General features: G+C 51.5%; 51 protein-coding genes and 1 tRNA gene (2 of these 52 only partly in view). 33 read left to right on the top strand and 19 right to left on the bottom strand.

The window, feature by feature from the left end:
• Positions 1 to 721, top strand: partial view of an RNA polymerase sigma factor SigF gene (locus tag AC5JO6_RS29405; protein ID WP_496084653.1) — the 3' portion only. It extends 62 nt beyond the left edge of the window; only the last 721 of its 783 coding nucleotides appear in the window; its start codon lies off the left edge, out of view; its stop codon occupies positions 719 to 721.
• 167 nt (positions 722 to 888) lie between these two features.
• Here AC5JO6_RS29405 and AC5JO6_RS29400 read toward each other — a convergent pair whose 3' ends face one another.
• Positions 889 to 1,788: a 4-hydroxybenzoate solanesyltransferase gene (locus AC5JO6_RS29400; protein ID WP_496084597.1), complete on the bottom strand. Its 900-nt coding sequence runs from the start codon at positions 1,786 to 1,788 to the stop codon at positions 889 to 891.
• Positions 1,789 to 2,044: 256 nt separating this feature from the next.
• Positions 2,045 to 3,154 carry a hypothetical protein gene (locus tag AC5JO6_RS29395; RefSeq protein WP_496084596.1) on the bottom strand — a complete coding sequence of 370 codons (1,110 nt, stop codon included), beginning with the start codon at positions 3,152 to 3,154 and terminating at the stop codon, positions 2,045 to 2,047.
• Positions 3,155 to 3,422: 268 nt separating this feature from the next.
• Here AC5JO6_RS29395 and purC point away from each other — a divergent pair, with 268 nt between their 5' ends.
• The 10 genes from purC (at position 3,423) to AC5JO6_RS29345 (ending at position 12,995) form a co-directional block, all read left to right on the top strand.
• Positions 3,423 to 4,154, top strand: a complete 732-nt coding sequence (purC, locus tag AC5JO6_RS29390; RefSeq protein WP_496084595.1) for a phosphoribosylaminoimidazolesuccinocarboxamide synthase — start codon at positions 3,423 to 3,425, stop codon at positions 4,152 to 4,154.
• Positions 4,155 to 4,391: 237 nt separating this feature from the next.
• Complete coding sequence (locus tag AC5JO6_RS29385; RefSeq protein WP_496084652.1) at positions 4,392 to 6,773, top strand: BamA/TamA family outer membrane protein; 2,382 nt, start codon at positions 4,392 to 4,394, stop codon at positions 6,771 to 6,773.
• 104 nt (positions 6,774 to 6,877) lie between these two features.
• Positions 6,878 to 7,720: a UDP-3-O-acyl-N-acetylglucosamine deacetylase gene (gene lpxC / locus AC5JO6_RS29380; protein ID WP_496084651.1), complete on the top strand. Its 843-nt coding sequence runs from the start codon at positions 6,878 to 6,880 to the stop codon at positions 7,718 to 7,720.
• Between the two features lie 110 nt (positions 7,721 to 7,830).
• Positions 7,831 to 8,376, top strand: a complete 546-nt coding sequence (fabZ, locus tag AC5JO6_RS29375) for a 3-hydroxyacyl-ACP dehydratase FabZ (RefSeq protein ID WP_496084594.1) — start codon at positions 7,831 to 7,833, stop codon at positions 8,374 to 8,376.
• A gap of 164 nt (positions 8,377 to 8,540) precedes the next feature.
• Positions 8,541 to 9,374 carry an acyl-ACP--UDP-N-acetylglucosamine O-acyltransferase gene (gene lpxA, locus AC5JO6_RS29370; protein ID WP_496084593.1) on the top strand — a complete coding sequence of 278 codons (834 nt, stop codon included), beginning with the start codon at positions 8,541 to 8,543 and terminating at the stop codon, positions 9,372 to 9,374.
• Positions 9,375 to 9,594: 220 nt separating this feature from the next.
• Positions 9,595 to 10,836, top strand: coding sequence for a lipid-A-disaccharide synthase (gene lpxB, locus AC5JO6_RS29365; protein WP_496084650.1), 1,242 nt, complete (start codon positions 9,595 to 9,597; stop codon positions 10,834 to 10,836).
• Positions 10,837 to 10,938: 102 nt separating this feature from the next.
• A complete protein-coding gene (locus tag AC5JO6_RS29360) occupies positions 10,939 to 11,430 on the top strand; it encodes a hypothetical protein (RefSeq protein ID WP_496084592.1) in 492 nt (163 codons plus the stop codon).
• Positions 11,431 to 11,481: 51 nt separating this feature from the next.
• The gene (locus tag AC5JO6_RS29355; protein ID WP_496084591.1) at positions 11,482 to 12,363 is read left to right on the top strand and encodes a TIGR02587 family membrane protein; all 882 of its coding nucleotides are present in this window, start codon (positions 11,482 to 11,484) and stop codon (positions 12,361 to 12,363) included.
• Positions 12,360 to 12,800, top strand: a complete 441-nt coding sequence (locus AC5JO6_RS29350; RefSeq protein ID WP_496084590.1) for a TIGR02588 family protein — start codon at positions 12,360 to 12,362, stop codon at positions 12,798 to 12,800. Before AC5JO6_RS29355 ends, AC5JO6_RS29350 begins: the two co-directional genes overlap by 4 nt.
• 123 nt (positions 12,801 to 12,923) lie before the next feature.
• Positions 12,924 to 12,995: transfer RNA gene (locus AC5JO6_RS29345), tRNA-Gln, on the top strand.
• A 141-nt stretch (positions 12,996 to 13,136) separates the two neighbouring features.
• Here AC5JO6_RS29345 and AC5JO6_RS29340 read toward each other — a convergent pair.
• Both AC5JO6_RS29340 and AC5JO6_RS29335 read right to left on the bottom strand, forming a co-directional pair.
• Complete coding sequence (locus AC5JO6_RS29340) at positions 13,137 to 13,910, bottom strand: ABC transporter permease (protein WP_496084589.1); 774 nt, start codon at positions 13,908 to 13,910, stop codon at positions 13,137 to 13,139.
• Between the two features lie 18 nt (positions 13,911 to 13,928).
• Complete coding sequence (locus AC5JO6_RS29335; RefSeq protein ID WP_496084588.1) at positions 13,929 to 14,123, bottom strand: hypothetical protein; 195 nt, start codon at positions 14,121 to 14,123, stop codon at positions 13,929 to 13,931.
• Positions 14,124 to 14,179: 56 nt separating this feature from the next.
• On the opposite strand from AC5JO6_RS29335, the gene AC5JO6_RS29330 reads away from it, so the two are divergent.
• Positions 14,180 to 15,532, top strand: coding sequence for a caspase family protein (locus tag AC5JO6_RS29330; protein ID WP_496084587.1), 1,353 nt, complete (start codon positions 14,180 to 14,182; stop codon positions 15,530 to 15,532).
• 26 nt (positions 15,533 to 15,558) lie between these two features.
• On the opposite strand, the gene menB is transcribed toward AC5JO6_RS29330, so the two are convergent.
• The 6 genes from menB to AC5JO6_RS29300 form a co-directional block, all read right to left on the bottom strand.
• Positions 15,559 to 16,392: a 1,4-dihydroxy-2-naphthoyl-CoA synthase gene (gene menB, locus AC5JO6_RS29325; RefSeq protein ID WP_496084586.1), complete on the bottom strand. Its 834-nt coding sequence runs from the start codon at positions 16,390 to 16,392 to the stop codon at positions 15,559 to 15,561.
• A gap of 113 nt (positions 16,393 to 16,505) precedes the next feature.
• Positions 16,506 to 18,329, bottom strand: a complete 1,824-nt coding sequence (menD, locus tag AC5JO6_RS29320) for a 2-succinyl-5-enolpyruvyl-6-hydroxy-3-cyclohexene-1-carboxylic-acid synthase (protein ID WP_496084585.1) — start codon at positions 18,327 to 18,329, stop codon at positions 16,506 to 16,508.
• Between the two features lie 34 nt (positions 18,330 to 18,363).
• The gene (locus AC5JO6_RS29315) at positions 18,364 to 19,158 is read right to left on the bottom strand and encodes a Uma2 family endonuclease (RefSeq protein WP_496084584.1); all 795 of its coding nucleotides are present in this window, start codon (positions 19,156 to 19,158) and stop codon (positions 18,364 to 18,366) included.
• A 66-nt stretch (positions 19,159 to 19,224) separates the two neighbouring features.
• On the bottom strand, positions 19,225 to 20,664 hold the full coding sequence (locus tag AC5JO6_RS29310; RefSeq protein WP_496084583.1) for an isochorismate synthase: 1,440 nt from the start codon (positions 20,662 to 20,664) through the stop codon (positions 19,225 to 19,227).
• Entirely contained in the window at positions 20,621 to 20,821 is a 201-nt protein-coding gene (locus AC5JO6_RS29305) for a hypothetical protein (protein ID WP_496084582.1), read from the bottom strand. The genes AC5JO6_RS29310 and AC5JO6_RS29305 overlap by 44 nt, the downstream gene beginning before the upstream one ends.
• A 130-nt stretch (positions 20,822 to 20,951) precedes the next feature.
• Positions 20,952 to 21,107, bottom strand: coding sequence for a hypothetical protein (locus AC5JO6_RS29300; RefSeq protein WP_496084581.1), 156 nt, complete (start codon positions 21,105 to 21,107; stop codon positions 20,952 to 20,954).
• Here AC5JO6_RS29300 and menA point away from each other — a divergent pair.
• The 3 genes from menA to AC5JO6_RS29285 are packed head-to-tail and all read left to right on the top strand — an operon-like array spanning position 21,097 to position 24,866.
• Positions 21,097 to 21,948, top strand: a complete 852-nt coding sequence (gene menA, locus AC5JO6_RS29295; RefSeq protein WP_496084580.1) for a 2-carboxy-1,4-naphthoquinone phytyltransferase — start codon at positions 21,097 to 21,099, stop codon at positions 21,946 to 21,948. The two genes, AC5JO6_RS29300 and menA, sit on opposite strands and share 11 nt — an antisense overlap.
• On the top strand, positions 21,949 to 23,262 hold the full coding sequence (locus tag AC5JO6_RS29290; protein WP_496084579.1) for an o-succinylbenzoate synthase: 1,314 nt from the start codon (positions 21,949 to 21,951) through the stop codon (positions 23,260 to 23,262).
• Complete coding sequence (locus AC5JO6_RS29285) at positions 23,247 to 24,866, top strand: 2-succinylbenzoate--CoA ligase (protein ID WP_496084578.1); 1,620 nt, start codon at positions 23,247 to 23,249, stop codon at positions 24,864 to 24,866. Before AC5JO6_RS29290 ends, AC5JO6_RS29285 begins: the two co-directional genes overlap by 16 nt.
• On the opposite strand, the gene AC5JO6_RS29280 is transcribed toward AC5JO6_RS29285, so the two are convergent.
• Positions 24,829 to 25,248, bottom strand: a complete 420-nt coding sequence (locus AC5JO6_RS29280) for an acyl-CoA thioesterase (RefSeq protein WP_496084577.1) — start codon at positions 25,246 to 25,248, stop codon at positions 24,829 to 24,831. The two genes, AC5JO6_RS29285 and AC5JO6_RS29280, sit on opposite strands and share 38 nt — an antisense overlap.
• Positions 25,249 to 25,385: 137 nt before the next feature.
• Here AC5JO6_RS29280 and AC5JO6_RS29275 point away from each other — a divergent pair, with 137 nt between their 5' ends.
• The 3 genes from AC5JO6_RS29275 to AC5JO6_RS29265 all read left to right on the top strand — a co-directional run bounded on the left by AC5JO6_RS29275 (position 25,386) and on the right by AC5JO6_RS29265 (position 28,790).
• Positions 25,386 to 26,036, top strand: a complete 651-nt coding sequence (locus AC5JO6_RS29275) for a DUF3386 domain-containing protein (RefSeq protein WP_496084576.1) — start codon at positions 25,386 to 25,388, stop codon at positions 26,034 to 26,036.
• A gap of 176 nt (positions 26,037 to 26,212) precedes the next feature.
• Entirely contained in the window at positions 26,213 to 26,455 is a 243-nt protein-coding gene (locus AC5JO6_RS29270) for a NifU family protein (RefSeq protein ID WP_496084575.1), read from the top strand.
• Positions 26,456 to 26,540: 85 nt separating this feature from the next.
• Complete coding sequence (locus tag AC5JO6_RS29265; RefSeq protein WP_496084574.1) at positions 26,541 to 28,790, top strand: glycoside hydrolase family 57 protein; 2,250 nt, start codon at positions 26,541 to 26,543, stop codon at positions 28,788 to 28,790.
• Positions 28,791 to 28,833: 43 nt separating this feature from the next.
• Here the strand turns inward: AC5JO6_RS29265 and AC5JO6_RS29260 are convergent, their stop codons facing one another.
• Positions 28,834 to 29,985 carry a glycosyltransferase family 61 protein gene (locus AC5JO6_RS29260; protein ID WP_496084573.1) on the bottom strand — a complete coding sequence of 384 codons (1,152 nt, stop codon included), beginning with the start codon at positions 29,983 to 29,985 and terminating at the stop codon, positions 28,834 to 28,836.
• Positions 29,986 to 30,399: 414 nt separating this feature from the next.
• Between AC5JO6_RS29260 and AC5JO6_RS29255 the strand changes: the two genes are divergently transcribed.
• Genes AC5JO6_RS29255 through AC5JO6_RS29245 form a run of 3 tightly spaced genes read left to right on the top strand, consistent with a single transcriptional unit; the run spans position 30,400 to position 34,474 of the window.
• Positions 30,400 to 31,695 (top strand): glycosyltransferase, encoded by a 1,296-nt coding sequence (locus tag AC5JO6_RS29255; protein WP_496084572.1) that lies wholly within the window; start codon positions 30,400 to 30,402, stop codon positions 31,693 to 31,695.
• Positions 31,696 to 31,729: 34 nt separating this feature from the next.
• Positions 31,730 to 33,097 (top strand): oligosaccharide flippase family protein, encoded by a 1,368-nt coding sequence (locus AC5JO6_RS29250; RefSeq protein WP_496084571.1) that lies wholly within the window; start codon positions 31,730 to 31,732, stop codon positions 33,095 to 33,097.
• Between the two features lie 57 nt (positions 33,098 to 33,154).
• Positions 33,155 to 34,474 carry a glycosyltransferase family 4 protein gene (locus tag AC5JO6_RS29245; protein ID WP_496084570.1) on the top strand — a complete coding sequence of 440 codons (1,320 nt, stop codon included), beginning with the start codon at positions 33,155 to 33,157 and terminating at the stop codon, positions 34,472 to 34,474.
• A gap of 66 nt (positions 34,475 to 34,540) precedes the next feature.
• On the opposite strand, the gene acnB is transcribed toward AC5JO6_RS29245, so the two are convergent.
• The 3 genes from acnB to guaD form a co-directional block, all read right to left on the bottom strand.
• Positions 34,541 to 37,150, bottom strand: a complete 2,610-nt coding sequence (gene acnB / locus AC5JO6_RS29240; protein WP_496084569.1) for a bifunctional aconitate hydratase 2/2-methylisocitrate dehydratase — start codon at positions 37,148 to 37,150, stop codon at positions 34,541 to 34,543.
• Between the two features lie 173 nt (positions 37,151 to 37,323).
• Entirely contained in the window at positions 37,324 to 38,301 is a 978-nt protein-coding gene (locus AC5JO6_RS29235) for an aromatic ring-hydroxylating dioxygenase subunit alpha (protein ID WP_496084568.1), read from the bottom strand.
• A 29-nt stretch (positions 38,302 to 38,330) separates the two neighbouring features.
• Positions 38,331 to 39,677, bottom strand: coding sequence for a guanine deaminase (gene guaD, locus AC5JO6_RS29230; protein ID WP_496084567.1), 1,347 nt, complete (start codon positions 39,675 to 39,677; stop codon positions 38,331 to 38,333).
• Between the two features lie 208 nt (positions 39,678 to 39,885).
• On the opposite strand from guaD, the gene uraH reads away from it, so the two are divergent.
• From uraH to AC5JO6_RS29210, 4 genes are all read left to right on the top strand, one after another.
• The gene (uraH, locus tag AC5JO6_RS29225) at positions 39,886 to 40,245 is read left to right on the top strand and encodes a hydroxyisourate hydrolase (RefSeq protein WP_496084566.1); all 360 of its coding nucleotides are present in this window, start codon (positions 39,886 to 39,888) and stop codon (positions 40,243 to 40,245) included.
• Positions 40,246 to 40,581: 336 nt separating this feature from the next.
• Positions 40,582 to 40,905 carry an RNA-binding regulator gene (rbp, locus tag AC5JO6_RS29220; RefSeq protein WP_190508910.1) on the top strand — a complete coding sequence of 108 codons (324 nt, stop codon included), beginning with the start codon at positions 40,582 to 40,584 and terminating at the stop codon, positions 40,903 to 40,905.
• A gap of 238 nt (positions 40,906 to 41,143) precedes the next feature.
• Positions 41,144 to 41,332 carry a 30S ribosomal protein S21 gene (gene rpsU / locus AC5JO6_RS29215; protein WP_106257393.1) on the top strand — a complete coding sequence of 63 codons (189 nt, stop codon included), beginning with the start codon at positions 41,144 to 41,146 and terminating at the stop codon, positions 41,330 to 41,332.
• Between the two features lie 664 nt (positions 41,333 to 41,996).
• The gene (locus AC5JO6_RS29210; RefSeq protein WP_496084565.1) at positions 41,997 to 42,515 is read left to right on the top strand and encodes a hypothetical protein; all 519 of its coding nucleotides are present in this window, start codon (positions 41,997 to 41,999) and stop codon (positions 42,513 to 42,515) included.
• Here AC5JO6_RS29210 and AC5JO6_RS29205 read toward each other — a convergent pair.
• Together AC5JO6_RS29205 and AC5JO6_RS29200 are read right to left on the bottom strand one after the other, a co-directional pair.
• Positions 42,512 to 43,381, bottom strand: coding sequence for a fructosamine kinase family protein (locus tag AC5JO6_RS29205; RefSeq protein WP_496084564.1), 870 nt, complete (start codon positions 43,379 to 43,381; stop codon positions 42,512 to 42,514). The genes AC5JO6_RS29210 and AC5JO6_RS29205 overlap by 4 nt on opposite strands.
• A 128-nt stretch (positions 43,382 to 43,509) precedes the next feature.
• Positions 43,510 to 44,775 carry a M16 family metallopeptidase gene (locus AC5JO6_RS29200; RefSeq protein ID WP_496084563.1) on the bottom strand — a complete coding sequence of 422 codons (1,266 nt, stop codon included), beginning with the start codon at positions 44,773 to 44,775 and terminating at the stop codon, positions 43,510 to 43,512.
• A gap of 167 nt (positions 44,776 to 44,942) precedes the next feature.
• On the opposite strand from AC5JO6_RS29200, the gene crtD reads away from it, so the two are divergent.
• The 7 genes from crtD (at position 44,943) to AC5JO6_RS29165 (ending at position 53,670) form a co-directional block, all read left to right on the top strand.
• Positions 44,943 to 46,550 carry a C-3',4' desaturase CrtD gene (gene crtD, locus AC5JO6_RS29195; RefSeq protein WP_496084562.1) on the top strand — a complete coding sequence of 536 codons (1,608 nt, stop codon included), beginning with the start codon at positions 44,943 to 44,945 and terminating at the stop codon, positions 46,548 to 46,550.
• 690 nt (positions 46,551 to 47,240) lie between these two features.
• Positions 47,241 to 48,041 (top strand): glucose 1-dehydrogenase, encoded by an 801-nt coding sequence (locus tag AC5JO6_RS29190; RefSeq protein ID WP_496084561.1) that lies wholly within the window; start codon positions 47,241 to 47,243, stop codon positions 48,039 to 48,041.
• Positions 48,010 to 48,921, top strand: a complete 912-nt coding sequence (locus AC5JO6_RS29185; protein ID WP_496084560.1) for an SMP-30/gluconolactonase/LRE family protein — start codon at positions 48,010 to 48,012, stop codon at positions 48,919 to 48,921. The genes AC5JO6_RS29190 and AC5JO6_RS29185 overlap by 32 nt, the downstream gene beginning before the upstream one ends.
• A 289-nt stretch (positions 48,922 to 49,210) precedes the next feature.
• Positions 49,211 to 50,221, top strand: a complete 1,011-nt coding sequence (locus AC5JO6_RS29180; RefSeq protein WP_496084559.1) for an ABC transporter permease — start codon at positions 49,211 to 49,213, stop codon at positions 50,219 to 50,221.
• 112 nt (positions 50,222 to 50,333) lie between these two features.
• Complete coding sequence (locus AC5JO6_RS29175; RefSeq protein WP_496084558.1) at positions 50,334 to 51,188, top strand: ABC transporter permease; 855 nt, start codon at positions 50,334 to 50,336, stop codon at positions 51,186 to 51,188.
• Positions 51,189 to 51,358: 170 nt separating this feature from the next.
• The gene (locus tag AC5JO6_RS29170) at positions 51,359 to 52,498 is read left to right on the top strand and encodes an AI-2E family transporter (protein WP_496084557.1); all 1,140 of its coding nucleotides are present in this window, start codon (positions 51,359 to 51,361) and stop codon (positions 52,496 to 52,498) included.
• A 158-nt stretch (positions 52,499 to 52,656) separates the two neighbouring features.
• A complete protein-coding gene (locus tag AC5JO6_RS29165) occupies positions 52,657 to 53,670 on the top strand; it encodes a sulfate/molybdate ABC transporter ATP-binding protein (RefSeq protein ID WP_496084556.1) in 1,014 nt (337 codons plus the stop codon).
• A 121-nt stretch (positions 53,671 to 53,791) separates the two neighbouring features.
• Here the strand turns inward: AC5JO6_RS29165 and AC5JO6_RS29160 are convergent, their stop codons facing one another.
• Positions 53,792 to 55,564: an alpha/beta hydrolase gene (locus tag AC5JO6_RS29160; protein WP_496084555.1), complete on the bottom strand. Its 1,773-nt coding sequence runs from the start codon at positions 55,562 to 55,564 to the stop codon at positions 53,792 to 53,794.
• A gap of 2 nt (positions 55,565 to 55,566) precedes the next feature.
• Positions 55,567 to 56,106, bottom strand: a complete 540-nt coding sequence (locus AC5JO6_RS29155) for a DUF4168 domain-containing protein (RefSeq protein ID WP_496084554.1) — start codon at positions 56,104 to 56,106, stop codon at positions 55,567 to 55,569.
• A gap of 682 nt (positions 56,107 to 56,788) precedes the next feature.
• On the opposite strand from AC5JO6_RS29155, the gene recJ reads away from it, so the two are divergent.
• Positions 56,789 to 57,671: the start of a single-stranded-DNA-specific exonuclease RecJ gene (gene recJ, locus AC5JO6_RS29150; protein ID WP_496084553.1), read on the top strand. Its footprint extends 1,169 nt past the window's final position; the window shows 883 of its 2,052 coding nt (coding positions 1-883); it begins with the start codon at positions 56,789 to 56,791; the stop codon falls past the right edge of the window.

The following is a 57,671-nucleotide window of genomic DNA, read 5'->3' as shown; positions in this document are numbered from 1 at the left end:
TCCTTCGGTTAAAGTTCGCAACCAACTGGTGCAGTTAAACGCAGGCTTGGTGAGAAAGATTGCCCATCGCGTTAGCCACCAGTGCGCTGAACCCTATGAAGATCTCGAACAAATTGGTTACCTGGGCTTAATTCGCGCGATCGAACGCTTTAATCCACATCAAGGTTGTGCGTTTAGTTCCTTTGCGGTGCCTTACATTCGCGGTGAGATGCTGCATTTTCTGCGCGATCGCAGCGGTACAGTTAAAATTCCCCGTCGCTGGCAACAACTCAACAAAGAAGGTCAACGCGTACGTGAAGCATTGGTAGAAGAGACGGGTCGTCAGCCTACAGATGACGAAATTGCTACAGCATTAGGCGTAACGGTCATTGAATGGCGTGAAAGCAAGCTAGCCACGAAGAACCGCCTACCGCTTAGCCTGGATGCTACCATCTGTCAGCAAATTGACTCGCCCATGACGCTCGGTGACACGCTGCCTGATGCCCACTATCAAACGCTACAAATCCTGGAAGAAGATCGGCAGCAGCTTCAGCGGGCATTGAATCAGTTAGAGGACAAGACACGGCAGGCGATCGAATTTGTGTTCATCAAAGATCTCTCCCGCAAAGAAGTGGCTGAACAGATCGGTGTCAGCCCGATGACCGTCACGCGCCGTATCCACCGTGGCATTCAGCAGATGGTCACGCTCCTTCAACCCCAAGTGTTACAGACCGATCCCTAAGCCTTAAACGCTTCATTGTTCGGTTACGCTTTCACTAAGTAACTAGTATCCTGTGCTGGATTGGCTGCCGCTGATCCAGCTTTTTAGTGGCTGTCTGAAGTCAGAAGAGTTTTTGGTTGTTAGTTGTTAGTTGTTAGAAGAACTTAGGAGTCAGGAACGTTCAAAACTCATCCCCTCGCGCCCAGGATCATGCCAACTAGTAGCACAAAGCCGATCGCCACATTTTGCTTAAAGAGTTGGGCATAAAGGCGATGGGGAATCGTTTTCTGGCAGAGACGGTAGTATTGCCAAGCCCAGAGCATAGCGGCGATCGTGAGCGTGAGCCAGAATGCTACCCCCAGCAGCATCACAATGCCTAAGCTTGCTAGACAGGCAACAGTACCAGCAAAAAAGCTGCCTACCGCGTGAGACACGTACGTACCGAAGAAGAGGGCACCCGATTTGATGCCAATGCGGCGATCGTCGTCGCGATCGGACATGGCATACACGATATCAAATCCAAGCGTCCAGAGCACGGTTGCACCCCATAAAAGCCAGGTGGCGTTGCCTAGACAGGGTGTGGGGGCAGCGATTGCGTTGCAGCTAACAGCACTCCAGCTAATCAGAACTGCAAAACCCCAGGCGATCGCTAGCACCAACTGCGGCATGGGAAAAATGCGTTTTGCAAGTGGGTAAAGAACAATGACAGGCACGGCTGCTACGCAGAGCCAAAAGGTGAGCGGATTGAGATAGAGCGACAACCCCCAAGCACAGCCAAAGGCAACGAGTGCAACGACTAGACCAACCTTGACAGAAAGGTCGCGCGCAGCTAAAGGTCGACTGCGGGTACGCTGCACCTTGGGATCAATGTCTCGATCCCAAAGATCATTAACGACGCAACCTGCTGCACTGGTAGCAAGAGCACCTAAAACAACGACTCCTACCAGCAGTAACGGTGGCTTGCCTCGTGCTGCAAGAACCACTGCCCACAGAGCTGGAAGCATTAAAATCAAGCGACCTTCTGGTTTATCCCAGCGGAGAAGCCGAACTATTGCCAACCAAGTTGGGGTGTGGCGTTCAATCGTCATGATGGGGAATGGGGAATGGAGAGTGGTTGGTCAACGGTTTGATATAGAAGTCAGAATTAGCATGAGACTCAGAACTCAAATTGACACATCGCTTTTCACTTCTTCCAATGAGCGAGGTAAGGTGAAGCGATCGCACGACGATCGTTGCAGATTTTGGCGGTCTTTAGCCCATCACCCTTTCGCTCTCGCTTGCCGACTACTTAACTTTATCGTCTCACTCCTTACCGCACGTCACAGCGGAAGCAAGCGATATGCCTCACCGTGCGTTGAGGCTGAGCAGCTTTTGTTGTGCCTGTTGAAGTTGCTGACTATTTTTTTGCCAGATTGCCCACGCACTGTAGCGCAGTGAGACCTTTGTGCCGCCTGAGTAGGTTTTTAAGCCATACTTCTGCTCCAGCATAGCAGCGTCTGTGAGGGAAACGGGCACTAGCTGGTCAAACACGTCATCGTAGAGCCACTGTGTATTAGCAGCCTTAAACTCTCGATACGCTTTCCAGAGTTTGATGACCACTTGATGATCCTCGATCGCAGCCAGAAGCACTGGATAAGTGGGATGATTTCTGGCATCTGGCTGGGTCGCCAATTGCCTGAAAGACTGCTGCAAACCCTGTACAAGGCGAGTGTAGTCTTCGTAGGCAACGCCAATTTGTTGTGGTGGCAGATTGGCTTGATAGAGATTGTCTGGTACGCTCCTCAGTCTGGCAGCAGTTTCGGAAAACTGTTTTAACGTCAGGAGTGCCTGATTTTCAGTTTGCAGGCGCTGGTTAATCGCGCTGTAATTGCTGCGGTAGTTTATCAGTTTTGCCTGACTTTGCGACGCGATCGCGGTTGTCGGTGGAATTGCCTCTAGCGAGGCGATCGCAGCCTGCCATTTGCTGCTGGCGCGCTGCCAAATTTTGAGCGAGTGGGGTGGTTTTTGCACCGTGACGGCAGCTTGCCATGCTAACGTTTGAGCCGCTTTAAACTGTTCAACAGCAGTGGTTTCAGTTGTCAGGCGATCGTTAATAGCTGCGTAGTTAAGCTGGTAAACCGCCATTTTTTCCTTTGCCTGGGCAGATACTGATGTCCCTTGAGGAATCGCGTCTAACCGACTCATTGCTTGTCTCCACTTGACCCGTGCGGTTTGCCAGGTTTCGACTGGGTGGGGTGGACGTTGTACCATTACGGCTGCCTCCCAGGCAAGTCTGCGGGCAGCGACAAAGTTACCGAGCGCTGAAGCGTCCTGTGATGATGCTGTCGCTAGCTGAGTCGAATCGTTTGTTAACGCCTGACTTGAATTATCAGCAAAGCCGCGATCGCCAGCGTTGCAACTGGTCAGTAGCAAAATGCCTGTTGAGAAGGCGATGGTTAAACGCAAATAGTGCATTGTTCTTCGATCGTGGGTAACGGGAGACTCGGTCGATCGCCAGACTGACACTGTCGCCGCACTCTCTCAGTCCTATCTTGCCTCAACCAAACTAAGAATGAGAGGATGGCAGCGTAGAGGGCTACAATGATCAGATCAATACAGTAAGCAACCATAGCCGTGAGCAATGGATCGAGTCGAGCAAGGAATCGAACATAGCGACGGCTCTTACCATACAACAGCCTGCTTTGATGTCGAGAAACATCTTAGTCCACAAACCCATCTCTTCATGACTGTTCGTCCTAAGCTCTACGAAGGCAAAGCTAAAATTCTCTATGCCACTGCTGATCCAGAGGTACTGCTGACCTACTTCAAAGACGATGCCACTGCGTTCAATGCTCAGAAGCGCGGCAGTGTTGAGGGGAAAGGTGCGTACAATTGCGCGATTGCCAGCCACTTGTTCAAGCAACTTGAGTCTAGCGGCATTGCAACTCACTTTATCGACCAGACGAGTGCTAATGAGATGCTGGTACGAGCTGTACAAATTTTGCCGATCGAAGTGGTCGTCAGGAACATTGCAGCCGGTAGTCTCTGTCAACAGACCGGAATCAGTTTAGGAACAGTGCTGCAGCAACCATTAGTGGAGTTCTATTACAAAAACGATGCACTTGGTGATCCATTGCTAACGGTCGATCGCCTTTTGTTAATGGCACTAGCAACGCCAGAACAAGTTAACCAGCTACGAGTCATGGCACTTAAAGTCAATGATGTTTTGAACGTCTTTTTTGGTCAATGCGGCATTACTCTAGTAGATTTCAAGCTAGAGTTTGGGCTGGATCAGCAGCAGCAGATCATGTTGGCAGATGAAATTAGCCCTGATACCTGTCGCCTTTGGAATCAAACCGATGATGACCCAAAGCGGCGCGTGATGGACAAAGATCGCTTCCGACACGATTTGGGTGATGTAGCGTTAGCGTACCAGCAAGTAATGGAGCGAGTCTTGAAGCACACATTATTTTGAAGCCCACATTACAACGATGTGATACTTGCAGCAGCACCTTTTCTCTGGGCTTCTCGCTTCAATGATGGAGAACTGATTACGGCAAGCTCAATCTTGGTACCAATCAATGCGGTAAAATTTCACAGTTTGTCAATTCTTTTAATCTCGCCCAAGTTTAATCTCCTAAGTTATTGCTGTTTCGTGGGTCCTGCTTTAGACAGGGCGTGGTGTGTGGACGTGTCAACTAATCTGAACAATATGCGGTTTTCTCCAGTTTTGGTGGCGCTTCTTGCCGCTACGGCAACGCTGGGTTTGTCTGATACAGCCAAGGGGCAGACCGCTAACCCAGCTCTCGTGCAGGCATCTCGTCAAGCTTCCACAGCAGGTAGTGCTGCGAAGGGCATCGGTGTTTTAGCGGCAACAAAGCCGATCGCCGCGAAGCAGTCAGACCTGCTACGTGGGCTTGCGGCACCACCGACAAAAATACAGGCGACAGGGAGCAGGCGATCGCGGGTATCGCCTGCGATCGCCCAAGCAGGACCTGGACAAGAAACTCCTAATCAAATTCAGCTCACTCCAGGAGCACCGCTGCCGTCAGCACCAGCAACAACCCCGCCGACGCCGGAAGTAGCGCCAACTCCAGAAGTAACGCCGACTCCAGAAGCAACGCCAACTCCAGAAGCAACGCCAGCCCCAACACCTTCTACACCAGAGACGACACCAACACCCCCTACCAGCACCCCAGAAACGACACAGCCCTCCGCGCAAGAACCGCCCGTTCTGGTGAGTGAAGTCGTTGTGCAAGGCGTGGAGGGAGACATTCAGCAACAGGTTTACCAAGTGATTCGCACCCAGCCGGGTCGCACCACAACGCGCACACAGTTGCAGGAAGATATCAACGCAATTTTTGCAACAGGTTACTTTTCTAATGTGCGAGCAGTACCCACTGATACACCTTTAGGCGTACGGGTCACGTTTGAGGTGCAGCTTAACCCCGTTTTACAGAAGGTGCAGCTAGATGGCACAACCCTGTTGCCCGAAGCCGTCCTTACGGATGCGTTTAGCGATCAATACGGCAAAGTGTTAAACCTGGTGCAGCTACAAGAGGGCATCAAAAAAGTCAATAAGTGGTATCAAGACAACGGTTATGTATTGGCTCAAGTGGTCGATGCACCGCAGGTTTCGCCCGACGGGATCGTGACCCTTCAAGTTGCCGAAGGCGTTGTTGAGAAGATCCAGGTTCGCTACGTTGACAAGGATGGCAACGAATGCGCACGAAACGACCAGGGTCAGTTCTTTCTCCGCGATCCTCAAGGGAATCCGGTTTTGAATAAAGAGGGCAAGCCTTCTGGATGTCGAGTTCGCACTCGTGACTTTATCGTCACACGTGAGTTTGAGCTTAAGCCAGGGCAGGTGTTTAACCGTACCAAAGTTGAACGTGACTTGCAGCGGACTTTTGGTTTAGGGATTTTTGACGATGTGAAGCTCTCGCTCTCGCCTGGTCAAGACCCGCGCAAGGTGGTTGTGGTCGCTAATGTGGTCGAGAAGAACGCAGGCTCGATCGCAGCGGGTGCCGGGATTAGCTCTGCCAGCGGTCTTTTTGGTACGGTGAGCTACCAGCAGCAAAACCTGGGGGGCAATAATCAAAAGTTGGGCGCAGAAGTACAACTTGGTTTGCGAGAAACACTGTTTGACCTGAACTTTACCGACCCGTGGATTGGAGGCGACCCGTTCCGTACCTCTTACACCGTGAATCTGTTTCGACGGCAAACAATCTCACTCATCTTTGATGGTGGTGATAGGGATGTTGACCTGCCCAATGGCGATACGCCTAGAGTGGTAAGAACAGGTGCTGGCATTAGTTTTGCCCGTCCTCTAAACGGCAACCCTTACGTTCGACCGGAATGGTCTGGTTCGCTGGGCTTGCAGTATCAACGCGTTCGGATTAATGATGGTGACGGCGAACTTAGCCCTAGAGACGAACTGGGTAACAATCTCAGCTTCAGCGGTACAGGCAAAGATGACCTGTTTACAGTGCAGTTTGGAGTCGTGCGCGATCGCCGTAACGATCTACTGCGTCCAACAGCAGGGTCGCTTCTGCGACTGGGTAGCGAACAGTCGATACCGATCGGCACTGGAAGCATTTTCTTCAACCGTCTGCGTGGCAGCTATAGTTTCTATGTGCCAACACGCCTCCTACGATTGACTCAAGCGTGCCGAGATCCTAAAGCCAAGCCATCAGACTGCCCCCAAGCCTTTGCCTTTAACATTCAAGGTGGCACAGTGCTAGGCGATCTACCGCCTTACGAAGCCTTTGCGCTAGGCGGTAGTAATTCCATCCGGGGTTATGATGAAGGCGACTTGGGTAGCGCCAAGAGCTTCATTCAGGCAACAGTGGAATACCGCTTTCCGGTTTTCTCAGTGATTTCTGGTGCGCTCTTTGTTGACGCTGCCACCGACTTTGGTACAGGCGAAGATGTTCCAGGTAACCCAGGGGGTGTAAGGGGAAAACCTGGTCAGGGCTTTGGTTACGGTTTGGGTCTACGGATTCAGTCGCCGCTTGGTCCCATTCGGATTGACTTTGGTCTGAATGACAGCGGTGACACTCAGTTCCACTTCGGTATCGGAGAGCGCTTCTGATGGAGCTAGAAGTCGACGGTCAGAAGCTAGAAGGCAACACGCTTGGTGCTACGGGCGTTGCAAGGACGCGTCAAGCTGAAACAACCCAGTTAGCAGGGAAAAGGTTGCCGCAACATACTCTAAACACTGAGTTTGTGCGATCGGGTGTGGGGCTGCACACAGGGCTGGCTGTGCAGGTACGGGTTTTGCCTGCCGCCGCTGGGCGAGGGCGCTACTTCACACGTGTAGATCAACCAGGCTCACCAGAGGTGGCAGCACAGGTGGCAGCCGTGCGCCAGACGACGCTCTCGACCGAGTTGGTACAAGGGGAGGCTGGGGTACGGACGGTAGAGCACCTGCTTGCGGCTCTAGCAGGGATGGGCGTGACGAATGCCCGAATCGAAATCGATGGTCCAGAGGTGCCATTACTCGACGGTTCTGCAAAAGACTGGGTTGATGCGATCGCGCAGGCTGGTATCGTTGCCCAAGCCGAGCCTTATACCACCTCTACCCTCAAAGAGCCGCTCTGGGTACGAGACGGTGATGCTTTTGTGGCAGCACTGCCGTCGAGTGAACGCCGCTTTACCTACGGCATTGATTTTGCCTTGCCCGCGATCGGCAAGCAGTGGCACAGTTGGTCGCCAGATGAGGCAGGCGATGGCACAACCACGTTTGCCACTGCGATCGCACCTGCCCGTACCTTTGGGCTAGAGCACCAGATTGAAGCCCTCCGCGATCGTGGGCTGATTAAAGGCGGCAACCTGACCAACGCTCTTGTCTGCGGTTCAGATGGCTGGCTCAATCCACCGTTGCGCTTTCTAAATGAACCAGTGCGTCATAAACTCTTAGACTTAATAGGAGATTTGAGCCTGCTAGGAAATTTTCCCATCGCTCATTTTCTGGCGTACAAGGCTAGTCATCATCTGCACGTTCAACTGGCGCGAACGATCGCGGCTCTCTCCTGCTAGCTATTGGTTGTACAGCCCTCCGGGTATACCAGAAACGTTGTTAGCCCGCCCTCTCGCAACACTAGCAACCTCTGCAAACCCTACCGCACCTCTATCGAAGCTCAAAACTCATGTCGATCTTTACTGATGTCAATACTTCCAGCGCGTCTTCCAGCCATGTAGCACCTCAGTCTCAAGCTGAAGCCGATCGTACTGCCCCCGATCACTCTCATCCAGAAGCAGAGGTGAGAATCTCGATCGAAGAAATTCAGAAGCTCCTACCACATCGTTATCCCTTTTCGCTCGTCGATCGCATTATTAGGTATGTGCCAGGAAAACTGGCTGTTGGCATCAAAAACGTCACCTTCAACGAGCCGCACTTTCAAGGACACTTTCCGGGCAGACCGATTATGCCTGGTGTTCTGATTGTAGAAGCAATGGCACAGGTGGGCGGCGTGGTGCTAACGCAGATGGCAGACGTTCAGGAAGGACTCTTTATGTTTGCTGGTATTGATAAAGTGCGGTTTCGCCGTCCTGTCGTACCCGGAGACCAGCTCATCATGACAGTGGAACTTTTGTCTGTGAAGCGCCGTCGGTTCGGAACAATGCAGGGACGCGCTGAAGTGGACGGGCGGCTGGTTGCTGAGGGTGAACTGACGTTTGCGCTTGTTGATTAAGCGTCTTGTGAGTTTTGCGGCAGGATGCCTCTACAATCTGTCTAGTTCTACAACTGGTCTAAAATTTCTCTAGTGCGCTTAAATGGCTGAGAGTTTGCTGAGTTATCAGTTTCACCTCATAACGTACAAACGCTCCTACCTCATCATCGATCGCTGATAACTTTATGGCAACCTTAATTCATCCAACGGCTGTGATTTATCCAGGTGCTAACTTGCACCCAACAGTGCAGGTGGGTGCCTATGCTGTCATTGGAGCACGGGTCAAGGTTGGTCCAGAGACCACGATCGGTCCCCATGTTGTCCTGGATGGCTGGACAGAAATTGGTGCCAGAACGCGCATTTTCCCAAGCGCTACCATTGGCTCAGAGCCACAAGACCTAAAGTACGATGGCTCGGAAGGCTTGGTCAAAATTGGGGATGATAACTACATCCGCGAGTACGTCACCATCAACCGACCCACCTTTGCTAATGAGGCAACCTTAATCGGTAATGGCAATTTATTGATGGCATACGTCCATGTCGGACACAACTGTGTGATTGCCGATCAGGTGGTGATCTCAAATGCGGTGGCGCTCTCAGGCTACGTGCACATTGAGTCAAAGGCACGCTTGAGCGGTGTGTTTGGTGTGCATCAATTTGTTCACATCGGGCGACATGCTATGGTCGGTGGGATGAGTCGCATCAGTCGTGATGTACCGCCCTACACGCTCGTGGAAGGCAATCCAGCCAAAGTACGATCGCTTAATCTGGTTGGTCTCAAGCGGGCAGGCTTTCTGGATGCAACAGGCGGGCAAACATTTTTAGCGCTAAAGCAAGCGTTCCGCATTCTCTACCGCTCTGGGCTAACCCTCAACGAAGCCCTGGAAAAGCTAGAAATGCTGCCTTATGACGAACACGTACATCACCTCCACCGGTTTCTACAGCTCTCTCAGCAAGCAGGGCGACGTGGACCCATTCCTGGTAGACGCGTGGGAGCGTTGGGTGATGATGATGACTGAGCAGACAAGTGGAGTAGAGGAGCAGGGGAGAGGGGGAGATGAGGGGATGGGGAGTTGGGGAGTAAGGGAGCAGGGGAGCAAGGGAGCAGGGGAGGCAGAGGGACAGGGGCTAACACGATCGAAATCGGACGACGAAACAACTCAAAATGTCGATCGCCATCAACCCTCACCCCATCCCCCCATCTCCTCATCTTCCCTTCCCCCCATCCCTGCCCAAAGCATTCGCCTCTTCATCAGCACCGGTGAAGTCTCTGGTGATCTTCAAGGTTCGCTGCTCATTCAGGCATTGAACCGTCAAGCCGTGCATAGAGGTCTCACGCTAGAAGTATTGGCAATGGGCGGCGATCGCATGGCAGCAGTGGGAGCAACGCTGTTGGCTCATACCAGCGCGATCGGGTCGATGGGCATTCTGGAATCACTGCCGTTTGTCTTGCCGACGCTAAAGGTGCAGCGCCAGGCAAAGCAATACTTGCAACAACACCCGCCAGATTTGATTGTCTTGATCGACTATATGGGACCTAATCTGGCATTCTGCGAATACTTGCCAGGGCGCTTTCCAGACGTACCGATCGTGTACTACATTGCGCCCCAAGAATGGGTTTGGGGCGATCGATGGGAGTGGGGTGTCAAGCTTTTCCGGTCTGATCTGGTCATCAAAGCCACGAAACGCATTCTGGCAATTTTCCCCGGAGAAGCCAGCTATTTCCGTCGCAAGGGGGGACAGGTTACCTGGGTGGGGCATCCGCTGCTCGATCGCATGCAAGGTGCTCTTGACCGAAACAGCGCTCGTTTGGCGCTGGGCATACCGACTGACCAGGTGGCGATCGTGCTGTTACCAGCCTCTCGACAGCAGGAGTTGAAGTACCTCATGCCAGTGATGTTTGAAGCCGCACAGCAAATTCAAGCAAAGCTTCCTGATGTGCATTTTTGGATTCCGCTGGCGTTGACCAAGTATCGTGCGCTCATCGAACAGGCTATTCAGCGCTATGGCTTGCAGGCAACGATTCTGGCAGAACCGCAGGCAGTAGCCAGTGACTCTGCGGCAACATCACTCACACTCCAGGCGATCGCGGCTGCCGATTTAGCCATTACCAAGTCAGGCACCGTCAATCTAGAAATTGCTCTGCTGCATGTACCGCAAGTGGTGATGTACAAGGTTAACCCAGTCACCGCCTGGATTATGGATCGTCTGCTCAAATTTTCGGTACCGTTTGTCTCGCCAGCTAATCTGGTAGCCATGCAGCCGATCGTGCCCGAATTTTTACAAGACCAGGCAACCCCTGAAAACCTGGTCGGAGCTGCCCTTGCCCTATTGCTTGATCCTGATCGCCGTCAAACGATGCTGGCAGGCTACCAGGACATGCGCCGTATGCTTGGTGAGGTTGGTGTGTGCGATCGAGCGGCTCAAGAAATTCTTAACCTAGTTGTGGCGAGTGATGCCACGATCAAGGACAAGACATAGCACTTGGGGCATCAGGAGTAGTGGAGCGATTAGCAATGAGTGCAAGATTGATGGTAGAGCGCTTAACCAGTCAGTGCGCCTGGAATGCACCGAAGGTAGAGTTTGCCTCATCTGAGATATCCCGCAGAGGCTGGGAATAATGAAGGAAAGCTTGGCAACGTTAGACGCATGTGGCGACGGCTCAGGAACATTTTTGATAGCTTGAGGGCTTACGCTGATCTCAGTCCTGATTTGCGGACTCGCCACCGTGTAAACCAGTTTTTGCGCGATCGCCCCGCTCTGAGTAACGACGAGTGGTTTGAGCAACTCTGGCAACCACAGGGGATTACACAGCCGATCGCCACCTTTGTTTACACCCATATGCAAACGTATTCTGGACTAGAGTTTGCCAGAGTACGCCCGGATGATCGTCTGGATGACGATCTCTACCTGCCGCTGGTTTGTTGGTTTGACTGGCACACGTCTTTTAATGAAGACTTTTTAGCCGCTTTCGGTATTGATTTGAGCGATCGCTTTGACCCTCAAGATTTCACTACAGTCAAAGAATTAGTCATGTTTCTCAACCATCAACTGCTGTCGGTCAATCACTCTTAAGCTAGTAATGGACGGCTCAAGCAGCCATCAGGTTGAGGCGAGGGGCTAATCATGGTTCTACTGAAAAAACGCCATCAGTCAGCGTGGGCAACTGAGCTGAACGATCTGGTACGGGGAGCGTGCGGCGGCTTTTTATTTGGCATTCCGCTGCTTTACACGATGGAGGTTTGGTGGATTGGCTCAATGGCTCAACCGCCTAGAATCATGATGGCGATCGCAGGCACGTTCATTGCCGTTTTTTGGCTCAACCGCACTGAGGGCTTTCGCAAAACAAGACGGTCGCGCCCTTACGAAGCGTTTACCGACACCATAGAGGCAATGGCGATCGGTGTAGCCTGCTCTGCCCTGGTACTGACTCTTTTGCGAGAGCTGACGTTTGATGTGCCTCTGCGCGAGTCGCTGGGCAAGGTAATCTTTGAGTCCGTACCGTTTGCCCTGGGAGTCGCCTTGGCAAGTCAGTTTTTGGGCGATACCCGCGATGTCGCGTCACAGCCATCAGACGAGTCGCAACCCCAAACGGATGCATCCGATGCACTCAACGCGACCCTGGCTGATATCGGTGCCACGCTTATCGGCGCGATCGTCATTGGGTTTAACATTTCACCCACCGACGAGATCTCTATGTTAGCTGCGGCTGTTTCAGCACCGTGGCTATTAGGAATCATCGCTGCTTCCCTGCTTATTTCCTATGGCATTGTGTTTGAAGCGGGCTTTTCTGATCAACGCAAACGTCGGCAGCAGCAAGGCATTTTTCAACGTCCTTTAAGTGAAACCGTGATGTCTTATCTAGTGTCGCTGGCAGCAGCAATGATGATGCTATGGTTCTTCCAGCGTCTTACGTTGAGCGACCCCTGGACAATGTGGCTAGAGCAAACCCTGCTGTTAGGTTTGCCAGCTACCATTGGCGGTGCTGCTGGCAGGTTGGCAGTATGAACCAGCCCACCGAAGCCTCTGATACGGATAAACCACAAGTAAATCAGTCGGAACAGCCGCCACGATCGCGCGCCGAATGGCTAACGTTTGGTATGGCATCGTTTGTCCTCGCGATCGTCGTGGGGCTAGTTGGCTATACCTGGCTAGACAAGCAGCAACAACAGCCACCGCTTCTCTCTGTACTCAATACCGAAACGACCCGTGCTGCCGAAGGACAGTTCTATGTGCCTTTTACAGTCATCAATCGCGGCGGCGAAACGGCAGAATCGGTGCAGATACTGGCAGAGCTACGAGTCGGCGACGCGATCGTGGAGACAGGCGATCTAGAGATCGACTTTTTGTCTGGCGGGAAAAAAGAGGAAGGGGCGTTTATCTTCAGCCGCGACCCCAGACAAGGAAAACTAACGCTACGAGTCGCCAGCTATAAACTGCCCTAAAGCAGAACGGACAAGCAGGAAGCATTGCGTTAAAAGCTCCACCAGTTCATCACTTCGCCTTTTGCTTCCCGATTCTTGACATGCCTGGGACTTAAACTGCTAATATAGATTCTGGTAATGCGTTGGGGCGTCGCCAAGTGGTAAGGCAGCGGGTTTTGGTCTCGCCATCCCTAGGTTCGAATCCTAGCGCCCCAGTTTTTCACCTCAATAGTTTCAAATCGATACCTTTAAGTGCAGGGGGGCGCATCATCAGGTTCAGCAGATGCTTGATTCAGTCGGGCAAGTGACCGCTGCCTGCTAACTGCTCCACCTACACGCTTACTTTCTCACGGGATCTCAGTAATCACTGAGATTGCCGTGACGCTTAGTTTGGCGTTCTGCCCAGCGAAAGAGAAATAGCCCGATCGCAAAATACACCGCACCATTCACGAGCGCAACCCCCAACTGCGGCAGATCTAACGGCTGCTGTCGTGCCATAAGATTACGCAATAGTCCTGCACCAGGACTCATCGGCAGGATGTTGCCAAGCACTCGCAGACTACCAGTCCATTCTTCGGTTGGCACACTCATCAGAAACAGTAGCGCGAACTGGAAAATGCCCAACACCTGCTGTAACCGCTTGACGATCAGCGCTAAAGAGCCGATCGCAAACGCCAGCCCGTACGCTCCCAGCAGTACCGCCAGCAAGGGCAGCAAGAGGCTGAGTGGAAACGCTAACCATCGTCCCGTCAACGCCATAATAATGACCAAGATTGCTGCGATCAAGCCTGATTGCAGCAGCAAGTCAGCCACGGCTCGCGTCAGAAAGACTTGGGACGCGCTGAACGGCGAAATAAAGAGTTGCTCCAGGGTGCCTGTCTGAGCCTCTCGCTGTAGTGTGCCAGAAATATTCGCCATAATGAACAGCACCAGCGTCCAGAGTACATAGCCCACAATAATGGCATCCAGACGATTACCAAATTGCAGCCCTGGACCCGCAATGTAGCTGGCACTCAGGAAAAGACCGTAGAACACCGACGTAGAAATAACGATGCCACCGATCGACTCAAACAGGTAGCGCCGTAGCTGAATGCCTGCCCGTGTTAGTTCCGCCAAGAAGAGTTCAAGCATCGTTACCGTCGATCGTCGTCATGAGTCGTTGCCACAGCAAAGGGGTGAATTGAGGTCAAGTATAATGCAGCGCCCTGCGTGCCAGTCTATGCCCAGTCGCAAAAACGGCAGATGAGCGGTGAGCAAATCGCTTCTAAAGTATCCGGATTGTGGTAGCAAATCTGGAAAATTGATGGCAGATAGATGGGCAATCACCCCTACATCGATTGCCATTGAGGGTGCCTGGTTTGATCTAGCACGTGTGCAGCAATCTACGGATTTGGACTGAGATGGCAAGAAAATGGGCGATCGTGGTTGGTATCAATCAGTACCAGCGCTTGCAACCCCTTCGCTATGCAGAACGAGATGCTCAGGCATTCCGGGATTTTGTGATCGGCGATGCTGGCTTTGATCAGGTGTATTATTTCTCCGATCGTTCTCCCAAAATTGTTTTGGAAGGTGTCTCCATTTCCACTCAGCCGACGGTTGCTAATCTGCGGCGATTCCTTGAACTGCGGTTTGCGGCTCCGTTCTTAAAGCAGGGTGACACGCTGTGGTTTTTCTTCAGCGGTTACGGGTTGCAGTACGCTGATGATGATTATTTACTGCTCAGCGATGCCGATCCGGACGCAGCAGAAACAACGGCAATGACTTTAGAGGCGCTGGCAGGCTACTTGAGTCGTAGCGGTACCGACCAGATCGTCTTGTTTCTAGACGCTTGCCGCACAGAAGAGCAAAAGTTTGGACAGGGGTTTGGTACTGATCCCAACGGTGTTATCAGTCTCTTCTCCACCTCTCTTGGTGAAACAGCGCAGGAGCTTGAAGCCGTCCAACTGGGCGCGTTTGCCTATGTGTTGCTAGAAGGCTTACGGCTAAAGAGTCGTAGCCCGAACGCTACCATAGCGCAACTGTTTGAGTACTTGCACGATCGCCTGCCTCAAGTCAACCTTAGCTACAGTAAGCCAACCCAATTGCCTCGCCTTAGCAACCACGCTGCCATCGCACCAGAAGCGGTGCTGCTACCTCACATCGCCTCCCATGGTGACAAACGATCGGCACGGGTGAAGCCACCCATCACTAGACAGACGCTGGCGATCGCAAGACAGCCCTTTAAAAAAGTCTTGCAGGCAAGTGTCGCTAGCATGAGCGTCTTGGTGCTTGGTTTGATCGGCATCACAGCCTATCGAGAATTAGTACAGCGTTACGCCAATGCACCAGAAATAGAAGCCGCAACAGTCGCCTCGGCTGTACCATCGCCTGCTACATTTAGCCTTAAAAACAACTTTTACCAACGGCTGCCTCGCCCAGGAAAGTATATTGCCACAATCTCGCCCTTCAGCCAGTCTTACCGCGAAATTAGCAGTGGCAATGGACACTTTTGCATCAAGTTGGTGAATGCTCCTGCCAAAGCACCCAATAACCAACAGATTATTGTGAGCACTCTCTCCTTTCGTAGTGATGGTGTTTACATTGATGCCACGCGGGAACGTCTACAAATTGACGGCACGTTTACGGAAGTGACTGATAGCAAAAGCACGTGGCAGTGGTTAAAAAACGAGGTCGATCGCTCAGGTCTGGTCGGCGAGTGTCTAGCATCAACCACTAACTACGTGCGCGAAGTCAAAGGGGTTGCTCAAAAATAGGCAGTCAATCTTGCCAAGGTCACTTTTCATGGTAGCCACGGGTATTGGCTAAAATCCGGTGGACGCTTTTCCAAGAATGCCTGTTTGCCTTCCGCGCCTTCTTCGCTCATGTAATAGAGCAGCGTGGCGTTTCCCGCCAGTTCCTGTAAACCTGCCTGACCATCACAATCTGCGTTGAAGGCAGCTTTGAGGCAACGAATCGCGATCGGGCTTTTCGCTAGAATTTCCTGCGCCCACTGGATGCCCTCCGCCTCTAGCTGCTCCACTGGCACCACACAATTCACTAAGCCCATGTCTAGCGCCTGCGTTGCTGAATATTGACGACAGAGATACCAGATTTCCCGCGCCTTTTTCTGTCCGACAATACGCGATAGATAGCTGGCACCAAAGCCGCCATCAAAACTGCCCACTTTGGGACCCGTTTGCCCAAAAATAGCGTTATCAGCGGCAATAGTAAGGTCACAGAGAATGTGGAGAACGTGCCCACCCCCGATCGCATAGCCCGCCACGAGCGCGATGATCACTTTGGGCATCGATCGCATCAACCGCTGCAAATCCAGCACATTGAGACGGGCAACGCCATCCTCGCCAACATAACCAGCATGACCGCGCACACTCTGATCACCACCCGCGCAAAACGCATATTTCCCATCAGTATGTGGTCCTGCACCCGTGAACAGCACGACTCCAATCCGCGTGTCTTCACGAGCATTCGCAAACGCATCGTAAAGCTCAAAGACCGTTTTGGGACGGAACGCATTGCGCTTGTGGGGACGGTTAATCGTGATTTTGGCGATCCCATCGGCTTTGTGATAAAGAATGTCTTCGTAAGTTTTGACAATTTGCCAGTCGGTTTGCATGAGAGGTGAGGAGTGAGGGGAGGGGGAAGCAGGGGAGGCAGGGGAAGCAGGGGAGAGTTTTGAGTTTGCCGCTGATAGCTGACGGCTGATAGCTGATCGCTAATAGATACTGGCTAAATGCTGATATTAGCGGCAAATGTACCCAAATACTGCTGTCGCCATTGGGCATCGGCTTTGCGATCAGTCTGCAACTCCAGCACTCGAATGCCGCTGATTGGCAAGGGATTTAACCGCTGTTCCAGGTGGTTCCAGCTTGTTATACGCTCATATTCGACATCATAGGTCGCACAAAGTTTGGCAAAGTCGATCGCTTGCGGTGTGGCAAAAAACGTCTCAAAGGACGGATTGTTTTGCGCGATCGGTAGCATTTCAAAAATCCCGCCACCGTTGTTATTGATGAGGACGATCGTCAAATGTCCGACGAAATGCTGTCGTAGCAAAAAACCATTCGTATCATGCAGCAGCGCCAGATCGCCTGTGAGCATGACGCTACTCTGCTGCCGATGCGCGATGCCCAATGCGGTCGAAAGCGTACCGTCAATGCCATTGGCACCCCGATTGAAAAATAGCTGCACGTGAGAATTTCCGGGTGCCCAAAAAGACTCGACATCCCGCACAGGCATACTGCTGTTGATAAATAGAGGTGTTCCCGTTGGCAGCACTTGAGACAGCAACCAGGCAGCTTTGCCCTCAAACAGAGTATCTGTCTCGCGCATCGTTTGGTCAACGGTTTGTCTGACCTGAGCGTCTACTGCACACCATAGATCAAGATAAGGACTTACCATAGAGGCTTGCTGGGGAATTGTTTGGACAAAGGCTGCGATCGACATCCGTATGTGCGTCGTGTTGCCGTGCAGTGGATCGAGGTTCCGCCCTTCTGGATCAATGATCCACTGACGCGGCTGCGTTTGCTCCAGCCAGGTGCGGAGTGACTTGCTGGTAGGCATAGCACCAACGCGAATGACCGTATCAGGTGCCAGTTTTGTTGCCAGCGTCGGATTTCGCAGTATCAGATCATAGGTCGTGTTCAGGTTGGGGTTGAGATCAGCATAGTTTCGCAACGGTGAAAGTCCTTCTGCAAGAACGGGATAGCCAAGGGTTTGAGAGAGATGGGCGATCGCGCGGCAGTAGTCTTCGGGCGCAACGGGCTGAGCCGTACCTGCGATGATGATGCCGTTGGGTGAGTAGGGAGTGAGGAGTGAGGAGTGAGAAGTAGATAAGACAGGGGATACAGGGAGGACAACTGACGACTGACCGCTGCCCGCTGACCGCTGACCGCTGCCCGCTGACCACTGACCACTGCCCGCTGACTCCTGAAGTGGAGTAACAGAGGCGAAAAAGGTTTCGGTGTTGAAGGTGGAAGCGATCGACTGAGTGTAAGGTTGAAGAATGGGAGCAAGGGGTTCGCGGAAGGGAAAATTGAGGTGAACCACTCCGGGAACGGGGTAAAGGGCTTTTTCCCAGGCATGGATGAGGGTCTGCCGGAGATAAGCAAACATGGGTAGCTCCAGTGATGGGATTGCCAGTTCGGTTTGCCAGTTGGGAAAGGTGCCGTAGAGCTTGTGCTGGTCGATCGCCTGTCCCGCGTTGCAATCCCGCAGTTCAGGTGGGCGATCGGCAGTCAGAACAATTAGAGGCACACCGCTTTCTGTCGCTTCAATGACAGCCGGATAGAAGTTTGCACCTGCCGTTCCAGAGGTGCAGACGAGTACAACGGGACGATGACTCTGACGGGCAAGTCCTAACGCGAAAAAGGAAGCCGATCGCTCGTCAAGCACTGGAATGGCTTCAATGTGAGGATGATTGGCAAACGCGATCGCCAGTGGAGCCGATCGTGAACCTGGACACACGATCGCGGTGGCAAGTCCCAGTCGATACAACGTTTCCGCCAAAATCGAAGTCCAGACCAGATTCGTATTCGTAAAATCAAGGGACATAGGAACGCTGAGAATAGGCAAATAGCCTAACGCATCATACGTCCGGTTCGATCCCTTGCGCTCTCAGCAATGCGGCTAACCGTTCAGAACGCTGACGTTCCTGCTCTAGTTGGCTTTCTGCCTGCTCTAGTTGACGCTCTGCCTGTTCGGTGCGGACATCTGCCAGCGCTGCTTTCTCTTGCCCATTCAGCAGTAGATTGCCCCGATCGTCCCACCAGCGCAGCCAAGGCAACTCCAGGTTGATGTAGTGTCCGTGCCAGATGCCCAGTTCTACCCCCATTTGTGGAATGGGAAAATGACCACGATCGTTGGTAGGCAACAAGCGATATTGCCCTTCGACGAGGTGATAAACTTCGACGCTAGCTTTTGTGACCTCGTAAATGCCGTAAAACGCGGGACGAATCACCTGTTCATAGATCCAGAATTTACCTGTCCAGGGTGTTCTGTCTCGCTCTTCCGCACCTGTCCCAGAAACGAACTCCAGCACAATGAGCGGTGCAATAAACTCTTGCCATAGCACATACGATCGCCGAAACGTCCCATCTAACATCGACGGCACATTGGGCACGTAGAACCAATCAGGCGATTCGGCTCCGCGCACCAGCGGCTCTGGCGGCTCTGCGATACGCCAGTAAATCCCCGTGTCCTGCCCAATGAAGTACTGTGCGTTGGGATGCAGCGCGTCAAGGGTTGGCGTAATCGAGTCGGTGAGCAAAAGGCTCTGCGGATGCTCCAGTGAATTTTTCACAAACGTACCGTCCGACTCTGGTAGCTGGGTGTGGTCGGGTAATTTGGTTGCAGAATTGGGCAGTTCAGCGAAAGAAGTCATAAGGACTTGGACGATTGCGTCTCTTTAACTCTAATTCTTAGTGAGCCATGTGCCCACGTCTCAGGTTCAAATCAACGCTTGCAACAGCGCTTGAAGTTTTAACTGTACTTCTGCCAGTTCACGATCGGGGTCTGACCCTTTCACAATGCCTGCACCTGCAAACAATCGGGCATGACACCCGTTGAGGAGCGCCGATCGAATGCCAACCGCAAACTCACCATTGCCCTGGTGGTCAAGCCAGCCGATCGGGGCAGCATAGAGCGATCGCTCAAAGGGTTCATAGTGGCGAATGTGGCGACAGGAGACTTCACGAGGCATCCCAGCAACGGCAGGCGTAGGATGGAGCGTCGCTACAATATCCAGGAGATGAATCTCTGTTGGAACGGCGGCACAAATAGGCGTTTGCAGATGTTGGATATTTGACAACTGCAACAAACGCAAAGGCGAACAGCGTGGCTTCAAGCCTAATTTCATCAGTTGCTGGCGAATAAACTGACTGACTACCCGATGTTCGCGCAGTTCCTTAACGCTAGTCAGAAGCCGCCCTGCCAGATGAGCATCCTCACCTGTTGTTTGACCGCGCGGGGCTGAACCTGCCAAAGCATCCGTTTCAAGATGACCGTTGCGCAAACTCACCAGCCGTTCTGGGCTGGCGCTGATAAACTGTTGTCCTTTCCCGTTGCTGGTTGAAACCACATAACAGCCTGGATAGAGTTGGCGCAGCTTATGCAGGGACGCAACCCGATCGAAGGGCAGAGGCGACACAACATCCACGGCATGAGCCAGCACAATTTTATTGAATGTTTCTTGTTGAATCGACGCTAATGCTGCCTGCACCGATCGCTTAAAGTGCCAAGTTGGGGCAACATCACAAAGTTTTAGCAGTGCCCGCTGATCGATCGCAGGCATCAACAAATTGTGATGAATTGATTGGATTCTCTCCCAGGTCTGGCACAAATCATCAACCGTTGCTTCAAGTTCTGTAGCGCCATGAAGCATCACATTGGCAATGACCAGACAGCGCTGCTCGTTGTGAGAAATTTGCCACTGCGGTAAAAAGATCGTGGCAGATGGAAAGGGCGAATTGTGATCAGACTCTTCAAAAAAAGTGAAGCTACAGAAGAAATGGGGTCCCGCTAACGGTAGATGAGCGTTGCCATAAACAGCGGTGTTAAGAAGAGTTGATTGCACAAACTGCTTGGCAGCCTCAAACCGTGCTGCACCATTAACCGTTAACGTTGCAGCCGCACCGATCGCCGCGATCGCAATCCCATTACTGGCACAATCTTCTTGTCCAGACTCTCGCTTTTCAATGTAAAAACTAAGCTGATTTGCTTTTGCAAATGTCTGCAAAAAAACGAGTGGATCAACAGCATTAATTTCTACAGAAATGCTAACAATCTGTGCCTGTTTTTTCTCCTGTGCCATCTGTTTGTACGAGCGTAGAAGTTGATGCAATTCTCTACGGCTTTGAAACAGATGTGTGCGGCGAGGTGTAACGGTCATGGGGAGGGAGTGGGGAGTGGGGAATAGGGAGTAGGGAGTAGGGAGTAGGGAGTGGGGAGTAGGGAATAGGGAGTAGGGAGTAGGGAGTAGGGAGTAGGGAGCCTTTTGAGTTTTCTAACCGCTGACCGCTGACCGCTGACCACTGACCGCTGACCACTGACTGCTAGCTCCTTGATTCTGACACCTCACCCCTCACTCCTCACTCCTCACCTAAATGTTGCAAAGTTTGAAGTCTGGACGGCTAAAATCGGCTGTCGATCCACTGGATCGTAGAATGAGTAAGCTTCTTAGAACCGAATGTAATTTTTGACGCTTGAAAAAATGACAACAAAAGCGGTTGCTCCTTCAGCGAATGTTTTGGCAAAAACGCCGGGGACGCGAAAAAAGTTGTGGTTGGCAGCGATTAAGCCACCGATGTACAGTGTTGCAATTATGCCAATCATGGTAGGTACTGCGATCGCCGTTGCTGAAACCAAGACCTTACAGACAGGCATCTTTGCAATCTTTACCTTCGCCGCCATCCTCATCCTTGCTTGGGAAAACCTGGCGAACGATGTGTTTGACTCGGAGACAGGCGTTGATGTCCATAAAGCACATTCTCTGGTGAACCTGACCAAGAATAAACCATTGATTTTCTGGCTGGGAAATTTGTGCCTTGCCACTGGTCTGTTTGGCATTGGGGCGATCGCAGCCATCCAACAAGATTTGACAGTGGTTGGCATGATCCTGATCTGCTGCGTGCTGGGCTATATCTACCAGGGACCGCCGTTTCGTCTCAGCTATCAGGGTTGGGGCGAGATTCTTTGCTTCTTTGCGTTTGGTCCCCTTGCGTTTGCGGCAGCCTACTACAGTCAAACCAAAGCCGTTTCAAGTGCAAACTTTGCGGCTTCCGCGATCGTGGGCGTTTCCACCAGCCTGATTTTGTTTTGCTCACATTTTCACCAGGAGGACGATGATGCTGCTGTGGGCAAGCGATCGCCGATCGTCCGTTTGGGAACAAAACGAGCCGCACAATTACTACCCTGGCTCTGTGGCACCATTTTTGCGCTGACAACACTGTGCGTGTGGCTGGGCATTTTCCCCATGACGACGCTGCTGGTGTTTGCCAGTCTGCCGATCGCCATCAAACTCTGCAAGCACGTCAGCACCAACCACAACAAGCCCGAAAAGGTCAGTAACTGTAAGTTCATTGCCGTCGCGCTACACTTCTGGAGCGGCATCTTTCTGGGTCTGGGCTTCGTGCTGCCACAGCTTTTGGGACTTGGAGCAGTCTTGCCAACTTAAATGCTTTACCAATGGCAATTTTATCCCTATCAACGGCGCTTTAAACAAGCACTGCAAACCAGCCACGGTGCTTGGGTCATGCGCGATGGCATCATTTTGCGATTAGTGGATGATGCTGGTAACATCGGCTGGGGCGAAATTGCGCCTATACCCTGGTTTGGCTCCGAAACCATTGAGCAAGCGTTGGCATTTTGTCGTCAACTGCCGTCAGCGCTTTCCAGCGATCTGATTTTCTCGATCCCTGACACGCTGCCATCCTGTCAATTTGCCTTTGAATCGGCATGGGAGGGGGTGAGAGAGCAGGCGATCGACAATGCTGAACCGCAGAGACGCAGAGACGCAGAGAGACAGGTGCCGTTAGTACTTGAGAACTCGACGCTTCGACCTCAGAACTCGAACATTGCGGCTCAGAACTCGGCACTCCGACCTCAGAACTCGATCGTTGCAGTTCAGAACTCGATCGTTGCAGTTCAGAACTCGGCACTCCGACCTCAGGACTCGATCGTTGCAGCTCAGAACTCGACACTTCGACCTCAGAACTCGACACTTCGACCTCAGAACTCGAACATTGCAGCTCAGAACTCAAAACCTGACCTACTCCCTCCCCCCCCTCACTCCTCCCCCCTCACTCCTCCCCCCTCACTCCTCACTCCTCCCCCCTCACCCTCCCACAGCGCCCTCCTACCAGCGGGAGAAGCCGCCCTACACGCCTGGAAACCACTCTGGGAGCAAGGCTTCCGTACCTTTAAGTGGAAAATTGGGGTTCACGCGATCGCCATCGAACTTGAGATCCTTCACCGACTCACTCAAGAGTTGCCTGAAGCAGCAAAATTGCGCCTGGATGCAAACGGTGGTCTCCGCTTTGATGACGCAACGCAATGGCTAGAACGGTGTGACACGATCGCCGCCAAGCCAAACCTGTTAGTCACGATCGAATACGTTGAGCAACCATTACAGGCATCCCAGTTTGAAGCAATGCAAGACTTGAGCCAGCGCTATCGAACGCCGATCGCCCTGGATGAATCCGTTGCCACGCTCCAACAGCTACAAGCCTGTTATGAAAAGGGTTGGACGGGAGTGTTTGTGATTAAGCCTGCGATCATTGGTTCGCCTTCTCGCCTGCGCCAGTTTTGTCAGACCCATACAATCGATGCTGTCTTTTCATCTGCGTTTGAAACGGCGATCGGACGGCAAGCAGGGCTAAAACTGTCAGCAGAGTTAGCGAACCCCGATCGAGCAGTGGGCTATGGGACAACACACTGGTTTGATGATGCCGCAACCGACGACTTTGAGCAGCTATGGCAGACCCTTTAACCTACTTCAAGCAACGGTATGACGATGATTGGCTAGTTGGTTACGACAGCCAAGACTTTTTTGCTTTGGCGGAGCGAGTGCTGGGTGAGTTGCGATCGTGCCCTCACCGCGAGTTACCCCTCACCATCCTCCTGGCAGAACGTGATCCCCTGAAGTTTCTGGCTCATTTCATTGCTGCCTGCGCTACTAACTGCCACATTTTTCTCGCTAACCCCGACTGGGTTGATGCTGAATGGCAACAGGTGTTTGAGTTGGTTGAGCCAGATTTAGTGTGGGGCGATCGGGCAATTCACCAATGGAGAACCGCAGAGACGCGGAGACGCAGAGACGCAGCAGAAGGCAACAGCCACTCTCTACTCCCCACTCCCCACTCCCCACTCCCCACTCCCCACATCATGATCCCCACGGGTGGCACCTCCGGTAAAATTCGCTTTGCCATTCATACCTGGGAAACACTCATGGCATCCGTTCAGGGTTTTCGTGAGTACTTTGAGATTGATCAGGTCAATTCGTTCTGTGTCTTGCCGCTCTATCATGTCAGCGGTTTGATGCAGTTTCTGCGATCGTTCACCTCTGGTGGTCGGTTCGTTGTGCTGCCGTTTAAAGCGGTGGAAGCGGGCGATCGCAGTTCTGTTAACCCGGAAGAGTTTTTTCTATCTCTGGTACCAACTCAGCTTCAGCGGTTGCTTGATGGGGAAAAGGCGGAGGGGAAAACCGCAGAGACGCAGAGACGCAGAGAGGCTTTCTTCATACCAAACTCAAAACTCTTTGGCGAAGCACCACTCCCCACTCCCCACTCCCCACTCCCCACTCCCTACTCCCCACTCCCCACTCCCCACTCCTCGATCGCCTGGTTATCTCGCTTCCACACCGTTCTCCTCGGCGGCGCACCCGCCTGGTCAGGGTTGCTAGAACAGGCGAGAAGCCATCGCATCCGCCTTGCGCCCACCTACGGCATGACTGAAACTGCATCCCAGATTGCCACCCTCAAACCAGATGACTTTCTCAACGGACACACTAATGCTGGACAGGTCTTGCCCCACGCTCACATCACCATCCGCAAACCATCCGGCGCAGTTCTGAACGCTCACGAAATTGGTAACGTCACAATCCAGGCAAAATCATTAGCGATCGGCTCCTATCCCTTCACCTCCCCATCCCCCCATCTCCTCCTCCCTCCCTCCCACACCCCACACCCCACACCCCACACCCCACCCGACGACCTCGGCTACTTCGACACTGACGGCTACCTGCACATCATCGGACGGCACAGCGACAAGATCATCACGGGTGGCGAGAATGTGTTTCCGGCAGAAGTAGAAGCAGCAATTCGATCGACCGCTCTGGTACAAGATATCTGCGTGCTTGGGGTGAACGATCGCCACTGGGGACAAGCGATCGCAGCCGTCTATATTCCAATTGCTGCTGAAACTCCAGCCGTCCTGATCCAGGCTGCTTTAACCGACAAATTGAGCAAATTTAAGCGCCCCAAACACTGGATTGCGGTTGCACAGTTGCCCCGCAATGTTCAAGGTAAGGTGAATCGACTACACGTAGAGGCGATCGCTAAGGCTTGGCTGTCCACCGTAGCAACCATTGATTAACCTCTACTGGCAGCGATCGCCGCTTGCGAGTCAATGGATCGATACAAACATGGCGTGTATGTGCCTGACTCACAGATCGATCGGGCTGATGTTCCAAAAACACGTCGTAAGCGATCTCAAACTCACTGTCCTTCAATACGCTGGGGATCAAGCGAATGTTCAGGCGATCGCCGCACACCATCGGGCGAAAAAAAGCCGCACTGGCATGAGCGATCGGCAGTGCCACATCAACACCGCTAAAAAAAACCTTTAAATCAATGCCTGTTGCTGCAAGAGATGCCTCATACGCCTCATGACACATGCTCAAGACATTCGTAAAATACACCACCCCGGCTGCATCTGTATCACTAAACCGCACTGTCCGCTCATAAACAAAGGGCATAGCTCATTCCTGACATCCAGCAACCAATACCCTACACCCGATGTCCACAGTCAATTCAATTAACTCCACATAGTTACCACAACATCTTCCCCAAAACTCCTACACTAGAGAGTGGATGACGAAGTAAGGAGAATTGCATGACAGAGACACTGTCCGCTCGTGACTTATTCCGGGCTGCCTACGAAAACCGTTACACCTGGGATTCCAGCTTTCCCGGCTACAGCACCGACATTACAGTCAAGCAAGGCGATCGGCTTTACACTGGCAAAGCTCGCATCAACCACGATCTCACCTATGAGATCAGTGATGTCTCCGATGAAAAAGCCAATGAACTCATCAAGGGTCAGGTATGGGAGATCGCTGTTCACCGTGTTCGCAAGCCGTTTGAAGAAACCCACGGCAAGAATGTTTTTGAACTGGGCGAAACGGACGAAACGGGAGCCGTTGCCATCTCCGTCAGCGGTAAAGCAATGGGCGATGGCTATAAAGTTCGCAACAACGAAGTTTCCCTCGTGCATCGCCACATTCACAATGTCGTCGTCACCATTAATACCTTCAGCACGATCGATACAGGCGAAGGCTACCTCGCAGAACGCTACGATTCCGTGTATCACGACGCTACAACAAATGAACTTAAAGGCTCAAGCCAATCCGAAGATACCTATGAGAAGATTGGTAACTACTACATCCTGACTCGCCGGGTGATTACGGAAGATCAAAAAGGGGAAGCCGTTGTTACCGAGTATGGCTTCTCTCATATCAAGCTGTTAACACCCGTCGCGGTGTAATGGAGCGATAAAGGGTAGAGGAGGCAAGGGGAGCAGCGGAAGCGTCTCATGTTCTTTCTTCTAAAGTTTCGAGTTAGCCTCCATGTTCAACCCCCCTTTGCTGCCCGCTCTCCCCTTAACCTCTTTCTCCGCTACGATCGAGATGCAAGATGCAGTTAACACGTTATAGGTGAATCATGTCTGAAACTCTAGAACTGACTACAGTAAATGTCGAAACAGTCTTGGATGAAATGCGCCCCTACTTGATGGCAGATGGTGGCAACGTAGAGCTAGTCGAAATTGATGGTCCGATCGTCAAGCTGCGTCTGCAAGGTGCTTGTGGCTCCTGCCCTAGTTCTGCTATGACCCTAAGAATGGGTATTGAACGTCGCCTGCGTGAATTCATTCCTGAAATTGCTGAAATTGAGCAAGTTTTTTAGAAAGGCTAAGGGCTAAGGGCTGAAGGCTGCATCAATACTGCACACACCTCAGCCCTTATCTTTAATTTCTCATCTGTCCTCATTTATGCCTCATCCCCTTTACGTTGCATTTATCTGGCATCAGCACCAGCCTCTTTACAAAAGTCGGGTCGAGCGCGAGACCTTACTGGCTGGGCAATACCGCTTACCCTGGGTAAGACTGCACGGTACGAAGGACTATCTTGATCTGGTGCTACTGCTGGAACAGTATCCCAAACTGCATCAGACGGTAAATTTGGTGCCGTCACTCATACTACAAATTGAGGACTATGTTGCTGGCACTGCATTCGACCCGTATTTGACAGCAGCACTCTTGCCAACAGAGCAACTAAAGCCAGAGCAGAAAGCGTTTGTGGTGGATCATTTCTTTGACGGCAACCACCACACGCTCATTGATCCGCATCCTCGCTATGCCGAGCTTTACTACCAGCAACAGAATAAGGGGCGCGATTGGTGTCTAGAGCACTGGGATTTACAAGACTTCAGCGATCTGTTGGCGTGGCACAATCTTGCATGGATCGATCCGCTATTTTGGGATGATCCAGAAATCGCTCGTTTGCTAGAGCAAGGTAGAGGTTTTACGCTGGGCGATCGCCAGCGCATCTATTCCAAGCAGCGCGAGATCCTCAGCCGCATCATCCCACAGCACCGTGGAATGCAGGATGCAGGGCAGCTTGAGGTCATTACATCGCCCTATACCCATCCGATTCTACCGCTGTTAGCCGATACTGACGCTGGACGCGTAGCAGTGCCCAACATGACGCTGCCACACCAGCGTTTTCAGTGGACAAACGACATTCCACGCCATTTGCAAAAAGCCCGGACAATGTATGAGGAGCGGTTTGATCGATCGCCTCGTGGTTTGTGGCCCTCAGAACAGTCAGTGAGTCCAGCGGTTCTAAACCCAATCGCCAAAGAAGGCTTCCAGTGGATTTGTTCCGATGAAGCAGTCTTGGGCTGGAGTATCCAGCACTTCTTCCATCGGGATGGGTCGGGCAATGTGTCTGAACCCAATTTGCTGTATCGCCCCTATCGGTTAGAGACTGAGTTTGGCGACCTTGCGATCGTCTTCCGCGACCATCGCCTTTCTGATCTCATTGGCTTCACCTACAGCACTATGGAGCCAAAGCAGGCTGCCAGTGACTTAGTGGGGCACTTAGAAGCGATCGCGCGTTCCCTAAAAACCCAACAAGCAAGCGGCAGTACAGCTCTGGAAGCGCCCTGGCTCGTGACGATCGCGCTTGATGGCGAAAACTGCTGGGAATATTATCCGCAAGATGGCATACCGTTTTTGCGATCGCTCTACGAAACCTTCAGCAACACATCAGACATCAAGCTTGTGACGGTCTCCGAATTTCTAGATGAGTTCCCGCCCACAGAAACCATTTCCGCAACCCAGCTACACAGCGGCTCATGGGTTGATGGCAACTTCACAACATGGATCGGTGATCCGGCTAAAAATCGTGCCTGGGATTTGCTCACCGAAGCACGACAGGTACTGGCAAACCACCCTGAAGCGACGGAGGAAGCTAATCCAGCGGTCTGGGAAGCACTCTACGCGGCTGAAGGCTCAGACTGGTTCTGGTGGTTTGGTGAAGGGCATTCGTCTAACCAGGACGCAATTTTTGACCAACTTTTTCGAGAACATCTTGCTGCCATCTATCAAGCATTAAATGAACCGATTCCTGCGAATGTGCGCCGTCCTATAGAAGCGCACACGGGCGGCGGCGACCATGCTCCCCACAGCTTTATCCACCCGTTAATTGACGGACGTGGCGATGAACAGGATTGGGACAAGGCAGGTCGCATTGAGATTGGTGGTGCACGGGGTACCATGCATCGTAGTAGTGCGATCCAACGCCTTTGGTATGGCGTAGACCATCTGAATTTTTATTTGCGGCTGGACTTTAAAGCAGGAGCCAAACCGGGAAGCGACTTTCCACCAGAGCTAAACCTGCTTTGGTTTTATCCAAACCAAACAATGCACAACAGCCCAGCGCCGCTAGTGGGACTGCCTGACGAAGCACCGCTTAACTACCTGTTTCACCACCATTTGGGCATTAATTTACTGACCCAAACGCTCTGGTTGCAAGAAGCGGAGGCAGGCTATCGCTGGCAGTCACGCAGAACCCGTGCTCAGATTGGCTTGGATACTTGTGTAGAATTAGCCGTTCCCTGGGCAGACTTGCAAATCCAGCCAGATTGGTCGCTGCAATTGGCTCTGATATTGTCTGACGGTGGACATTATCGCAGCTACCTACCGGAGAATGCCTTGGTGCCGATCGGGGTTCCGTAAATCCAAACGGTTCAAAGGACGTTTTTCGTGGAGGGTGGAGCCTTTAAACACCGCTATGTACGCTATACACCAACTTTTCTTTAGGCGGTTCCACTACGTCAACTTCTAGATAATCAAGCGCCATCTGCAAGGTTGACAGGTCAACTTTGAAGGGATCTCGAATCGGTGATTTGAGTGTGTCGCGAGGCGTAGAGTCAAAGTCTAGATAACGCAGCACTTCAGGAGTGATTTGACCACGCACACCGCACCATCGTCCGTTTAAGATAGCGCTAAATTGTCGATAGGTATGAATGGTGAAACTCGGAGAAAATAGTTCAATGATGCGTAAGCCACTTTCTTTTTCCGCTTGAGGTGCCAACCCTGAACGATTAAAGATGAAGTTACCTGTTCCAGCACCATGCACGGCAACAGCTACTTTCGCATTACGCGCAATTGACCACTTCTCACTTGCAGTAAGATCTTCAAAATAATAGGTTGTAAAACCCTTTTGCGCTAGAAATTTAATCACTTCGTCATTGTTAATCAACTGACGACTGCCTCGCCGAGCAATAAAAACGCGATCGGGAGTGTCTCGCTCGTAGTTCTTGAACTCTAAATTGAATAGTTCTGCCTCTACCCCATAAAGTCGATAGTGCGGGTTATGAATGACATCAACTATGTCCCCATAGACTTCAAAGTTGGTGCAGAGAGTTGGAATACCTAACGTATCAAAAAGATCTCGTGCCAGCTCAGAAACATTTTCTTTCAGGACAACGTTAATTTCAACAGGTCGATTCAAATACTCAGAAAGATGTTGCTTTGCTAATAAAACATTAGTACAAACATTTTCAAGAATATGAGCAATATTCTTATCAGTTTCGTAGCGAGCATCAAAGATAAAGTGCCCTTCATAATCAAGAGCCTGATTGTGCTGTCTAACCCGCATGACACGTTCAAACAGTTTCCACTTCCAGCTTTTCGTTCCTATGTTCCAGGTATATTTTGTCTTAACTTCAATCTCAACTGGAACGGCTGGAACCACCTCTTCTGCTGGCAAATAGAGCCGCTCCACTTTCGGTGTAAAAACATCAGAGGCACAGGTAGGATGAGCAAAGATCATAGTAGGCTCTACAACAATTGCTGGAACCATCGTTCGCAAAGAGATTTGCACCTTTATACCTCCAGTTAAAATAAAAAATCCGGTTGCCTGCTCCAATGACCCTTGCTAAATTCTGGAAGGCCGGACAACATGCTGACATTCTGCTTGAGAACTTAAATCGCTGCTACTGTATTCACTGAAGATTTACTGCAATTAAAATTTTGTAAAAGTTTAGTGAACCTTAACAACCTTTCCGTAATTACCGAGGGAACAGTAGTGAGCGAAGTAATTCATAATAGTTACGCGTAAGTGACTGCTCTACTCAAGGCTATTGTCTGGCTTTGCCTCAAGCACTACTGCATGTGCTCCCACAAATAGCTTTAGCAAAATTCATCTAATCTTCACTCCTCTCCAGATAATCAGGATCAACAAATAAGAATCAGTAAAGGCACTGCTGGCTTTACCCAACTGGCTAGACTCTTCATTCATATTAGATTTACCCTATTGCCTTGAATGGTGCTCTAGTACTAAATGTCGCCAACGATCGCCTACTTAATTAATCAATATCCCAAAGTCAGCCATAGCTTCATTCGGCGAGAGATTGCTGCTGTCGAAGCGCACGGTCTGCACATTGAGCGGTTTGCCATGCGAGCCTGTAGCGCTGAATTAGTTGATCCAGCCGATCAGCAAGAACTGAGCCGGACTCGACTGGTACTTAGTGTGGGGGCGATCGGCTTACTGCTCAGCCTGCTCCGCGTTGCCAGTAACCGTCCTGTTCGCTTTTTACAAGCGTTAGGAGTGTCTCTCTCACTCAGCCGGGGGGCAGAACAGGGGCTTTTACATCACCTGGCTTATTTGGCTGAAGCCTGTGTGCTGCTAGGCTGGTTTTCACAGGCTAAAATTGAGCACGTTCATGCTCATTTTGGTACCAATTCAACGACTGTAGCGTTGCTCTGCAATGCTTTGGGCGGACCGCCTTACAGCTTTACCGTACACGGACCAGAAGAGTTTGATAAAGTCAAAGCAATTTCGTTAGCACGAAAAGTGGCACGAGCCGCCTTTGTCGTCGCAGTCAGCAACTTTGGCAGAAGCCAGCTCTATCGCTGGTGCCCATTGTCAGATTGGTCAAAAATTCATGTCGTTCACTGTGGTGTCGATGCAGATTTTCTTGTGTCTGCACCGACTCCCATACCATTTTCCTCAGAGCCATCTTTAGTTTGCGTCGGTCGTCTTTGCGCCGAGAAAGGGCAACTACTGTTGCTTAAAGCTGCCAGTCAGCTTATGCAACAGGGAGAGTCATTCAAGCTTATTTTTGTAGGGGACGGTCCTTTACGGAGCGAACTTGAAGCCCTGATCAGGCAACTGGGTTTGCACGATCGCGTCAAAATTACGGGTTGGGCTGATAGCCATCAAGTGCGCCAGACGATCTTATCGGCTCAAGCGTTAGTGCTTCCTAGCTTTGCAGAAGGCTTGCCAGTCGTAATCATGGAAGCGCTCGCACTGGGTCGCCCTGTCATTAGCACTTATGTAGCGGGCATTCCAGAATTAGTCGAGTCTGAAGTTTGTGGCTGGCTAGTGCCTCCTGGTTCTGTTGAGGAACTGATAATCGCCATGAGAAAAGCGCTTCAAGCACCTGTTGAGAAACTAGAACAAATGGGGAATATTGGTGCTAAACGGGTTGCAAGCCGTCATAGTGTGGCGATCGAATCGAGCAAGCTAGTCACTCTGTTTCAGTCCAGTATTGAACGATCATCGCCAAACCGGACGGCTGATCGCTCTGCCAGACCTGTCAACCTTGAGCAAGCGACTCCAGTAAGCAATCCATAATCTGATGTCCGTTGAACCAGAACTATAGGTATTCATGTCATCCACCAGTACACCATCTGTTAAGAAGCTAGCGATTCGCGGTGCCGTTTGGACGATCGCTGGCTACGGTAGCAGTCAAATTCTGCGTTTCGGTAGCAATCTTGTACTAACACATCTGCTCTTTCCCGAACTGTTTGGCTTGATGGCGCTCGTCGGTATCTTTATTACTGGTTTACACCTATTTTCTGATTTAGGTCTAAACGCCAGCATTATTCAGAGTAAGCGTGGGGACGAGCCAGTTTTTCTCAACACAGCCTGGACTTTGTCAATCTTGCGAGGCGTAGTCCTATGGGTGTGTTGTCTTGGCATCGCTTATCCGGCTGCCCAGTTCTACCGTGAGCCAAGGCTGTTGTGGCTGATTCCCTTAGTCGGTCTCAGCACCTTAATTGGAGGGTTTAGTTCAACGTCTCTATCCACGCTCAATCGACATTTAGCGCTGAAACATATCGCTTTATTTGAGTTGAGTGGGCAGCTTGTAGCACTGGTGGTCACACTTGTTTGGGCATGGCTAAACCCGTCTGTTCTAGCGCTCGTTATGGGCGGCTTGGTTTCATCCGTTTTTCAACTGATTCTGAGCCATCGACTAAACGAGAAAGCACGCAATCGGTTCGCCTGGGATCCCAGCGCGGTCAAGGAACTTCTTTCCTTTGGTAAGTGGATTTTTCTCTCCACTGCCATTTATTTTCTTTCTTCCTCAACCGATCGCTTGATTCTCGGTAAGCTATTTACGCTTCAGTTATTGGGCGTGTATGGTATCGCGCTTACACTATCCGATGTTCCTCGCTCGATCGTCTTTGCTGTTGCGACTAAGGTAATCTACCCCGCGTACTCAAAATTTGTCGATCTCCCCCGATCAGAATTTCGAGCCAAGATTGTTCACCACCGTCGACCGATGCTGATAGTGTCAGCTATCGCTAACGCTCTAATTGTGGGATTAGGAGACTTGATCATCAGTTTTTTGTATGATGATCGCTATATAGCAGCGTCCTGGATGTTCCCGATGTTAGCTCTAGGTATGTGGCCTCTAGTGCTGATTCAAACAATCGATCAAGGCTTATGGGCACTGGGCAAGCCAAATTATTGGACGGTTGGTTGCTTCCTGAGCTTTCTCTGCTATGCCATCGGTATTCCGCTCGGTTTCTATTCTCCCCTGCATGAAGTGGGTGCAGTGTTAGCAGTCGCTGTTAGCAACATTCCCATCTGGTGCGTAGTGATGTACGGGCTTTGGCGCGAGAAACTCCTGGCAATGCGGCAAGACCTCCTGATGACGGCGTTGTTTTTAGCTCTCTTAGGTTTAGTGATTGCGGTTCGCATGGCTCTGGGTTCTGGCTCACCGTTTGACGGTCTTGCTGTCGCTCACTAAACAGATGGTTAAGCCACACCGTTTCAAAAAGTTTCGCATCGAACCTTTAAGCAATTCATGCAAAAGCACACACTGGACGACAAACTAGACACTCTCCCAATTTCAGGCACATCTAGCAGAGACAAACTATCAGTCGCTTACTTTACACCGGGCTGGCCACCTGCAACGTTCCCGAATGGAATTGTTACTTACGTTGCGGCAATGCTACAAGGAATGGGTGATCTCGGTCATCAAGCTCATGTTCTAACTCACTATTTGGAGCGCTCGAACGATTTAGACCTTAGCAGCCAGAGTGTTTTTCAACTACTCTCTCGTCGCTCAGGCGAAATCGTTGGTCGTTTGAGCGATGCCATTCTGGCACGAATGCGCCCAGAATTAGCGTTTAGAGATAGTTTTGCCCGTGGGCTATGTAGAGGTATTGATCGCTTAACCGCTGGTAGTCGCCTGGATTTGCTCGAAATGGAAGAGAGCTTCGGGATGGCAGGTTTCTTGCGCGATCGCGTTGCTGTGCCGATCGTGGTGCGCCTTCATGGTCCCTGGTTTCTAAATGGAACCGTTATGGGAGCTTCGCAAGATGAAAATTTTTTGCGTCGCGTTCAAGTCGAGGGGGAGACCATTGCTAACGCGTTTGCCATTACGGCACCTTCAAAAGACGTTCTAGAGCAGACCCGTCATTACTACAGCTTGCCTTTGGAGAGGGCGGTAGTCATCCCATGCCCCATTGCTTGTACACCTAAAGAGCAGCGCTGGCAGGCGCAACGTTGTGAACCGAACGTTATCGCCTTCATCGGTCGCTTCGATCGTCATAAAGGTGGCGATCTCATTATTGATGCTTTCGCACAGGTCTTACAAAACTTTCCTGAAACCCGGCTTATCTTTGCCGGACCGGATAGAGGTTACGTGGATGATGCCAATCGCACCTGGCATTTGGAAGAATATGTGCGCGATCGCCTGCCTGGAGCACGAGAAGGACAGCTTCAGTGGTTGGGGCAGCAACCGCCTCCAGCGTTAACTGACTTGCGTCGGCGCGCTCAAATGACTGTTGTGGCATCACGTTACGATAATTTCCCCTACACGGCACTGGAAGCTTTAAGTCTGGGGTGCCCGATCGTGGCAGCGCGGGCTGGAGGAATTCCCGAAATCATCACTGATGGCGAATCGGGACTGCTGTTCCAACCTGGTGATGCAGCCGATCTTGCTGTTCAGATTAGTCGCCTCCTGAAAAATCCACATTTGGCAGCTCAACTTGGTCATCAGGCTGGCGAAACATGCGCTGAGCGATTTACGCCAGCAGTAGTTGCCCAACAATCAATTGACTTCTACCGGGAGACCTTAGCACGGTGGTCTTTAAGTAAAGCTGGGTGGCAGAAGCGTTAAGACGTACCTAGTAGCGTGGGCACACAGGTTGCAGTTTGCCTGGACGCTCCCCGCTTAACGCTGCCGCTATCGTGCTGCTGTTGGCATTCCTAGAATGTCTTCAATCCGAGGCATCTCATCGAGCGGGATGACGCGCCCTTCGTCTGCAAAGTCGGCGATCTGGTCGAAGTTGAGGTAGCGGTAGAGGTCAGCAGCAAAGGGATCGATTTTTTTGGTGACGATCGCCATGTACTCCTCAACCGTAGGAATCTTGCCCAACAGCGCACACACTGCCGCCAGTTCTGCTGAGCCGAGGTAGACCTGAGCGCCTTTGCCCATGCGGTTGTTAAAGTTGCGCGTGGAGGTAGAGAAGACTGTGGTGCCATCTGCTACTCGTGCCTGATTGCCCATGCAGAGCGAGCATCCTGGCATTTCGGTTCTGGCTCCAGCCGCAGCAAAGATGCCGTACATTCCCTCTTCGCGCAGTTGCTTTTCGTCCATGCGGGTTGGGGGACAGATCCAGAGGCGCACTTTGACGGGACCCGCGCCTTCGAGAATTTTGGCAGCGGCGCGGTAGTGCCCGATGTTGGTCATACAGGAGCCGATGAAGACTTCGTGCACGGGATCGCCTGCACAGTCAGACATCAGCTTCACGTTATCGGGATCGTTCGGTGCCGCCACGATCGGCTCCGTCACTTGATTTAGATCCACCTCAATGATTTCGGCATACTCTGCATCGGCATCGGCAGCCATCAGGCTTGGGGTTGCTAACCACTGTTCCATCTTGGCAACGCGACGCAGAATAGTACGCGCATCGCCGTAACCGCGTGCTGCCATGTTTTTCAGGAGAGCGACGTTCGATCGCAAATATTCTGCGACAGTATCCGTACTCAGTTTGATGGTTGAGCCAGCGCACGATCGTTCTGCGGTTGCATCCGTCAGTTCAAACGCTTGCTCCAGTTTCAGATCGGGCAATCCTTCCATCTCCATAATGCGACCAGAGAAAACATTCTGCTTGTTCTCTTTGGAGACGTTCAGCAGTCCTCGTTGCATCGCAGCGTAAGGAATGGCGTTGACAATATCCCGCAGAGTTACACCCAGTTGCAGCGTCCCTTTAAAGCGCACCAGCACCGATTCGGGCATATCTAGCGGCATGGCACCGAGGGCAGCGGCAAAGGCAACCAGACCAGAGCCTGCTGGGAACGAAATGCCCAACGGAAAACGGGTATGAGAATCGCCACCTGTCCCCACAGTGTCAGGCAGCAGCATCCGGTTGAGCCAGGAATGAATAATGCCGTCACCGGGACGCAGTGCCACCCCCCCACGTTCATGCATAAAGTCGGGCAGCTCTTTGTGGGTCTTAATATCCACAGGTTTGGGATAGGCGGCTGTGTGGCAAAAGCTTTGCATGACCAGATCGGCGCTGAAGCCCAGGCAGGCAAGTTCTTTGAGTTCATCACGGGTCATCGGTCCGGTCGTATCTTGCGATCCAACCGTGGTCATGAGAGGTTCACAAGACGTACCGGGACGTACACCAGGAAGTCCGCAAGCCTTCCCAACCATTTTCTGTGCCAGCGTGAAGCCTTTACCCGTGTCTGCTGGCAGAGTGGGACGGCGGAAGAGGGGGCTGTGTTCTAAACCCATGTCGGCGCGAATTTTATCGGTTAGGGTACGACCAATGAGCAGGGGAATGCGACCGCCTGCCTGAACTTCATCCAGGATGGTGTCGGGCTTGAGGGTGAATGTGGAAACAACAGTCCCTGCTTCATTGGTGATTTCGCCTTTGTAGGGGTAGATCGTGATGACATCGCCCGTTTCCAGTTGGGTGACATCGCACTCGATCGGCAGCGCTCCCGAATCTTCAGCCGTATTGAAGAAGATCGGCGCGATCTTGCCACCCAGAATGTAACCACCTGTGCGTTTGTTGGGTACGAAGGGGATATCATCACCAATGTGCCACAGCACCGAGTTGATGGCAGATTTGCGGGACGAACCTGTACCCACCACATCGCCGACGTAGGCAACCGGATGACCCTTCTGTTTGAGGGCGGCGATCGTCTCCAGACTTCCTGGTTGCCGTGTTTCTAGCATCACCTGAGCGTGAAGGGGAATATCGGGACGGGTGGTGGCGTGGGGTGCAGGCGAGAGATCATCGGTGTTGGTTTCTCCCGGCACTTTAAACACTGTGACGGTGATCGCGGCGGCTAGCTCCAGGCGACTCGTGAACCAATCGGCATTTGCCCAGGAGTCTAAAACTTGCTTGGCGTAAGTGTTGCCATTTGCCGCTAGTTCTTGCACATCATGGAAGGCATCGTAGACCAGCAAAATTTTGCTCAATGCTTTGGTGGCAGTTGCGGCAATCTCGGCATCGGGGACTTGCAGCAGATCGATCAACGAATGAACGTTGTAGCCGCCCATCATTGTACCCAGAAGTTCAACCGCTTCTTTAGGCGATACAAGAGGGCTGGTCGTTTCACCTTTCGCGATCGCCGTCAAAAAGCCTGCCTTCACATACGCTGCTTGATCCACACCGGGCGGGACGCGATCGCGCAACAGCGTCAGCAAAAATTCTGCTTCTCCGACAGGTGGCTGCTTCAGTAATTCGCCCAATTCAGACATTTGGGTTGCGCTCAAGGGCAGGGGAGGCACCCCTTGAGCCGCGCGATCGGCAATGTGTTGGCGGTAGGATTCAAGCATAGTTTTAGAGTCTCTATAAGGCGATAAGGATGATATTTAAAGGCGTGAGCCAGCGTCGATCGCCAAGACTACTCTCGTCATGCCACTTTTGCAGTTGGGATTGATACGGACTGCATCAAAAAGTTTACAGGACAGCCATCTCTAGTCTATCGTTTGCCCTTAACGTTCATCGTTTAACCGCCGACGGTGCCAAAGCGCAAGCCCATCTCCTGTAGCCATTTGCGGTAGACGATTAGAGTGCGATCGCTATTCAAAAGCAAATCCGTTTGCGTATAGAGCGGCAGCAGCGCGGGTCGTTGCGCCTGAATGATGGGAATGTCCTGGTTCAGGATTTTTTCTTGCCACGCAATCAACTCAGCCGCAGGCGTTTTGTGATCATAGTTCAACGCGACCCACATCCAGAGTGTGCTTTTGAGCGCCGTGTGGGGCGTGACGCAGAAAAGAATTGAAAAGCGGGCACCCTCTGATTCTTTCGCCAGATAGGCTGTGAAGGGTCGGAGGGCGCGGTAGGTGTACGCAACGACATCACCGTGCCCCGTGCCGTAGGGATCGGGTTGGTAGACGCTTACACCTTTAGACAGTACGCCATCTGACTCGATCGTCGTGCCGTAGTCTTCAATGGTTGGGTAGGCAATGTCGCCCAAAATGCCTTCGTGGACGAAGGGGAAGTGAGCGACATCGAGAAAGTTTTCGATCGCCCGCAGCCCACAGAGATCAAACGCGCCATAGGGTCCACACAGCAGTTTGCGATAGGTGGGATCATCCCATTCTGGGAAGACGGGTATGTCTTGGGCTGGTTCACCGATCGCCACCCAAATCAGGTTGTAGCGCTCTTGAACATGGTAAGTCTTCACCTGAGCGCGTTTAGGGATGGTTTGCTCAGGATGCGCTGGAACGTGTACGCATTGACCGTCGCTGTTGTATGCCCAGCCATGATACGGGCAAACCAACGTATCGTCATGCACCTGCCCGCCAGAGAGCTTCGTTCCTCGGTGAGCGCACAAATCGCGGCAGGCATGAAGTTCATCGCTCGATCGCCATAACACGATGTCTTCTTCTAGCAAATGAACGGGCAACAGTGCGCCTTCTTGTACATCCTCCGATCGTGCCACTGGATGCCAATCGTTGAGCACAACTGGATCATCAACCATTTTGTCTTCCTCTGCTAAACGGCACCTACTTACTTGTACGCCGCATTTTCTTTGTATGCCTCATTCTCATAGGCTAATTCGCCCATGATGTAAGTCGCATGGATGACGCGATCGTCTCCCAGGATCATGGTGGCAAAGGTTTGATCAGCCAGTTCAGGTAAAGAGGGTGCGATCGCCGTTGGATTGCGCCGTGCCATCAATGGAGTGGCTCTAGGGTTGAGCACAATGAAATCAGCTTCTTTACCTGGCTCAAAGTTGCCCAATGTGTCTTCTAGAGACAGTGCCCTCGCACCCCCTAATGTTGCTAGAAAAAGCGCCTGAAACGATGAGAGCGTTTCACCTCGCAGTTGAGTGACTTTGTAAGCCTCGCTGGTTGTCTGAAGCATCGAAAAGCTTGTGCCACCGCCAACGTCAGTACCCAAGCCCACTTTCACAGGACAGTCCACCGACTTCGCTTTTTTCAGGTTGAACAAGCCGCTGCCCAGAAACAGGTTCGATGTGGGGCAAAAGGCGATCGCCGATCGTGCCTCCGACAACCGTTGAAACTCCGCATTGGTAAGCTGTACGCCGTGAGCGAAGACGGATTTGGTGCCGACTAAACCAGCGCGATCGTACACATCTAAATAGCCATCGCTGTCAGGAAAAAGCTCTGCTACCAGCGCCACTTCATTCACATTCTCTGAGATGTGAGTGTGCATATAGACATCGGGGAACTCAGCTAGCAGCTTACCCGCTAGCCGCAGTTGCTCATCGCTGGATGTCACCGCAAAGCGGGGTGTGATGGCATAGAGAAGGCGATCGTGCTTATGCCATTTCTCAATTAGTCGCTTGCTGTCTGCATAGGCACTTTCGGGCGTATCCGTCAAAAAGGCAGGCGCATTTCGATCCATCAACACCTTGCCTGCAATCATGCGAAGGTGCCGACGACTCGCTTCCTCAAAAAACGCATCCACTGACTGGGGATAAACCGCTGCAAACACCAACGCTGTCGTTGTGCCATGCTTCAGCAATTCATCCAAGAAAAAAGAGGCAATCTCTTGAGCATAGGCTTTGTCTTCAAATTTACCTTCGATGGGAAAGGTGTACTTACTCAACCACTCCAGCAGTTGCTCGCCATACGCTGCAATCATCTCCGTTTGTGGAAAGTGAATGTGCGTATCAATAAACCCTGGCAGAATGAGCCGATCGGGATACGTCATGACAGGAACATCTGCATAGGTTTGGTGCAGACTGTCATAAGTCCCCAATGCCTTGACTTTGCCATTCTCTAGAATCAGCAGTCCATCCGAAAAGTACCGAACACTGTCCGCTTCTGAGACATAAAATGGATCATCAATAAAATCGAGAAAAGCACCACGAAACGCTTTAAGAGACACGCTGATAACCTGGGAGAATGAATAGATTACGGTGAATTCACGATTTACTCATAGAATCACACCGTTTCAGTCGCTGCGTATCGAAAGCAACAAAAACAGTCAAATAGCAAGAAAAGCCATAGCGTTGGCGCAGCCGTCAGCCGTCAGCCGTCACTTTTTAGCCTTTAGCTTTTAGCTTTTATTCTTTAGCCTTCACCCCTCACCTCCCATGTCTGGCAAACTTACAACTCATGTTCTCGATACGGCTCGTGGCTGTCCGGCGGTTGGTGTAGCGATCGCCCTGTGGTCGATCGCGCCATCCGGTGAGAAAACCCTGCTAAAAACCGTATATACCAACGCAGATGGGCGCACAGACAGCCCCCTGTTGGCTAATGGCGCACTACAAGTGGGTGTCTATGAGCTGGCTTTTAGCGTGGGAGAGTACTTTGCTCAACACCTTCAAGACTTGCCTACACCACCGTTCTTAAACGAGATTCCCATCCAATTTGGCATTGCTGATCCGACCGTTCATTATCATGTGCCGCTCTTAGCTTCGCCCTGGTCATATAGCACATATCGAGGGAGTTAACGGTCAAGCGGTCAGCGGATTCATTCAGAGAAGCAAGCTGTAGCAGTCAACGGATGCTCACTTCCCAAAAGCAGCTCTCTATCTTTCGATTGACAATTAACCACCACGAGTAAGCGGCTTCCTGTTCATTAAGCTTGCACGAAGAATACGCTTCTGAAGTCGCTCACTAGTTCTACCGTTTCTACGCTAGACTACAAAGGCTGCCGCCACAGCACTCAAATCACTGTGCTATAGTTTGCCTACAGGATTATCTTCGGTCGTGTAATTCGTTTTTGTTCATTGACAAGCGTTTCTCCGGATGTAACTCTCACACACTCTGAAATTTGGAGACAATTCATGTCAATTTATGTTGGTAACCTTTCGTACCAGGTTACTCAGGACGACCTTAAGCAAGCTTTTGAAGAGTACGGTACCGTTAATCGAGTTCAGCTTCCCACCGATCGCGAAACAGGTCGTCTGCGTGGATTTGCCTTCGTAGAAATGGGCACCGAAGAAGAAGAAGCGGCTGCTATCGAAGCACTGGATGGTGCTGAGTGGATGGGACGCGATTTGAAAGTCAACAAAGCAAAACCCCGTGAAGAGCGTGGTTCCTCTGGTGGCTGGGGTGGTAACAATCGTGGCGGTGGCGGTGGTGGCGGTGGTGGTGGTCGCCGCTATTAAGGTACGCGTTGCCTTAACCTTAACTTTCTAGAGTCTCTGGCAGATGAAAGCGACTGTTCTACTCTGTCAGAGACTTCTCACATTGCATCTGTTTTTAGCTTTTACACGCATCACTAAGCTGTGAACTGAACGATACTACTGCTACAGGTCGAAAGCTGCCAGCCTGTGAAACCTTGTACCTTCAGTCCTTATCTAAGTTCCAGTAGGTTGCAACAACCTGTTCAATTGGAGGACAAGCATGACCCAAATAGTCGTTGGTGAGAACGAAGGCATTGAATCCGCTTTGCGCCGCTTCAAGCGCCAGGTTTCAAAGGCAGGCATTTTTCAAGACATGCGGAAAAAGCGCCACTTTGAAACTCCTTTAGAGAAAGAGAAGCGGAAGGCGATCGCCAAGCACAAGCAACGTAGACAGCGCTCTCGTTACTGATGAAGCTTGCAGAACCGCAGTCTATTGAAGTAACCATGAGCGTATGCGCTTTGCTTAGTTAAAAACCATACATTGCCAAGCTTAAGTGTTTCTGGGCTAGCGGCAGCAAGAAAAGGGCAACGATTTAGCAAAAATGCCTTTAACGGTTTTGGTTAGAGGGGATAGGAAAGGGGCTGCAACTGCTACAATCAATTCCCTTCTACCAGCGCTTAAGTTGCTGTTCATTTTGAAGAGTGTGCGATCATTACTGGTCAAAGTTATACGTCTTAGCTACAGGTATGCTTGAAGTCTGAGCAATGTGGAGAGCAAAGCTTCAAGCATCAACCTCTACACAGTGTAACGACTTGAATTTTAGTAAGCAAAGTAGTTAAGCAACTGGGTTGCGTTGCACAGCTATCGTCGATTTCTTCGTTCTGCATAGTATTAAATATCCTTGCAATTCATTTCAGCCCATTTAAACTCATAGTTTTCGCTTTGAAGCCAGGTATGAAATAACCAGCCAACGCTTTAAGAACGATGACTGATGCAGAGACAAGCAAGCTTGCACAGCTTTATCTACTTTTTATTGCTAACTGTCATTGATCACCTACCAGTATCCGCTTGCCGTCCAGCAGTATATCAAGTTAATAGTCTACAACCAATTTTATAGAGGCATAGGTAACGTGTGACTCCTGAAGCAGTACAAATGGTTTCAAATTTGAGGCGTGAGTTTTATACACTCTTTGCTGCCGCAATGAATGTACCTGTAAAAATTAGCGGTAGTTCGTACAATAGAAGCTCCTCCATTGCCTCTTGGGTTGATGAGCGGGAGCAGCTAAATTACGTCAGCATCTATGCTTATACAGCGCCAGATAATCTCTTAGTAGAACGACCGTTTATTCTCCGAGTTGCTATTAACAAAGGTGCTGGTGGCATCACGTTTTTCAAGCGCGATCAGCCTCATCAAGGCGTGAACCACGGTTGGCACTTTGAGCTGACAGTTTTGCCGGAGGAACTTTTAGCGTTTATACCGTGGGTTGTTAGCCTGGTGAAGGCAAAAACAAAAGACTCTAATTCGTCTTTGCAAGAACCACCGTATCCAGTAAACCTGAACACGACGACTGCTTTGCTGTCCACCGAGGCATGGTCTAAAGAGGCTGAACGTATGTCTGAATTGCCATGTCAGGCGATACCGCAGCTTTAAACCTTGTCGAGAATTTGCGCGATCGTGCGGTTAGCTTGTGCTTCATAGCTGCCGCCAAATAGGTTGAAATGATTAAGCACGTGGTAAAGGTTATAAAGCGGTTTTCGCTGCTGATAGCCTGCATCAAGTGGAAAGGTTTGGCTATAGCCATGATAAAACTCTGTAGGAAAACCGCCAAAGAGTTCAGTCATTGCCAGGTCAACTTCGCGATCGCCCCAATAGGTCGCCGGATCAAAAATAACAGGTTCTCCTGAATCGGTTACGGCTGCATTGCCTGACCACAAATCGCCATGTACTAACGATGGCTGAGGTCTGTGATTTACTAACAGTTTAGGGATGGCTGTCAGCAGTTGATCGTGTTTTGGGAAATGCCCCCCACGACGCTGTGCCAGTTGAAACTGATAGCCAAGGCGATGAACTGCCCAGAACTCAGCCCAATCAGTTGTCCAGGTGTTGATTTGGGGCGTAGAGCCGATCGTGTTGTTGAGCCTCCAACCATACTGATCAACGGTTGCGACTTGATGCATGGCAGCGAGTTTGTGCCCCATGACTTCCCACGATTGACTGTTACCGCGACCGAACGGAAGCCATTCTAAAACCAGGTAAGCACTGCCCCTCTCAACACCACAGCAAAGGGGAGTCGGCACCCGAATAGTGCCTGTACTCTGCATTTGCTGTAACCCTGCCTGTTCAGCCTCAAACATGGCAAGCCCTGAGGCTTGATTCAGCTTAACAAAATAAGTGAGGTTGCCATTAGATACCGCGTAGCCTTGATTGATACAGCCACCGCTCACCGATCGCCGATCGCTGATTTCAAAGGATGCTCCAGTCACCCGGCTAATGTGTGCGGCAATTTGATTCCACATGGAGAAGTTTTTGGTTTTTGTTGTTAGTGTTTGGCGGGTAACTCCATCTAACAACTAAAAACTAACAACTAAAAACTTTCTCAAGGCTTAATCGTCACTACACCATAGGCATCAGGCGAAAGATACGTCTAAGCAGCTATTCTAACCGCTTCAGCATCCAATGCCTGAATATGAGCTGGATAATCTAGGGCAATGGAAAGATCGCCAACAAGCGATTGGTAGTAGCCGTAGAGTCCCGCGCGATCGCTGGGAGTTTCGCCGCCGAAAACGAAATGATTGGCAACGCAGGTGCGGATGCGGGCAATTTCTGCTTCGCTAATCAGTTCTGCTTGTAGGGTGCGGAGATGTTGGACGATCGCCGTCTCGACTGTGGCTAAATTCTCTGCTGGCAGTTGCGCCGAAATGTAGAAGGCACCTTGATGCCGATAGGTCATATTGCTGGCAGAAATGCTAGAAACCAATCCTCGTTGCTCTCGCAAATCTTGTACGAGCCGCGTTGTTCGCCCGTGGCTCAAGATTGATGCCAGCACATCCAGCACATAGGTTTGTTGGAGATCATTCAAGCCTGGCACTCGCCAGATCATGACCAGACGTGCCTGCTGCAAACTGTTGTCGGTAAATTCACGGCGTACAATACTCTGAAAAGGCGATTCGGGATGCAGGGATTGGGGAGTAGGGAGTAGGGAGTGGGGAGTGTTTTGAGTTAATTCTGAGTGCTGACTGCTGACCGCTTGAGCAAAACTCGTTTCAACGATCTGGATCAACTCTTCCACAGGTAGATTGCCCACTGCAACCGCAGTCATTGCCTGCGGTTGATACCAATGGTGGTGAAAGTCGCGCATTTGTTGGGCGGTGAGTTGCTCAATGACGGTGGTTGGACCCAGTACCTGACGGCGGTAGGGGAGGCGATCGAAGGTCAATTCGGTCGTGTGCTGAAAGGTACGACGACGGGGATTATCCTGCGATCGGCGAATTTCTTCTAGCACTACATGGCGTTCTCGCTCGAACCCATCAGCGGGAATCTGAGCATTCATGAGAACATCAATTTGCAATGGTGCCAGAGCTGCAAAATCTTGGGGCGCAGTGGTGATGTAGTAGTGCGTGTAGTCCTGGCTGGTTGCAGCATTGGTGACGGCTCCTCGCTGCTCAATGAGTCGTTCAAACTCACCGCTTTGAAGCTGGGCTGTGCCCTTGAAAATCATGTGCTCTAGAAAGTGAGCCATGCCATTGATCGCATCGTCTTCAACGGCTGAGCCAACGTTGAGCCAAACATCCAGATTCACGGCTTCAACGGGCATCTGTTCCGCGACGATCGTCAAACCATTAGCGAGACGATGCAGGGTCGGCGCATTGAGAGATTGTGCGGCGGCAGTTTTGATCAAAGTCGAAGTCATGCAATGCCCTTTGTTGTGGGGTCTTCACTTATCTTAATCTGAACTAGAGACTTGCCTGCGTTTGAAATGGCTAAAGAAGTGCCGCTTCTAAGCCTGCTTACGTGGAGTGTCGCCGATGCCAAGCAGAACGCTTTAAGATGGAAATGTTAAGAACCGTAAAGGTAAGTATGTCAAGCAGTCAAGTCGATCGTCACCAGATGCCTCGTGTTGTCGTGATTGGAGCGGGCATTGGCGGCTTGACAGCGGGCGCTTTGCTGGCGCATCGAGGCTACTCTGTACTGATGGTCGATCAGGCGCTTGTGCCCGGTGGCTGCGCCTCTACATTCAAACGCCAAGGCTTTACGTTTGATGTCGGAGCAACGCAAGTCGCTGGACTGGAACCTGGCGGCATTCATCACCGCATTTTTACAGAATTAGCGATCGATCTGCCAACTGCAACTTATTGTGACCCTGCTTGCGCTGTCTATTTGCCAGGAGAAACAGAGCCGATCAACGTTTGGCGTGATCCTCAACAATGGCAAGCCGAACGACAGCGACAATTTCCGGGCAGTGAACCGTTTTGGCAACTATTAGCCAGTCTTTTCCACGCTAGTTGGGCGTTTCAGTCCCGCGATCCGGTGCTTCCTCCACGCAGCGTGTGGGATGTGTGGCAGTTGACCAAGGCAGTGCGACCCGACACGCTCGTGACGTTGCCGCACACGTTCTCGACCGTCGGTGATGCCCTTCGGGTTTGTGGATTGGCAGGCGATCGACGGCTGCGAACCTTCCTCGACTTGCAGCTCAAGCTGTACTCTCAGGTGAATGCTGATGAAACGGCACTGCTCTACGCTGCGACGGCATTAAGTGTCTCTCAGGCACCGCAGGGGTTATTCCATCTTCACGGCAGTATGCAGACGCTGAGCGATCGCCTGGTTGCTGCCCTGGAACGCGATGGCGGCAAACTTCTGATGCGTCATACCGTTGAAGCGATTCACACTGAAAACGATCGGGTGACAGGTGTTGCCATTCGCAATCAGAAAACAGGCGAAAGCTGGACGGAACCAGCCGACCATGTGGTTGCTAATGTGACGGTGCAAAACCTTATGCAATTGCTGGGTGAGAATGCGCCTCAAGGCTACCAGCGACGAGTGGAGAAACTGCCGCCTAGCTCTGGCGCGTTTGTGGTGTATCTGGGTGTCGATGAAAGTGCCATTCCAAAAAATTGTCCACCGCATCTTCAGTTTTTTTACGACTATGAGGGCGCGATCGCCGAAAACAATTCTCTCTTTGTTTCAGTCAGCCGTCCTGGAGATGGTCGAGCACCAGCAGGGAAGGCGACGATCATTGCATCATCGTTTACGGATACGAGCATTTGGTGGGATGGTGGGTCGGGAGTCGGGAGTCGGGAGTCGGGAGTCGGAAGCGGGAATTCAAACGTTCCTTCGGTTCGATTGAGGGAGGACAACACTCAAGACCCCTATCACGCCCTGAAGCAGCGCTATACCGATGAGGCGATCGCTCGTCTTGCCCAATTTTTTAAGCTAACCGAGGAGACCATTCTGCATGTCGAAGCGGCGACACCTCGGACGTTTGCACAGTTTACAGGGCGCGATCGGGGTGCGGTTGGTGGCATCGGTCAACGGGTGCCAACCTTTGGTCCCTTTGGCTTTGCGAACCGTACACCTGTACGCAACCTCTGGTTAGTCGGAGACTCTACCCATCCCGGCGAAGGCACGGCAGGGGTGAGCTATTCAGCGTTGACGACAGTGAGACAAATTGAGGCAGAACAACGCTGAAGTGCGTGATGAGTCATCGAGAAACGGTACCATTTCGAGACTTGAGTCTCGCCGCTGAGAGTGTCGTGGCAATTTAAGCAAGGACTCAGCCGTTGCTCTTTGAAATGAAGCGGCAATGATTGGAGCATAAGCACATTGCTGACTAAACCAAGTTGAGCGACTGTGAGACCGATCGCCAGGGATCATTGGGAGCATGTCACTTTCGCCAGTTGCTGCCTTTGCCCTCATCCCCAGCCCTGCTTCCCAAGGAGAAGGGAGCCAGCCTCAAAGTCCCTCTCCTTGGGGAAAGGGCTTAAAGCCTTGCGGCATACAAGAAAAGGGTGAGGGCGCAAAGGTGACATGCTCCCGGGATAATTTGAGATCGATCGTGGTTATTTACAACAGCTTCACTCTAAAATGCGGAGGTGAAAAACTCCTCTAACCATCGTGCTGACTTTTGCGGGGAGAAGGCTGTAACCTGTTGTTTCTTGGCTAAAACTTAGGTAAGATCAGCCAAAATTCGCCGTCTAACCCCCACTTCTAAGGGACTTTAGTCTTTAACTCCCCAAGAAGTGGAGAATTTAAGGGGCACGTGCGTAAGCCCTATTCGTTTTCATGATTCTGGGTGTCAGTGGAAATTCCTTCAAATCGTCTTTTCAGGACGACTGGACGACATGTTAAGCCGTGCAATGGTCAAAAACTTGAGGCATTATGCAAGGACTTAATGGCAAGACAGCATTAGTTACCGGAGCTAGTTCTGGCATTGGACAGGCGATCGCCATCCGACTAGCGCAGGAAGGTTGTAACGTCGCGATCAACTACCGCAAAGATCTGGAAGGGGCGCAAAAAACTCAAGCTGCCGCGCAAACAGCAATTGGACAGGTTGAGCCTGGTGCCACACTGCTGCTGCAAGGAGATGTTGCTAAGGAAGCTGATATTTTGCGCTTGTTTGCTACAACCGTTGAACGGTTTGGTTGCATTGATATACTCATTAATAATGCTGGCATTCAGAGCGAGAAACCGTCTCACGAAATCGCTACGGACGATTTCGATCGTGTCCTTGCTGTGAACTTGCGGGGAAGCTATCTGTGCGCCAGAGAAGCGATTAAACATTGGCTAGGTCAAAATCGACCTGGTGTGATCATCAATATCTCTAGCGTTCACGAAGTCATTCCGCGCCCTCTTTATCTCAGCTACTCTATCAGCAAAGGCGGATTGGAGAATCTGACCAAAACATTGGCATTAGAGTACGCTGATCGCGGTATTCGGGTGAATGCGATCGCGCCAGGAGCCACAGCCACAGCGATCAACGCCGACTGGACAGATGATCCGCAGAAGCGGGCAGTTGTAGAAAGCCATATCCCTATGAAACGAGCAGGAACGTCTGATGAAATGGCTGCTGGTGTAGCGTTCCTGGTATCAGACGAGGCAGCTTATATTACCGGACAGACGCTCTTTATCGATGGTGGACTGACACTCTATGCCGACTTTCGCGAACCCTGGTCAGCTTAATGAATACCACTATCCCCTCACAAACTTACTGGAAGCCCGTTCTCGTCTCGGCGAGTCGCCTCTTTGGGACGCAGACCAGCGCTTACTCTATTGGGTTGATATTTTCAATCATCGCGTACATCAGTTCAACCGACTGTCTGGACACGATCGCTTTTTTGATGTCGGTGATGTTGTAGGACCGATCGCACTCGCTGGAGTTGATCGGCTCATCATCGCGCAGCGCGATCGCGTTGCCTTCTTAGACACTCAGACTGGACAACTAACGCCACTTTTAACCGTTGAGGCAGATAAACCAAACAATCGTTTTAATGACGGCAAATGCGATCCGCAGGGTCGTTTCTGGTTTGGTTCGATCTCTGAAGATCTCAATCAGGCAAATCTCTACCGCTATGATCCAAATGGATCGTTGCACTTGATGGAAACTGGATTAACCATTTCTAACGGCTTGGGATGGAGTCCTGATGGAACAACCTTCTATCTCACTGATTCTAAGGTGCAACAGATTTATGCTTATGATTTCAACGCTGAGACAGGTTCCATTCAGAATCGTCGTGTCCTGATTGATGTCAGTCATGAGCATCCTGAGCCAGATGGCATGGCGATCGACACAGATGGCTACATCTGGTCAGCAATGTGGAATGGCTGGTGCGTTATCCGTTTTGATCCAGACGGCAAGGAAGTCATGCGCGTGGTATTGCCCGTACAGCGTCCAACTAGTTGTACCTTCGGTGGCGATCAGCTGACCGATCTCTACATCACTACTGCGTCTGTGGGCTTGAGCCAACAAGAGATTCGGAAAGGCTTTTGTGCTGGCGATCTTTTTTGTGTGCAAACTGACAGTGTTGGTTTGCCCAGCTATCAATTTGGTCGGTCAGTCTAGGCTCAAAAGAAATCGGCTTAACAGATGTCTTCTAAAGGCTCTACAGCACTTTTTCGTAAAGAAACCCGATTTCTGCTCTACACACATTTCGGTCTGCCAGAATATTGCTCGTAATTTCAAGCGTCATGACAATTACGTAGTGGTTTCAGCAGATTTCTCTATACTCGGAGGATGCAGATTCCTTGCGATTCAACCTGACGAATAGTAATTGGAACAAGGCTTTCACCCATCGTGCACTTCTTCACTCATAGCTTGGCTCAACCTCTAAACTGCTTTTTGGTTAACGCTTGTGTGGTTCTATATCATCAAACGATTGCTCAGTCTTCTGCCTGTTTTGCTGGGTATTACCCTGCTGGTGTTTGGCTTTTTGCACTTTATTCCTGGTGATCCAGCCGTTGCGCTTTTAGGAGAGCGGGGCACGCCCGCACAAATCGCTGCTTTAAGGGAGCAACTGGGGTTAAACAAGCCGCTAACGACTCAATATCTCACCTTTCTCAACAATCTAATTCACTTCAGGCTGGGTATCAGCATCATGAGTGGAATTCCGATTGCGGATGAAATTCGGAATCGCTTTCCCGCCACGTTGGAGCTATCGATCGCTGCAATGTTTGTAGCCGTGCTGCTGGGAGTGCCTGCTGGGATTCTGGCTGCCGTTCGCAAAAATCGTTGGTTGGACAATCTAACCATGACAGGTTCTTTGATCGGCGTTTCGCTGCCCGTGTATTGGCTGGGCTTGCTGTTGATTTATCTGTTTGCGATCCATCTACACTGGCTTCCCCCTGGTGGGCGGATTAGCGTTGATATCGGGTTTAACTTCAAGCCGCTTACAGGTTTCTATGTGCTGGATGCGCTGCTTCGACTGGATGGAGTCGCTCTCAAAGACATCCTGGCTCATCTAATTTTGCCCGCGATCGCCCTTGGCACCATTCCGCTGGCGATTCTCGCTCGCATTACCCGTAGCGCCATGCTGGAAACGCTATCACAAGACTACATCCGCACTGCTCGCGCCAAAGGCTTACCAGAACGTTGGGTGATTCTGCGGCACGCGCTGAAAAATGCCCTGTTGCCCATTACGACGATCGCGGGTCTCCAGTTTGGCACGTTACTGGGTGGTGCCATTCTCACCGAGACAATTTTCTCCTGGTCTGGCATTGGCTCCTGGATTTATGACGGCATTCTGGCACGAGACTATCCAGTGGTGCAGGGTGGAGTCATTACTGTTGCGATCGCCTTCGTTCTCATCAATTTACTGGTGGATCTGTCCTATGCCTTGTTTGATCCCAGAATTCAGTTTAAGTGAGGGGAGAGGTGTGAGGGGAGAGGAAAGATTTGAGTTTTGAGTTTTGAGTTTGAATTGTTCCCTCTGCCCCCATCCCTTTACTCCCCATCCCTCTACTTCCCATCTCCCTCCTATGGAATCTCTCACACAGCGATCGTTTCAACGGTTTTGGCAATCGACGGCTGGCAGGATCGGGCTGGTGTTGACGATCGCCCTGATCGTGCTGGCGTTGTTGGCTCCAGTACTGCATCCTTACGATGCAACAACCGATCGTGATTATTTGGCACGGCTTGCACCACCAACGCTCAAGCACTGGTTCGGCACTGATTCGCTAGGGCGTGATGTGCTGACGCTGGTTTGGTACGGCATTCGGACATCGTTGCGGATTAGCGTTGCCTCAGTATCGTTGGGATTGGCGATCGGCTTAGTATTGGGGTTACTGTCTGGGTACTTCCGAGGCTGGCTTGAACGTGTGATTGGCTGGTTGACAGATATTTTACTGGCGTTTCCATCGATTTTGTTGGCGATCGCGATCGTCACGGTGGCGCGTCCTAACCTGCAAAGTGTGATGGTGGCGGTTGGAGTGGTGCAAATTCCGATCTTCACCCGCTTAACGCGTGCCATGGTGCTGTCGTTGAGAGAGCAAGAATTTGTGCAGGCAGCACAAGCCTTAGGGGCAACGACCGATCGCATCATTCTCGACCATATTTTGCCAGCCAGCCTTGCACCGATCGTTGTACAAGCAACGCTTTCGATCGGCACCGCTACTTTAGAGGCAGCAGGGCTGGGCTTTCTCGGTCTGGGAGCACAACCACCCACACCAGAACTGGGCGCGATGTTGGCTGATGCCTTCAAAGGTGGTTATTCGCTCTCGTCTCCCTGGACAACACTCTTTCCTGGCTTGTTGATCACGCTCATCGTACTTGCCTTCAACCTCTTAGGCGACGGGTTACGCGATGGGCTTGATCCGCGATCGGAGCGAACATGAATGCATGACCATATTGGGATGTCGGGTATTCGGTCTAGAGTGTAGGGTGGAAAAAGCAACAGTTAAACATTTGTCTCAGCTATAAGCCTCACCAACTCTGACGACTGTCAAGCGCACTCTCCATTCCCTACTCCCCACTCCCTACTCCCTACTCCCTACTCCCTCCCTCTATGCCTGCACTGACTGACACCTGGAATCGATGGCTCAAGAATCGGCTCGCCCTGCCGCTGCTTGTTCTCAATGGCTGGGTTTTACTGCAACTTGTGGAGTACTTTGAGCCACTCTTTACCGTCTTTGTGCTCTCGGCTGTCCTGGCATACGTGCTTAACTATCCGGTGCAATTTTTATATCAGCGTGGCATCCAACGCAGCTATGCCGTTTTGATTGTGCTGGTGATCAGCCTGATTGTGCTGGTGACGCTGGGAGTGACGCTGTTTCCAACGGTGGTAACGCAGTTGACCGAGATTGTTACGCTGCTGCCAGATTGGGTCAATACGGTGAGCCAAAAGCTGGAGTTGCTACAGGAGTGGGCGTTGAGCCGTCGGCTACCCATTAATTTGAGCCGCCTGATTACCCAATTGTCCGATCGCCTGCCGGGTGAAGTGCAGGCGCTTGCCGACCAAACGGTAACGCTCACGCTGGATGCGATCGGGAGTCTTTCAGAAGGGGTGCTCGTCATTGTGCTAACGCTCTATTTGTTGCTGGATGGCAGGCGCGTTTGGGATGGCGTATTTCGGTGGGTGCCGATCAAGTATCGCGATCGCATGGGTCAACAGCTAGAAGGCAACTTCCATCGCTACTTTATTGGTCAAGCAACAATGGGGCTGATCATGGGTACCGCTCTGACGCTGGCGTTCTTTTTGCTCAATGTGCCTTACAGCCTGCTCCTGGGACTCCTGGTTGGAGTCATGACCCTCATTCCGTTCGGTGATATCCTCAGCTTTGGGCTGATTAGTCTGCTGGTAGCAGCGCAAGATCTGGGACTGGGCGTTAAGACGCTGGTTGTTGCGGCTCTGATCGATCAGGTCGTCGATCAAGCGATCGCGCCTCGCGTTCTAGGCAGCTTTACTGGACTCAAACCCATCTGGGTCATCATTTCTCTCCTGCTTGGCACCAAAATCGCTGGTTTACCGGGACTGCTCACGGCTGTACCCATCGCAGGGTTTATTCAAGATCTCATCGAAGACCTGAACCGTCCTGCGGCTGAAACGTCGATCGCCAGAGAATCTGCCTTACCACACTCGATCAACAGTCAGGACGCTCAGCAATCCACTTCAGAGCCGTCTTCTCAAAGCCTCACACCATCTTGATCAAGCAGTGCGGCAACCGTCTTGACTCAAATTGCGATCGGTTCATAAAATTCCGCTTTTCAACCTAATTAGTCCCAGAGTATGATAGAACTACGGTATCTCAATCAAAGAGCCGTGTTTTTGACAGGCTCATCCCGTAGCAATTAGGAGTTCATACTGTGGGGATTACCGTTGACAACGTATCTAAGCAGTTCGGCAGCTTTAAAGCTGTTGACCAGGTTAGCGTGGACATCAAGGACGGCTCGTTAGTTGCCTTGCTGGGACCCTCTGGCTCTGGAAAATCGACGTTGCTACGGTTAATTGCTGGCTTAGAAAAGCCTGACAACGGCAGAATTTTGCTAACGGGCAAAGATGCCACTAATGCCAGCGTGCAAGATCGACAGGTTGGTTTTGTCTTTCAGCATTATGCGCTGTTTAAGCACCTGACGATTCGCCAAAATATTGGTTTTGGTCTAGAAATTGCCAAATGGAAGAAGAATCGCATCGCCGATCGAGTCAATGAACTCATCGAACTGGTACAACTGCGTGGTATGGACGATCGTTACCCTTCTCAGTTGTCGGGCGGTCAACGGCAGCGTGTTGCTCTCGCCAGAGCGTTGGCGATCGAGCCAAGCGTCTTGCTGCTTGATGAACCCTTCGGTGCGTTAGATGCCAAGGTGCGGAAAGACTTGCGCGTTTGGTTACGCCATTTACACGACCAAGTGAACGTCACTACCGTTTTTGTGACCCACGACCAGGAAGAAGCAATGGAAGTGTCTGACGAGCTAGTGGTGATGAACAACGGCAAGGTAGAACAGATTGGCAGTCCGGCTGAAATCTACGATCATCCTGCGACTCCCTTTGTGATGAGCTTTATTGGTCCCGTCAATGTGTTACCCAGTCATTCTCAAATGTTTCAACGTAATGGCTTCGACCCGACTCATGCACAAGCCTTTTTGCGCCCTCACGATATCATTATTGAAACGGTAGCTGATGCCGCAAGCGCACCCGCCACACTTGACCGTTTAGTCCACTTAGGTTGGGAAATTCAGGCAGAAGTAACGCTCGAAGACGGGCAAACAGTGAATGTCTTCCTGACGCGCGAACAGTTCGATCGGCTGAACTTGCAGCCCAAGCAAAAAGTCTACTTGAAGCCCAAGAAAGCAAAGTCGTTTGCTTTGCAAGATGCTTAGAACTGTGGTTTAACGCACTTCAACCGTTCCATTGGTCAGATGCGCCCAGACGGAGCACCATCTTGCAGCACCTTGAGACCCGCTTGACCAAAGAAAACAGATGAGTGAAGCCTCCAAGCGCTTACGGTGAAGTCGTTGTGAAGGCTGATGTTGTGCTGCTAACTCCTTGTGTAAATTGGTCAGCAGTTAGAGTCTGAATCAGACTCAACTGTAGAGGTGACTCACTGATGGCATTGCTATAAGAGGCGCTTAAATAGCTGCGATCGGCTGGATTGTTGGCAATATAGGTCCGAAAAAACGCCACTGCCAGGGCATTAATGTAGCGACGGGCGATCGCGGGGTTGGGTCCTACTACTTCTTGAGGCAGCGGCACTGCGTCCCTCGACCCAGTTGAGTCCAGTGTCGAAAAATGGGTGCCTCCCTGCATCATGACCAGGTAGCGATTTTCAGCGGTCAGCCAGGTAAATGGCTGAATCTGTTCTATGACAGCGGGTGCGATCGTATCAGCATTGCCAGTCACGATCAAGGTTGGCACTTTGATTTGGCTGAGGCTTGCCTGTCCCAGGACAGCGCTTGTAATCGGGTTAATGGCGATGATTGCTCTAACGCGGCTGTCTTGCAGTGCAGGTTGGGGCTGCGTTAAGTCGATCGCTCGACACTGCAACAGCAAAGACAGGTTCAGCGTCTCTTCTAAGTTCTGGCAGTTCGCCCCTAGCTGTTGTGAATTAATGGGTGCGCCTGCTAAAACAAGGGCTGTATACCCACCAAACGACTGTCCTAAAACACCAACCTGCTGAAAATTGAGCCGTCCGCGAAATTCAGGTGTTGCGTTCACCAGATTCTCAACCTGGTTGAGCACAAAGGTAATATCCAGCGGTCGATTCACAAATTCGGCTGGTTCAGAAACCTCGCTGGCAGTGCCGGTAATGAGTGCCTGAAGCCGCGCCGCATTGCTACCTGGATGCTCTGGCACCAGTACGGCGAAGCCGTAAGACGCTAGATGGCTTGCCAGGTAAGCAAAGGTGGAGCGATCGGAGCCGAGTCCATGAGAAATCACAATCACGGGAACGGGCGCAGATGATGCAGTCGTCTGAGTCGGCAAGTATAAGTCAACAGGGATCGATCGCCCACTCACTGCCCCAGCCAGAGGTACTGCTGGCACAGCGTTTCCAGAGGGAAGCGTCGAAGTACCAGGGCGCACAGGATTAAGTTCGGCGCTACGACTCGAATCGACCAACGGGAGCGTTTGTTTTTGCCAGGTGAACGGTCCTCGCTGGCGCAAGTCTGCAAGCTGATTGACCGCAATGGTTTCGGTTGCCTGCTCCTGCTGCGCTGCCTGAATGACAACATTGGTTGCTCGATTGGTTTGGCTAACCAACTGTTGCAATGAGTCAGCAATCTGCAAGCTGCGATCGACATCAATCCGCAAACCACGCGTTGGGAAGTAACGCAAAATATTGAGTAGCGTCAAACCATCGGGATCAGCCGCTGCTAGAATGAGCGCTGCCCGAATGGCTTTGAAGCCAGAATCGCGTGATTCTGGCTGAATAACTTGCCCCAGGCGCTTGAGTAAGACTTCGCCTTGGGGCGTGTAGAGAAACTGCGAGACGGCAACGAGGTCAACATCCGCCCGCGCTACAAGCACACTCCTAAGCTGTTTGAGCTGCTTTGCATTCCCGTACTGCACATAGACAGCAAGGTCGTCATCGATGGTGCCGTTCCTGGCGTAGGCTTCTAGCGAGGAGACGGCGATCGATCGCTCCAGGATGCCATATGAGACGTAGACTTTTTCTGCTGCCCTCAAGGGGGTGGGTATCGTGACCAACCAGCCCAGTGCGCTGAAGAAAAGTCCTGCCCAGGCAAGGCGATGCAGCGCGGGTTTTGTGAGGTTCATTGTTAGTTTTGGATCATTTTGCGTACTTCTTGCCGCAGTTGAGGATCTTTCTGGACGGCAGCAAAAATCTGGTTAAACCGTTCCATGGGCAGCCCTTGCTCCTGAACGGCTTTGTCCATCTTAACTTGAGCGTCCTTCTGAATCTGGGTGAGTTGGCTGACTGCCTGCTTGTAGCTTTCTTCTTCTTTCGGCGTAATCTGAGCAGCAGGCTTTGCTTGTGGGTTTTTCTTCGACTGGTAGATTTCATTAAAACGGGTCTCGGTCAGACCCTGCTTTTGTACCGCCTGCACCATCTGGCTTTCCGTTGCGTTGACGATCGTCAACAGTTGCTTCGTTGCAACAGCGAACTTCTTCAGCTCATCTGGACTCACGTTAGTTTGTGGAGTGGATGGGCTTGTGGGTGCAGGGCTTGCTGCTGGAGCCTGGGTCGCAGGAGCGGGTTTTTCTGTTGGTGTCGTATTAGAGTTCTGTGCCTGTACTGGCAAGCTACTGACCGCTAAAAGAACCAAGAGTGAACCGCTTGCCAAAATTGATTTCATCATTGGTGAATTCCTGGAATAAGTGACTGGGTTTATGACGACCTGCCTCACAAGCAGATTCATTCGCAATCAGATGAGACGGTATCCAACCTCGATCGGCGTAGTCTCATAGTCTAAGTCTAATCAAACTCGAATATTCTGCAATTGCAAACGGTGTCATGCTGGTTCGTATTGCAGTGTAGTACAGGATCTAGGTGCAACCACGCTGAACTAAAAGCGAACTTGTGACGGCAAATTTTCTGCCACTTTATAAAAAAGATGAAAGATGAATGAGCGATCGATGCCATCTTGCAGTAAATTAAGCAATACTCTTGTACCAGATTTTTTGTTTGTAACGCGATGTGCGACTTTCCTAAAATACCTGCCAAAACTGCCCTCACCCTAGCCCTCTCCCGTCGGGAGAGGGAACCGGAACGGTCTGGAAGCCCTTCTCCCCAGGGAGAAGGGTGGGGATGAGGGCGAATTAGTTGCACATCGCGTGTTTGTAAGTGATTTGACTAGCGCTTTGTGAACGATCGGCTAATGCTCTGTAAGTGATTTGGCTTGTGAGTGATTGGGTTGACATCAAGTGCATACTTAACTCAAGCAAAACACGCTTTAATCAGGTTTTTTGTGGTCAAGCGCCAACCAGAAAGCCTGTCTAAACGATTGTCGATGGTTTAAATTTTGAGACTCGAAACGCGCTGTGGTTAACCAAATTTCACCTCCTCTCGTGCTGTCCGCCTTTAACAAGCTACCCGACCAACGCTGGCAGATTGCACCCGCTCAGGATCGGCAGGCAGGGGCGATCGCTCAAACGACTCACCTTTCGCCGCTGATAGCACAAGTGCTACTCAACCGGGGCATTGCATCTCCAGAGCAAGCGCAGCTCTTTTTACATCCAGAATCTGAGGTGCTCACCTCGCCACTGGAAGATTTTGAGGATCTACCGCTCAGCTTGGAACTGCTGATCAACGCCATCAATCAGCGTCAGAAGATTGCCATTTGTGGTGATTACGATGCAGATGGTATGACCAGTACAGCGCTGCTGCTACGGGCACTGCGGGCACTGGGGGCACTGGTAGACTACGCCATTCCCAGTCGTATGAGCGAAGGCTACGGCATCAACCAGCGCATCGTTGAGGAGTTCTACGATGAAGGTGTGAAGCTTATCTTGACCGTCGATAACGGCATTGCGGCGCACCAACCGATCGCCCGTGCCCGTGAACTCGGTCTAGCCGTCATCATCACCGATCATCATGACTTGCCGCCTACATTGCCCGATGCCAACGCCATTCTTAACCCGAAGCTGATTGCCGAAACATCGCCCTATCGGGGTGTCGCAGGTGTAGGCGTTGCGTATATTCTGGCGATCGCCCTCGCACAAAGTTTAGGCAAAACTCACGAGCTGGGCAATTCGCTGCTGGAGTTGTTTACCCTGGGGACGATCGCCGATTTAGCACCGTTAACGGGTGTAAACCGACGCTGGGTCAGAGAGGGACTCAAGCTCTTACCAAAATCGAAGCTGGCAGGTGTACAAGCGCTCATTCAGGTAACGGGGTTAAGTGGTGCTAAACAGATGAAACCGG

This window comes from Tildeniella sp., assembly GCF_059505325.1.
This window is presented reverse-complemented; position numbering and strand designations above follow the sequence as displayed.

Excerpts from the sequence above, each read along its gene's own strand:
- AC5JO6_RS29170 (WP_496084557.1), top strand. The coding sequence starts at position 51,359 with ATGCCTGCACTGACTGACACCTGGAATCGATGGCTCAAGAATCGGCTC.
- AC5JO6_RS29275 (WP_496084576.1), top strand. The coding sequence starts at position 25,386 with ATGACAGAGACACTGTCCGCTCGTGACTTATTCCGGGCTGCCTACGAA.
- AC5JO6_RS29265 (WP_496084574.1), top strand. The coding sequence starts at position 26,541 with ATGCCTCATCCCCTTTACGTTGCATTTATCTGGCATCAGCACCAGCCT.
- AC5JO6_RS29330 (WP_496084587.1), top strand. The coding sequence starts at position 14,180 with ATGGCAAGAAAATGGGCGATCGTGGTTGGTATCAATCAGTACCAGCGC.
- AC5JO6_RS29255 (WP_496084572.1), top strand. The coding sequence starts at position 30,400 with ATGTCGCCAACGATCGCCTACTTAATTAATCAATATCCCAAAGTCAGC.
- AC5JO6_RS29285 (WP_496084578.1), top strand. The coding sequence starts at position 23,247 with ATGGCAGACCCTTTAACCTACTTCAAGCAACGGTATGACGATGATTGG.
- AC5JO6_RS29300 (WP_496084581.1), bottom strand. The coding sequence starts at position 21,107 with ATGATTGGCATAATTGCAACACTGTACATCGGTGGCTTAATCGCTGCC.
- crtD (WP_496084562.1), top strand. The coding sequence starts at position 44,943 with ATGTCAAGCAGTCAAGTCGATCGTCACCAGATGCCTCGTGTTGTCGTG.
- AC5JO6_RS29205 (WP_496084564.1), bottom strand. The coding sequence starts at position 43,381 with ATGTGGAATCAAATTGCCGCACACATTAGCCGGGTGACTGGAGCATCC.
- AC5JO6_RS29335 (WP_496084588.1), bottom strand. The coding sequence starts at position 14,123 with ATGGCAATCGATGTAGGGGTGATTGCCCATCTATCTGCCATCAATTTT.
- acnB (WP_496084569.1), bottom strand. The coding sequence starts at position 37,150 with ATGCTTGAATCCTACCGCCAACACATTGCCGATCGCGCGGCTCAAGGG.
- AC5JO6_RS29250 (WP_496084571.1), top strand. The coding sequence starts at position 31,730 with ATGTCATCCACCAGTACACCATCTGTTAAGAAGCTAGCGATTCGCGGT.
- AC5JO6_RS29310 (WP_496084583.1), bottom strand. The coding sequence starts at position 20,664 with ATGACCGTTACACCTCGCCGCACACATCTGTTTCAAAGCCGTAGAGAA.
- AC5JO6_RS29400 (WP_496084597.1), bottom strand. The coding sequence starts at position 1,788 with ATGACGATTGAACGCCACACCCCAACTTGGTTGGCAATAGTTCGGCTT.
- AC5JO6_RS29245 (WP_496084570.1), top strand. The coding sequence starts at position 33,155 with ATGCAAAAGCACACACTGGACGACAAACTAGACACTCTCCCAATTTCA.
- AC5JO6_RS29175 (WP_496084558.1), top strand. The coding sequence starts at position 50,334 with ATGGAATCTCTCACACAGCGATCGTTTCAACGGTTTTGGCAATCGACG.
- menB (WP_496084586.1), bottom strand. The coding sequence starts at position 16,392 with ATGCAAACCGACTGGCAAATTGTCAAAACTTACGAAGACATTCTTTAT.
- AC5JO6_RS29290 (WP_496084579.1), top strand. The coding sequence starts at position 21,949 with ATGCTTTACCAATGGCAATTTTATCCCTATCAACGGCGCTTTAAACAA.
- AC5JO6_RS29315 (WP_496084584.1), bottom strand. The coding sequence starts at position 19,158 with ATGACTTCTTTCGCTGAACTGCCCAATTCTGCAACCAAATTACCCGAC.
- uraH (WP_496084566.1), top strand. The coding sequence starts at position 39,886 with ATGTCTGGCAAACTTACAACTCATGTTCTCGATACGGCTCGTGGCTGT.
- AC5JO6_RS29190 (WP_496084561.1), top strand. The coding sequence starts at position 47,241 with ATGCAAGGACTTAATGGCAAGACAGCATTAGTTACCGGAGCTAGTTCT.
- AC5JO6_RS29235 (WP_496084568.1), bottom strand. The coding sequence starts at position 38,301 with ATGGTTGATGATCCAGTTGTGCTCAACGATTGGCATCCAGTGGCACGA.
- rpsU (WP_106257393.1), top strand. The coding sequence starts at position 41,144 with ATGACCCAAATAGTCGTTGGTGAGAACGAAGGCATTGAATCCGCTTTG.
- AC5JO6_RS29270 (WP_496084575.1), top strand. The coding sequence starts at position 26,213 with ATGTCTGAAACTCTAGAACTGACTACAGTAAATGTCGAAACAGTCTTG.
- lpxA (WP_496084593.1), top strand. The coding sequence starts at position 8,541 with ATGGCAACCTTAATTCATCCAACGGCTGTGATTTATCCAGGTGCTAAC.
- AC5JO6_RS29385 (WP_496084652.1), top strand. The coding sequence starts at position 4,392 with ATGCGGTTTTCTCCAGTTTTGGTGGCGCTTCTTGCCGCTACGGCAACG.
- AC5JO6_RS29160 (WP_496084555.1), bottom strand. The coding sequence starts at position 55,564 with ATGAACCTCACAAAACCCGCGCTGCATCGCCTTGCCTGGGCAGGACTT.
- menD (WP_496084585.1), bottom strand. The coding sequence starts at position 18,329 with ATGTCCCTTGATTTTACGAATACGAATCTGGTCTGGACTTCGATTTTG.
- AC5JO6_RS29350 (WP_496084590.1), top strand. The coding sequence starts at position 12,360 with ATGAACCAGCCCACCGAAGCCTCTGATACGGATAAACCACAAGTAAAT.
- AC5JO6_RS29355 (WP_496084591.1), top strand. The coding sequence starts at position 11,482 with ATGGTTCTACTGAAAAAACGCCATCAGTCAGCGTGGGCAACTGAGCTG.
- menA (WP_496084580.1), top strand. The coding sequence starts at position 21,097 with ATGCCAATCATGGTAGGTACTGCGATCGCCGTTGCTGAAACCAAGACC.
- AC5JO6_RS29280 (WP_496084577.1), bottom strand. The coding sequence starts at position 25,248 with ATGCCCTTTGTTTATGAGCGGACAGTGCGGTTTAGTGATACAGATGCA.
- AC5JO6_RS29155 (WP_496084554.1), bottom strand. The coding sequence starts at position 56,106 with ATGATGAAATCAATTTTGGCAAGCGGTTCACTCTTGGTTCTTTTAGCG.
- fabZ (WP_496084594.1), top strand. The coding sequence starts at position 7,831 with ATGTCGATCTTTACTGATGTCAATACTTCCAGCGCGTCTTCCAGCCAT.
- AC5JO6_RS29340 (WP_496084589.1), bottom strand. The coding sequence starts at position 13,910 with ATGCTTGAACTCTTCTTGGCGGAACTAACACGGGCAGGCATTCAGCTA.
- purC (WP_496084595.1), top strand. The coding sequence starts at position 3,423 with ATGACTGTTCGTCCTAAGCTCTACGAAGGCAAAGCTAAAATTCTCTAT.
- AC5JO6_RS29185 (WP_496084560.1), top strand. The coding sequence starts at position 48,010 with ATGCCGACTTTCGCGAACCCTGGTCAGCTTAATGAATACCACTATCCC.
- AC5JO6_RS29395 (WP_496084596.1), bottom strand. The coding sequence starts at position 3,154 with ATGCACTATTTGCGTTTAACCATCGCCTTCTCAACAGGCATTTTGCTA.
- rbp (WP_190508910.1), top strand. The coding sequence starts at position 40,582 with ATGTCAATTTATGTTGGTAACCTTTCGTACCAGGTTACTCAGGACGAC.
- AC5JO6_RS29200 (WP_496084563.1), bottom strand. The coding sequence starts at position 44,775 with ATGACTTCGACTTTGATCAAAACTGCCGCCGCACAATCTCTCAATGCG.